Source organism: Streptomyces sp. NPDC049627 (assembly GCF_044465645.1).
Taxonomy (GTDB): Bacteria; Actinomycetota; Actinomycetes; order Streptomycetales; family Streptomycetaceae; genus Streptomyces.
This window is the reverse complement of sequence record NZ_JBITLW010000012.1, coordinates 1-56,178: the sequence shown is the minus strand read 5'-3', so window position 1 is coordinate 56,178 and position 56,178 is coordinate 1. Positions and strand designations below refer to the sequence as shown.

The following is a 56,178-nucleotide window of genomic DNA, read 5'->3' as shown; positions in this document are numbered from 1 at the left end:
GGAGACATTCCATGCCGGAGACAACCCCCAGGGGCCTCACCAGGCTCGCCTTCGGTGGGGACTACAACCCCGAGCAGTGGCCGGAGAGCGTCTGGCAGGAGGACGTCCGGCTGATGCGGGAGGCCGGAGTCACCATGGTGAGCGCCGGGATCTTCTCCTGGGCGCTGCTGGAGCCCTCACCCGGGGTGTACGACTTCGGCTGGATGGACCGCCTCCTCGATCTGCTGCACGAGAACGGCATCCGCGTCGACCTCGGCACGCCCACCGTCTGCCCGCCGGTGTGGTTCTACCGGGAGCATCCCGAGGCGCTGCCGGTGACGGCGGAGGGGGTGCGTCACGAGTTCGGCTCCCGCGCCGCGATCTGTCACAGCAACGCCGCCTACCGCACCGCCGCCGCGACGATCACCACCAAGCTCGCCGAACGCTACGGCGACCATCCGGCGCTCGCGATGTGGCACGTGCACAACGAGTACGGCGTCCCCGTCTCGGCCTGTTACTGCGACTCCTGCGCCGCACACTTCCGCCGCTGGCTGGCGGCGACGTACGAGACGGTCGACGCGGTCAACGAGGCCTGGGGCACAGCCTTCTGGGGCCAGCGCTACACCGACTTCGCGCAGATCAACCCGCCGCGCCGGACGCCCACGGCCGTCAATCCGGCCCAGGCGCTCGACTACAGGCGGTTCGCCGACGCCACCATGCGCGAGAACTTCTGCGGGGAGCGGGACATCCTGCACCGGCTCTCGCCGGGCGTCCCGGTCACCACCAACTTCATGACGGCCCTCAGCCAGTGCGACTCGGTCGACTACTGGGCCTGGGGCCGCGAGGTCGACATCGTCACCAACGACCACTACCTGATCACCGACGGCCGCCGCACCCACGTCAACCTCGCGATGGCCGCCGACCTGACACGCTCGGTGGCCGGGGGAGCGCCCTGGATCCTCCTGGAGCACTCCACCTCGGGCGTCAACTGGCAGCCCCGCAACCCCGCCAAGGCTCCCGGCCAGATGGCCCGCAACTCCCTCGGCCACGTGGCCCGCGGCTCGGAGGGCGCCATGTTCTTCCAGTGGCGGCAGTCCCGGCGCGGCGCCGAGAAGTTCCACTCGGCGATGCTTCCGCACGGCGGCACCGACACGCGCGTGTGGCGGGAGGTCGTCGAACTCGGCGCCGCCATGGACTCGTTGAGCACCGTCCGCGGCACCCGCACCCAGGCCGACGTGGCGATGCTGTGGGACTGGCACTCCTGGTGGGCGCAGAACCTCGACTGGCGACCCAGCGAGGACCACGACGCACGCGAGCGTGCCGACGCCTTCTACGAGGTCCTTTACGACCGCCATCTCACGGTCGACTTCGCCCACCCGGAAGCCGACTTGTCGGCCTATCCCCTTGTCATCGTACCGGCCCTGTACCTGATGACGGAGAGAGCGGGCCGCAACCTGCGCCGGTACGTCGAGAACGGCGGCACCCTCGTGGTGTCGTACTTCTCCGGCATCGTCGACGAGCACGACGCCGTGCACGAAGGCGCCTACCCCGGACCGCTCAGGGACGTCCTCGGGCTGACGGTCGAGGAGTTCTCGCCCCTGCTCCAGGACCAGCTGGTGCGCATCACCGGCCCGGACGGCTCCGAGTTGAGCGGCGACGTGTGGACCGAGTTCGTCGTGCCGCGCGGCGCCGAGCCGGTCTGGACGTACGCCGACGGCCTCACCGCCGGCCATCCGGCCGTCACCCGGCACCGCCTCGGAGAGGGCACCGCCTGGTACGTCTCCACCCGCCTGGGCGCCGAGGGCCTCGATGCGCTGCTCGGCTGGGCGATCGAGGACGCGCAGGTCGCGCCGCGTGCCGACCTGCCCCGGGACGTCGAGGTCGTGCGCCGCGCCGGCGAGTCGGGCAGCTACCTGTTCGCCCTCAACCACACCGCGTCGGACGCCAAGGTGCCGCTGGAGGCGCCCGGCACCGAGCTGCTGACCGGTGAACGCGCCGCGGGCCGCATCGAAGTTCCCGCGGGAGCCGTCCGGGTCGTCCGACTCGACGGCTGAGCCGACTCCCCTCCGCCCGCGCGTGCCGCGAGCCGCGGGCGGAGGGGTTCCTCACCCCTGTGGTGAGGCCCTCTCAAGCTGCTGAGGGACACCCCCAACCCCATACGTCGAAGGGACGACGGACGACGATGTTCCATCCCAGACGCACCCTCCGAGCTCTGCTGGTGCCGCTCGCCGCAGGGCTCGCCCTCACCGCCCTGCCCGCACAGACCGCCTCGGCCGCCGGCACGCTCACCAACGGCGGCTTCGAATCCGACGGCACCGGCACCGCCACACCGGCAGGTTGGTCCACGTACTCGGCGGCCGGCCAGAACTCCGCATCCTTCACCGAGGCCGGCGGCCACAGCGGGAGTCACCGCCTGACCCACTGGTCGTCATCGGCGTACAAGGTGGAGGCCTACCAGTACCTGTCCGGGCTGACCAACGGGAACTACAAGCTCACCGCCTGGGTCCGCTCGGGCGGTGGCCAGAACTCGGCGTACATAGCGCTGAAGAACTGCGGCGGTGCCGAGCAGCGCACCGATCTTCCGGTCTCCGCGAGCGGCTGGATCCGTATCGTCGTGCCGGTCAATGTGAGCAACAACCAGTGCACGATCAGCATCAACAGTGACGCGAACGCGGGCAACTGGATCAATGTTGACGACCTGACCTTCGCGTCCGGCACGGCCGGCACGTCGATCCACGGCGCCGACATCTCGTCCCTCGCCAAGAGCGAGGCCAAGGGCGGCGTCTACCGGACCGGCTCCGGCACCACCGGCGACGCGATCACCATCCTGAAGAACGCCGGCATGAACTACGCGCGCCTGAAGGTCTGGGTCAACCCGGCCGACGGCTACAACAACAAGACGCGTGTCCTGGCGATGGCCAAGCGCATCAAGGCGTCCGGCATGAAGCTGCTGGTCGACTTCCACTACTCGGACACCTGGGCCGACCCCGGCGCCCAGGGCAAGCCGGCCGCCTGGGCGGGACACTCGTACAGTCAACTCAAGACCGATGTGTACAACCACACGTACGACGTGTTGAACGCATTGAAGGCTCAAGGCACCACCGCCGACATGGTCCAGGTGGGCAATGAGATCAATGGCGGCATGCTGTGGTCCGAGGGTTCCACGGACAACTGGTCGCAGCTCGCCGGTCTGCTCAACTCGGGCTACGACGCCGTCAAGGCGGTCAACCCGTCCACCACGGTCGCGCTGCACCTCGCCAAGGGCGGTGACCTGTCCGGCACCCGCTGGTGGTTCGACAGCGCGGTCGCGAACGGCGTGAAGTTCGACGCGATCGGCCTGTCCTACTACGGCTACTGGCACGGCTCCCTCCACGACTTCCAGACGACGCTGGACGACGCGGCCTCCCGCTACGGCAAGCCGGTCTTCGTCGCCGAGACGGCCTACCCGTTCCGGCTGGACAGCGACGACTCGCTCACCAACCAGATCGACACCACCGGGGAGCTGGTCTCCGGATACCCGGCGAACACGGCCGGTCAGCGCCGGTGGATGAACGACGTGGCGAGCATCGTGGAGGCCGTCCCGAACGGCCGTGGCCTCGGCGTCTTCTACTGGGAGGCGACCTGGACCGCCGTCTCCGGCAACGGCTGGGACCCCACCGACGCCTCCTCCGGCAACGGCTGGGAGAACCAGGCCCTGTTCGGCTACGACGACACGGCCCTGTCGTCGATGGCGTGGTTCCGCCACCGCTGACTCCCGTGACGAAGGGGCCCGGCCGCACCCATGCGGCCGGGCCTCGACGCGTGCGAGCCGAACCACCTTGTGTCGTACGGCCGTTCGGTACCGGACAACGCTCCGAGAGTCCCGGACAGGGTGGCTGCGACTGCGGGACAGTGGGAGGACGCGTGACGACGCGGCCCGACGGAGGGAGGGGCAGGGTGCTGAGGACTCCCGCCGGCGCGAGGCGCCTGGACATCCTGGAATGGCTGAAGGATCCGGCCGCGCACTTCCCGAAGCAGCGGCAGGCCGACCCGGTCGAGGACGGCGTCAGCGCGGACGCCGTGGCCGCGAAGCTCGGGGTGCCGCGCAGGGTCGCCGAGACCCACCTCGGGCTCCTGGTGGCCATCGGCGTACTGCGCACGAAGCGGATCCGGCGGCGCACCTACTACCGGCGTGACGAGGTGCGGATCGCCGAGGTCGCGCGCATGTTCGAGAAGGGCTGGTAGCGGCGCTGCCCGGGCCGGGGGCCACTGGGGCGGAGCCGGGTTCCCGTCCCGTCCGAGTGGCCCCCGTACGTCTACTCGGGCACATCGGGCCGCGCCTGGTCCCCGGAACGGGGGCCCGACGACCCTCGTCCGCGGTGCCGTCGCTTCCGGGGCGTGCGTTCCGGCTCGTCGAAGTCCTCGAACCGCTCGCACAGCAGCCGGCCCACCAGTGCACCGCCGTAGACCACGAACCCCACACCGACCAGCCAGGACTCCACCACCAGGACGGTCCCGACCGGGCCGTAGCTGATCGCGTTGGTGACGAGCAGCGGGGTGAACATCAGGAACGAGAACCAGCGCAATCCGACCAGGCCCGCCATGGTGGCGAGCGCACCGGGCAGCAGGTCACGCCAGCGCACCTCGCCGCTGAGCAGGAAGTGCGGCCCCCACCAGAAGAACAGCATGCCGACCGCCGTGCTCAGCAGGATGCGGGGCGTGCCCTGCAGCACGGTACGGGTCTGCACCTGCGCGTACACATACGCCATGAGCATGATCAGCCAGACGGTCTGCCGCCACACCCGGTGCCAGGGCCCCGCGGGCAGCCGCCAGATCCGCTCGTAGCCGTTCTGGACGCTGGCGGCGAAGGACACACCGAACACGGCGAGCAGCGCCACACTCAGCGCGCTGGTCGTGCTCACCACCTTGCGGGGCGGGGTGAAGACCTGCGAGAGGGCGCGGGCCGACCGGCCGGACAGGTCCATGCCGTCCACCAGCCACAGGGCGAAACCGCCGCGCCCCAGGGGATCCACGGCCGCCACCACGATCAGCAGCGGAGCCAGCGTGACCAGAGAGAGCGCGGCGAAGCCCATGGCGCGGTGCAGCAACTCCAGCTCCTTGCCACGCCGGTAGAGCTCCGCGAGCCCCAGCCGGTGCCACGCCGTGTGTGGCCAGGAGTGCCGGACCCTCAACGCGACCGCCGCAGGTCACGGGCTCCTCTGCCGGAGCGGCGCTCCACGTACCACTGGGGCGGACGCGGCATACGACCACCCTCTCTCGCCTGTTGTGCGCGCCTGACCGAGTGGCCAGGGGATCTCCCACGTAAACCGTGGCATACCGCCCGCGGACCGGGGTGGATGACACGGCGCGGTCCGGGTACCCGGGCGCGCGTCGTCGCGACGTCCGCGCGTGGCCGTGACGTCCGCACCCGGCCCGTGTATGCCGGTACCGACTGTCGCGACCCCGAACGGGAGACTTCCATGGACCGTCCCACCGAGCTCGTCCCGCTCCGCTACGTGGCGATCGACGGCCGTGGCCCGGAGGACGTGGTCGCCGACGTCCGGGGCCGGGTGCTGACCGGCGTCGAGGACGGCCGCATCCTGCGTATCGACGGCCTCTCGGAGCCGTCGGAGACCCGCGTCGAGGTGCTCGCCGAGACAGGCGGCCGCCCGCTCGGCCTCGAACTCCACCCGGACGGAGACCTGCTCGTGTGCGACGCGGAGCGCGGGCTGCTGCGGGTCGGCCTCGACGACGGCGCCGTGCGCGTCCTGGCCGACTCGGCGGCGGGGGAGCGGCTGCGGTTCTGCAGCAACGTGGTCGCCCTGTCCGACGGGACCGTCTGCTTCACCGTCTCCAGCCGCCGCTACCCCCTGCACCAGTGGATCGGCGACATCGTCGAGCACACCGGAACGGGCCGCCTGCTGCGCCTGGCCCCCGGCAGCCAGACGCCCGAGGTGCTGCTGGAAGGGCTGCAGTTCGCCAACGGGCTCGCTGCGAGCGGCGACGAGTCCTTCCTGGTCGTCGCCGAGACGGCCGCGTACCGCCTGACCCGCTACTGGCTGACCGGACCCCGCGCCGGACACAGCGAGCCCTTCGCCGAGAACATGCCGGGCATGCCCGACAACCTCTGGCGCGGCACCCCGGACGGCCCGATCCACGTGGCCCTGGCCGGCCCCCGCGTCCCCCCGCTGGACCTGCTCCACCGGGCCGCCCCGGCCGTACGCCGCCGCGCCGCCCGCGTCGCCGTGCGCGCCCCCTTCCGCCCCACCGGCGCGATCGGCGTGCTCGCGGTCGACGACACCGGCCGGGTCGTCCACCACCTGGCCCGCCGCCGCTCGGGGTTCCGCATGGTCACCAGCGTGTGCGAAGCCGGCGGCCGACTGATCCTGGGCAGCATCTGGGAGCGGGGCATCGCGGTCTGCGAGGCACCCGGCCCCGAATGAGCCCGGCGTACCCTGTTGACCGGCCGCGATCACCACGCGAGGTGTCGTGACGAGGGCCAGGCAGGAGACGTACGACCATGACAGCCCCGGAGACCGACACCCTCCGCGCCCCCGTCCCTGTCCGGCGGCGGCACGCCTGGCGGACCCAGGCACCGATCGTCGCGGTGGTCGCACTCGGTGGAGCGGTCGGGGCCACGGCACGCTACGCCTGGTCCCTGTGGTGGCCCGCCCAGCCCGGCGGTTTCCCCTGGGCGACCTTCTGGACGAATGTCGTCGGCTGCGCCGTGATCGGCGTGTTCATGGTGGTCATCACCGACGTGGGGGCCGCCCACCGCCTCGTCCGCCCCTTCTTCGGCACCGGCGTGCTGGGCGGCTTCACCACCTTCTCGACCTACGCCGTCGACATCCAGAAGCTGGTGGACAGCGGCCATCCGCGTACCGGACTGGCCTACCTCGCGGCGACGCTCGTCGCGGCGCTGACGGCGGTGTGGCTCGCGGTGGTGACCACCCGCCGTGTCCTGAAGTGGAGGCAGCCATGACGAGGCTGACCGGACGCGCCCTGCGCGTGACCGTCTTCATCGGCGAGAACGACACCTGGCACCACAAGCCCCTCTACGCCGAGATCGTGCACCGCGCCCACGCCGCCGGACTCGCGGGCGCCAGCGTCTTCCGCGGCATCGAGGGCTTCGGCGCCTCCTCACTGATCCACACCTCCCGGCTGCTGTCCCTGAGCGAGGACCTGCCGGTCGCCGTCGTGATCGTCGACACCGAGGAACGCGTACGGGGCTTCCTGCCGCAGCTCGACGAACTCGTCACCGAGGGCCTGGTGATCCTCGACGACTGCGAGGTCATCAGATACGTCGGCCGTGACGACAGTCCACGCACATCGGACACGAAAGGTAAGAAGTCGTCGTGAGCTGGCTCCTGGTGATCGCGGGTGCCATGGTCGGTGCCCCCCTGCGCTACCTCACCGACCGCGCGGTGCAGTCCCGGCACGACTCGGTGTTCCCCTGGGGCACCTTCGCGGTCAACGTCACCGGCTGTCTGATACTCGGCCTGCTCACCGGCGCGGCGGCGGCCGGCGCCGCGAGTTCCCACCTCCAGCTGCTGCTGGGCACCGGCCTGTGCGGGGCGCTGACCACGTACTCGACCTTCTCGTACGAGACCCTGCGGCTGACCGAGACGGGGGCCGGGCTCTACGCCCTCGCCAACATCGTGGGCAGCGTGACCGCGGGCCTCGGCGCCGCGTTCGCCGGGGTCTCGATCGCCCAGGCGGTGTGGTCGTAGGAGCGCCGACCACGCGTCGGTCGCCACGGGTCCACACCGGCACCTGGTAGACAGTGCGCGCCACTGTCCCGCCAACCCCCGGAACTGGATCCCATGAGCGCCATCAGCGTCGGTCAGGCCCTCGTCCTCGGAGCCGTCGAGGGGGTGACCGAGTTCCTGCCCGTCTCCTCGACCGGCCATCTGAAGATCGCCGAGGGGCTCATGGACATCCCCGTCGACGACGACGCGGTCGTGGGCTTCTCGGCCGTCATCCAGGTCGGCGCGATCGCCGCCGTGCTCGTGTACTTCTTCAAGGACATCGTGCGGATCGTCTCCGCCTGGCTGCGCGGACTGCGCGACAAGGAGGAGCGCCACCACCACGACTACAAGTTCGCCTGGTGGGTGATCTACGCGACCATTCCGATCGTCGCCGTCGGGCTGGCCGCCAAGCCGCTCATCGAGGGGCCGCTCGCCTCCCTGTGGGTGGTCGCGGGGTCCCTGATCGTCGGCAGCGGGGTCATGTGGGCGGCGGACCGGATGGGACGGCACAAGCGCGGAGAGGACGACACCTCGCTCAAGGACGCGATGCTCGTCGGCAGCTCCCAGATCCTCGCCCTGCTCTTCCCGGGCTTCTCCCGCTCCGGCGCCACGATGTCCACGGCGCTGATGCTCGACCTGGACCGGGTCGCCGCCACCCGCCTGTCCTTCTTCCTCGGCATCCCGGCCCTGACCGGCGCCGGCATCTACGAGCTGAAGGACGCCCTCGGCACGACCGGCACGGGCGCGCTGCCGCTGGCCGTCGGGACCGCCGTGTCCTTCGTCGTCGCCTACGCCTCCATCGCCTGGCTGCTCAAGTTCGTCGCCAAGCACTCCTTCAACGCCTTCGTGATCTACCGGATCGTGGTGGGGGCGCTGCTGTTCGGCCTCCTGGCCACCGGTGTGCTCGGCGGCTGACGCAGATCGGGGGTGTGAAGCCGGCTTTCAGGCTTCACACCCGATGAATCTTTCCTTTCGGCTCCCTTGACACCACCGTCGGCTCACCCGGAGTATCTCTCCCGTGAACCTGTCAGACAGCCGGACAGCCAGTCAGCCTCCGCGGCGCGTCAGCGCCATGGAAGCGGTTCTGGCGCACCTCCGTAGCGCCATCGAGCGCGGCGAGTACGCCATCGGCGACAAGCTGCCCTCCGAGGCGGAGCTCTGCCGCAGCCTGGAGATCAGCCGCCCCGTGCTGCGCGAGGCCCTGAGGGCCCTGCAGACCATGGGCCTGACCGTCTCCAAGACCGGCAAGGGCACCTTCGTGGTCGCCAACACCGTCGAGGACCCCACCTTCGGCGACTACGCGGCCAGCGACCTGCTCGAAGTGCGCCGTCACGTCGAGATCCCGGTCGCCGGATACGCGGCGCTGCGCCGCACCCCGGAGAACCTCGACCACCTGGCTCACCTGCTCGACCGCATGGAGCGGGAGACGGACACCACCGCGTGGGTCGCGATGGACACCCTCTTCCACCTGGCCGTGGCCGAGGCCGCCCAGAACCCGGTGTTCCGCCGGGTCATCGAGGAGATCCGTGACGCACTGGCGCGTCAGTCGGCCTTCCTCAACGAGCTGGGCGGCCGCCGCGAGCAGTCCAACCGCGAGCACCGGGCCATCGTCGAGGCGCTTATCGACGGTTCCGAACTCGACGCGACGGATGCCATGGCGCATCACCTCGATCGCGTCGAGACCACCCTCACCGACATCGTGCGCCCCGCGCGCACGGACAGCCCCACGGAAGGCGGACCCGAGGCGTGAGCGAACAGCACCTCAAAGAAGAGACGCGCCCCTCGTCCGGTCACGTAGACGCCGGAGACGTCGGCTACAGCAAGTCGCTGAAGTCCCGGCACGTCAACATGATCGCCATCGGCGGTGCCATCGGCACCGGCCTGTTCCTCGGTGCCGGCGGCCGTCTCGCCGACGCCGGCCCGTCCCTGTTCATCGCCTACGCGGTCTGCGGCGTCTTCGCCTTCCTCGTCGTCCGCGCCCTGGGCGAACTCGTCCTGTACCGCCCGTCCTCCGGCGCCTTCGTGTCGTACGCCCGGGAGTTCCTGGGCGAGAAGGGCGCGTACACCGCCGGCTGGATGTACTTCCTCAACTGGGCCACCACCGGCATCGCCGACATCACCGCGGTGGCCACGTACACCCACTACTGGGGCATGTTCTCCGACATCCCGCAGTGGGTGATCGCACTCATAGCCCTGGCCGTGGTCCTCACCGTGAACCTGATCTCGGTGAAGATCTTCGGCGAACTGGAGTTCTGGTTCGCGATCATCAAGGTCGGCGCGCTCGTCGTCTTCATGTGCATCGGCATCTTCCTGCTGGTCACGCAGCACCCCGTGGACGGCCACACCCCCGGCCCGTCCCTGATCACCGACAACGGCGGCGTCTTCCCCAACGGCCTGCTGCCCATGCTGCTGATCATCCAGGGCGTCGTCTTCGCCTACGCCTCCGTCGAGCTGGTCGGCGTCGCCGCCGGTGAGACCGAGAACCCCGAGAAGATCATGCCCAAGGCGATCAACTCGATCATGTGGCGCGTGGGCCTGTTCTACGTCGGCTCGGTCGTCCTGCTGTCGATGCTGCTGCCCTGGAACAAGTACACGGCCGGCCAGAGCCCCTTCGTGACCGTCCTGTCCAACATCGGCATCCCGGCGGCCGGCGGCGTGATGAACCTCGTCGTGCTCACCGCGGCCATGTCCTCGCTCAACTCCGGCCTGTACTCCACCGGCCGCATCCTGCGCTCCATGGCGATGTCCGGCTCCGCCCCGAAGTTCACCGGCGTGATGAGCCGCAGCCAGGTCCCGTACGGCGGCATCCTGCTCACCAGCGGTATCTGTGTCCTCGGCGTCGGCCTCAACTTCGTCGTCCCCGCCGAGGCGTTCGAGATCGTGCTGAACTTCGCGGCCATCGGCATCCTCGCCACCTGGGGCATGATCATGCTCTGTCACCTGCTCTTCTGGCAGAAGACCCAGAAGGGCGAGCTCACCCGACCCGGCTACCGACTGCCGGGTTCCCCCTGGACCGAACTCGTGACGCTGGCCTTCCTCGCCTCCGTCCTGGTCCTCATGTACGCCGACGGAGGCGCCGGCCGCACCACCGTGCTGTGCTTGCCCCTGATCGTCGCCGCTCTGGTCGCGGGCTGGTACGGCATCCGAAGCCGTGCCAGGCGCGCCTCCATCAAGGCCGACGCGTGAAACCCGTGTCGGTCGACGAACCCTCATCGACCCACGACAACCAGGCAGTGATGTTCAGCAGTTCCACAGCGGACGCACCCCTTGTCCGCGAACCCCTGCACGCCCCCGTCGCCCACCTCATACGCGGCGGAATGATCGAAGGCATCCACTACGGCTCCGTCGCCGTCCTCGGCGCCGACGGCGAGGTCCAGTTCCAGCTCGGTGACATCGAGGCCGCCTTCTACCCGCGCTCCGCGCTCAAGCCCGTCCAGGCCGTCGCCATGGTCCGGGCCGGGCTCCCGCTCGACGGTGAGCTGCTCTCCCTCACCGCGGCGAGCCACTCCGGCGAGGAACGCCACCTCGCCGGAACCCGGCGGATCCTCGAACTCGCCGGGCTCACCGAGGAGCATCTGCGCAACGTGCCGGACATGCCCTTCGACCCGGTCGTCCGGGACACCTGGGTACGGGAGGGCCGCGCGCCCTCCCGGCTCGCCCAGAACTGCTCCGGCAAGCATGCGGCGATGCTGTACACCTGTCGGCTCAACGGGTGGTCCCTGGAGGACTACCTGGATCCTGCGCACCCTCTTCAGCAGGCCATCGCGGAGATCGTCGAGGACCTCACCGGGCAGCGGATCGCTCGCGCTACCGTCGACGGGTGCGGGGCGCCGTTGTTCTCCGTCTCGCTGAACGGGCTTGCCCGGGCGGCCGCTCGTATCACCACTGCGGCACCGGGTACGCCCGAGGCGCGGGTTGCTGACGCGATGCGGGAGCATGCGGAGATGGCTTCCGGTTCGGGGCGGGATGTGGCTGCGTTGATGCGGGCCGTGCCGGGGCTGTTGGCCAAGGACGGGTTCGAGGGTGTGCAGGTTGCTGCCCTTCCGGACGGGCGGGCCGTTGCTGTGAAAATTGCCGACGGGGCCAATCGGGCACGTGTGCCGGTTGCTGCAGCGGCGCTTGCTCGGGCCGGGGTCGACCCGGATTTGCTCACCGAGTTTCAGGGTGAGGCGCTTCTGGGAGGCGGCCAGGCGGTCGGGTGTGTCCGGCCCGTTCGTTCGCTGGAGCCGGTTGTTGTTCCGGCTTGCGCCTAGGTACGTGCCGGAATTTCTGGTTCGGCGACTGCGGGCCCGTTGTGGCTGGTCGCGCAGTTCCCCGCGCCCCTATGGGGCGCGTCCACCCTCACTTCTTTGAAAGAGGACCCGTTCCCTCATGACCGTCGTCACCCGTAGCGAACACGATCTGCTGGGCGACCGTGACGTCCCCGCCGAGGCGTACTGGGGTGTGCACACCCTGCGCGCCACGGAGAACTTCCCCATCACCGGCACGCCCATCTCCGCCTACCCGCACCTCATCGACGCCCTGGCCGCGGTGAAGGAGGCCGCCGCCCTCGCCAACGAGGAACTCGGGCTGCTGGACCCGAAGAAGGCCGCCGCGATCGTGGCCGCCTGCCGGGAGATCCGGTCCGGCAAGCTGCATGACCAGTTCGTCGTCGACGTCATCCAGGGCGGCGCCGGCACCTCGACCAACATGAACGCCAACGAGGTCGTGGCCAACCGGGCGTTGGAGCTGCTGGGCCATGCCAGGGGCGAGTACCGGTTCCTGCACCCCAATGAGGACGTCAACCTCGGTCAGTCGACCAATGACGTCTATCCGACCGCTGTGAAGATCGCGACGGTGTTCGCGGTGCGCGGTCTGCTCAAGGCGATGTCTGTGCTGCAGGACGCGTTCGCCCGCAAGGCCGTCGAGTTCCGCAGTGTGCTCAAGATGGGCCGTACGCAGTTGCAGGACGCGGTGCCGATGACGCTCGGTCAAGAGTTCTCGGCGTACGCCGTCATGATTGACGAGGACCGGTCCCGTCTTGCCGAGGCCGTCGAGTTGATCCATGAGATCAACCTGGGCGCCACGGCCATCGGCACCGGCCTCAATGCCCCGGCCGGATATGCGGAAGCGGCCCGCCGTCACCTGTCCGAGATCACCGGGCTGCCGCTGGTGACCGCGGCCAACCTGGTCGAAGCCACCCAGGACTGCGGCGCGTTCGTGCAGATGTCCGGGGTGCTCAAGCGGATCGCGGTGAAGCTCTCCAAGAGCTGCAACGACCTGCGGCTGCTGTCCTCCGGACCGCGTGCGGGCCTCGGCGAGATCAACCTGCCGCCGGTGCAGGCCGGTTCGTCGATCATGCCGGGCAAGGTGAACCCGGTGATTCCCGAGGTCGTCAACCAGGTCGCCTTCGAGGTGATCGGCAACGACGTGGCCATCACCATGGCCGCCGAGGCCGGACAGCTCCAGCTCAACGCCTTCGAGCCGATCATCCTGCACTCCCTGTCCGAGTCCATCACGCACCTGCGGGCCGCCTGCCTGACGCTCGCCGAGCGCTGCGTGGACGGCATCACCGCCAACACCGAGGCGCTGCGCAAGAGCGTGGAGAACTCCATCGGCCTGGTCACCGCCCTCAATCCGCACATCGGCTACACGGCGGCCACCGACATCGCCAAGGAGGCCCTCGCCACCGGCCGGGGTGTGGCCGAACTCGTCCTGGAGAAGGGCCTGTTGCCCGCGGAGCGGCTGGCAGATCTGCTGCGGCCGGAGGTCGTCGCGGGCAGCGGCCAGGCCCTGGCCTGACCAGGGGCAACCATCCGGATGCGCACCAGGACCGGCACGGAGGCACAATGGTGATCATGGCAGCGTCGACGTCGTCACTGACCTTCCAGCCGATCCTGGAGCGCATCGCCGAGGAGATGGAGCGGACCCCCGGGCGCGGTCGGCCCGCCGACTACATCCCGGCGCTCGCGGCCCGCGACCCCCGCCGCTTCGGCATGGCTGTCGCGGAACTCGACGGCACGGTGTACGGCGTGGGGGACTGGCGGGAGCCGTTCTCCACGCAGTCCATCACCAAGGTCTTCACCCTCGCGCTCGACCTCGCCCGCGAGGGCGACGAACTCTGGGAGCACGTGGGCCGCGAGCCGTCCGGCAACCCCTTCAACTCCCTGGTCCAGCTGGAGTACGAGAACGGCATCCCGCGCAACCCGTTCATCAACGCGGGCGCGCTCGTCGTCACCGACCGCCTGCACACCCGTACCGGCGACGCGGCGGGTGAACTCCTGGCCTTCCTGCGCGCCGAGAGCGGCAATCCGGCCCTGGACTTCGACAGGGACGTCGCCGCCTCCGAGTCCGCGCACGGCGACCGCAACGCCGCCCTGGCCCACTTCATGGCGTCGTACGGCAACATCGACAACCCCGTGCCGGTCCTGCTCGACCAGTACTTCCGCCAGTGCTCCCTGACGGCGTCCTGCGCCGACCTCGCCCTGGCCACCACCTTCCTGGCCCGCCACGGCGTCCGCGCCGACGGCACCCGCCTCCTCACCCGCAGCCAGGCCAAACAGGTCAACGCGGTGATGCTGACCTGCGGCACCTACGACGCGGCGGGCGACTTCGCGTACCGGGTGGGCCTGCCCGGCAAGAGCGGCGTGGGCGGCGGCATCATCGCGGTCGTACCGGGCCGGTGCACGCTGTGCGTGTGGAGCCCGGGGCTGGACGAGCGGGGCAACTCGGTGGCGGGAGTGGCGGCCCTGGACAGATTCACCACATTGACAGGCCTCTCGGTGTTCTGACGGGACTTCTTGACCTGATCACCGGCCGGACACAGTTCGGCTTCCACCCGGAGGGGTTGACGTCAACTTCCAGCCACCCGCCGTTGACACCCTGACCGAGTGTTGGCCATGGCTTTCCCCGTCGATCTCCGCCGCTGCCGGATCCTCGGTCTGGCCGGTACCGCCATCCTCGCCCTGGGCGGTGAGACGGCCGGTGCCCTGCCGGTCCGGGAACTCCTGGCACCGTCCTCGGTGCACGCGGCCCTGGGCCTGGTCGGCGTCTACTTCGGCGTCGTCCTGCTGATAGCGGCGTGGCTGCTGCTCGGCCGACTCGTGCGCAGCGCCGACCCGCCCACCCCGCGCGCCCTGCTGATGGTGCTGGCCGTGTGGGCCGCCCCGCTGCTGATCGCGCCGCCGCTGTTCAGCCGGGACGTGTACAGCTACCTCGCCCAAGGGGCCATGGTCGACGCCCACATCGACGTGTACGCGTACGGACCCGCACACCTCGGGGGCCCGCTCGCGGACGAGGTCGCCCCGCTGTGGCGGCACACGGCGGCACCGTACGGCCCCGTGTTCCTCGGCGTCGCCTCCGCACTGTCCGGCCTGACCCGCGGCGAACTCCCCGCCGGGCTCCTCGGCATGCGCCTGATAGCCCTGCTCGGGGTGGCGCTGATGGCGGCCGCGCTGCCGCGCCTCGCCCGGCACAGCGGAGCCGACCCGGCCGCCGCCCTGTGGCTGGGCGCCCTCAATCCGCTGGTACTGCTGCACCTGGTCGCGGGTGCCCACAACGACGCCATCATGCTCGGTCTGCTCGGCGCCGGGCTGGTCGCGGCCCTCGGCCGGTGGCCCGTCCTCGGCGCCGTACTCGTCACGCTCGCCGCCCTGGTCAAGGCGCCCGCCGCGCTGGGCCTCGCCGCGGTCGTGCTGCTGCAGATGCGGGCCGGCCACCACCCGGCCAAGGCCGTGCTGACCACGGTGGCCGCGTCCGCCGCCACCACGGTCGCCGCAACGGCTGTGGCCGGCACCGGATACGGCTGGATAGGTGCCCTGGACACCCCCGTCTCCCCGCAGAACTGGGCGCTCACCAGCCTGCTCGGCCGGGCCACCGCCTCGCTGCTGGAGGAGATCGGCAGCGATCTGGCGCCGCTGGCCGTCCCGGTGTGGCACGTCTTCGGTCTCGTCCTCACGGCGGTCCTCGTGATCCTCATATGGTGGCGCTGGCGCCCGCGCCCGGTGTATGCCCTCGGCCTGAGCCTCGCCGCCGTGGCCGCCTTCGGACCGGCGATCCGTCCCTGGTACGCCCTGTGGGGCCTGTTCCTCATCGCCGCCGCCGCGCCCAGTACCTCGGTACGGCACCGGGTGGTGGCCCTGACCGGCGTGCTCGCGCTCGCCGTGCTGCCGAGCGGCGGCCCCGCGGACGTCGGCCAGTTGGTGCTGGCCGTGTCGGGGGGCGCGCTCGCCGTGGTCGTCCTGTGGCAGGCACATCTGGCCGCGCAGGCCCCGGCGTTGGAGCGCACCGCATGAGACTTCCCCGTACCGACCGCGCCCGGCTCGCCCTGGTGCTGGTACTCGCCGCCGCGGTGACCGTCTTCACCGCGACCGTGCCGCTGCTGCGCGACTGGTTCGACCTGCGCGTCTACTACGGCACCGTCGACAGCTGGATCCACCACGGCGGCCGCATCTACGACTACCGGGTGCCCGGCACGACGTACGGCTTCACCTACCCGCCGTTCGCCGCCGTCGTCATGCTGCCCATGGCCCTGGTCGAGCTGCATGTCGCGATCGCCGTGGCGCTGCTGCTCAACCTGGCGGCACTGGCCTTCGTGCTGCGCGTCCTGGCCGGACGGGACTGGCGGCGCCACGGCTGGTACGGCTGCGCGCTCGCCGTCTGCGCGCTGGCCCTGTTCGAACCGCTCAGGGACACCGTCAGCTTCGGCCAGGTGAACATCCTGCTGCTGGCGCTGGTGCTCCTCGACTGCCGGCTGCTGGCCACGGGGCGGGAGCGCTGGGCGGGCGTGGGCATCGGCCTCGCGGCCGCCGTGAAGCTGACGCCCGCCGCGTTCATCGGCCTGCTGCTGGTGGCAGGGCGCCGCCGAACCGCCGCCATGGCGACGGCCGTTGCCGCGGCGGCGACGGCGCTGGCCGCCTGGGTGGCCCCCGACGCCTCCCGCTTCTACTGGACGCACGCCATGTGGGACACCACCCGGGTGGGCCGCCTCGACTATGTCTCCAACCAGTCGCTGCAAGGCATCCTGGCCCGGCTGGGCGTGACCGACCGCGCGGTCTGGGCCGTGGCCGTCCTGCTGGTCCTGGGCGTCTGGGTGGCGCGGACCCGGCGGGCGGTCGCGGCCGGGGACTGGACGGCGGCCTTCGCTCTCACCGGGCTGACCGCGTGTCTGGTCAGCCCGATCACCTGGGTCCACCATCTGGTGTGGCTGCTGCCGTCCTTCGCCGTCCTCGTCCGCGCCGGCCACGCACGGATCGCGGGCGCCCTCTACGCGGTGCTGTGCACCAGCGTGGTGTGGCTGTGGTTCGACGACGCGTCCGGCGTGGACGGCTTCCTCGGCAGCAACACGTACACCTGGATCACCCTCGGTCTGCTGCTCCACCTGCCGCTCGGTCAGTCCTCCTCCGACCGTTCGACGACCTTGCCGCGCAGCACCAGTGAGGTGACACCGGCTCCCACTCCGGCGGCGCCCGCGATCGCCCAGCACTCCGCCCAGCCCACGTCGGCGGGGCCGCCCCGCGGTGCCACGTCCGCCGTCACGGGCGACGCCTCGGGCTCCGGCTTCGGCTTGACCCGCAAGGCGTCGAGCGACCCCACCGGTTCGACCCGCCCCGCCGCGCCGAACCCCCAGTCGAGCAGCTCGCCGGCCTCCTCGTAGACGGCCGCGCCGCCCGCCCGGGGGTTCAGCACCGTGACGACGAGAGTGCGGTCGCCCCGGCGGGCGGCGGCGACGAGAGTGTTGCCCGCCCTGCTGGTGTAACCGTTCTTGATGCCGATCAGCCCCGGATACGGCTCCACACCGTCCGCGCCGGTCAGCAGCCGATTGGTGTTCCGGATCTCGTACGACCATCCGTTCCGGCCCGGGAACCAGGCCTCGGCCGTGCCGCAGTACCGCGCGAAGTCCGCGTTGCGCAGCCCTGCCCGGCCGAACACCGCCAGGTCGTACGCCGAGGAGACCTGGCCGGGTGTGTCGTAACCGTCCGGCGACACCACCTTCGTGTCGAGGGCGCCCAGCGCACGGGCCTTGTCCTGCATACGGCCGGCCGTGACGCGCCAGCCCCCGTTCAGCGCGGCCAGCACGTGCACGGCGTCGTTGCCGGAGCTGAGGAACACGCCGCGCCACAGATCGGCCACCCGGTACGTATGCCCCTCGGTGACCCCCACCAGACTGCTCCCGGGCCCGATCCCCGCGAGCTCCTCCTCCCGCACCCGGTGCCGGATGCCGACGGGCAGCGTCGGCAGCACGGTGAGGGCGAACAGCGTCTTCAGGGTGCTGGCGGGCGGTAGCTTCCGGTGTGCGTCGTGCGCGGCGAGCACCTCTCCGGTCCCTGCGTCGGCCACCAGCCAGGACAGCGCGGACACCGGCGGCAGGCGGGGCGCCCTCGGACGGGGCCGCACGTGTGTACCGGGCCGGTACAGCAGCGACGGGTGCGGGGTCGTCACCCGCGGCCGGTCCGGCGTGTCGGGGTCGTGCCCGGTACGGGCGACCGCGGCGGTGGGCGCGAGCGCCAGCAGCCCGGCCGCACACAGCGCACAGGTGGCCGCAAGGGTCCGAGAGGGAAATCCGATGGTCATACCGTCAACGTAGGAACGCCTGCTGCGGACACCACGCTGCCCGGGCCGAGACCGCCGAGCGAGCACCCGGATGCCGCACGCGGGGCCGCGACGGAGGCACGATCAGGGTGAGCCGCGCACGGACAGGAGTTGTCCCGCAGACCCGCAGACCCGCGGTCGCGCCGTCATGCCCCGTCCGCCGGCAGTGTCGGCTGGATCCGCCGCAGGAACGCGGCGTTGTCGGGTGTCTCGCGCATGCGCTCCAGGAGCGTTTCCAGGCTGGACTGGCCGTCCCGGCTCTGCAGGACCCGGCGCAGGCCGCGTACGGCCGTCAACTCGGCCGGAGGCAGGAGGAGTTCCTCGCGCCGGGTGCCGGACGGGTTGATGTCGACGGCGGGGAAGACGCGGCGGGAGGCGAGGTCCCGGCTCAGGCGCAGCTCCATGTTGCCCGTGCTCTTGAGCTCCTCGAAGAAGAAGTCGTCGGCCCGGGAGCCGGTTTCGACCAGCGCGGTGGCGAGGATGGTGAGCGAGCCGCCCTCCTCCGCCAGACGCGCGGCGCCGAAGAACCGCTTGGGCCCGTGCAGGGCGGCGGCGTCCACGCCGCCGCTGAGGGTACGGCCACCGGAGGCGGCCGCGTTGTTGTGCGCCCGGCACAGCCGGGTCAGGGAGTCGAAGAGGATCACGACGTCCTCGCCGGCCTCGACGTGCCGCTTGGCCCGCTCGATGACGAGCTCGGCCAGCGCGATGTGCTGCTTGGGCGCCCGGTCGAAGGTCGAGGCGTACACCTCGCCCCGCACCGAGCGCCGCATGTCGGTGACCTCCTCGGGGCGCTCGTCGAGCAGGACGACCATGAGGCGGCACTCCGGGTGGTTGCCGGCGACGGCCGCCGCGATCTGCTGGAGCAGTACGGTCTTGCCGGTCTTGGGCGGGGCCACGATCAGCCCGCGCTGGCCCTTGCCGACCGGCGCGATCAGATCGGCCACCCGTCCGGTCAGGCCGGACGCCGGGTGTTCCAGACGGATCCGCTCACGCGGGTGAAGCGGCGTCAGCTCGCCGAAGTGGCGGCGGTTCTTGTCGGGGGCGTGCCCGTTGACGCGGGCGACCTGGGTGAGGGCGCGCCGGTCGCCGAGGACGCCCTCGACGAGGTCGCCCTTGCGCAGGCCGTACCGGCGCATCAGCGCGGCGGGCAGCTGGGGGTCGGACGGCGACGGCAGGCAGCTCTCGGCGCGCAGATGGCCCTTGCCGCTCGCGTCGATGTCGAGGACGCCCGTGACGTCCCTGGTCGGGAGCTGCTGCTGGACAGGAGGGTTTTCGAGTGTGGGGGCGGTCATGGTGGTGGGTCCTTTCACGGACGGAAGACATGAGACGTGCGGAAGGAAGGGGTGAGCCGCGGACTGAGGGAAGGCGGACAGAACGCCTTCGGGCGGCGGGAAACAGCACCTCGGGTACGGCGGAACCGCTGGTCACGAGGTGGTGAAGCAGAGCCGGTACGTCGACCGGCGAACTGAAGGAGAACCGGCACCGGCGCCCACGACAGGGCGTACACAAGTGCTGACGGCACCGTACCACACGCCAACGCGCCCAGGACTTCTTCTATTCCGGAGGTCCACTTGGGGGAGGTGTCGATTCGGTCCCGTCCCGTTCGTCGGTGAGGTGTAGGAAGCTCATGAGGACCGGGAGGAACCATGAAGTACATGCTGCTCGTCTGCGGCGACGACACCGCCGACGCCTCGGGCATGGCCCCTGTCGAACCCTGGGTGGAGGGGCTCGGCGACCGCGGCGTACGACTGCACGGCCACCGGCTGGCACTCCCCGCCGACGCCGTCACCGTGCGGGTGCGCGGCGGCGAGGTGCTGCGCAGTGACGGCCCGTTCGCCGAGACCAAGGAGTACGTCGCCGGCTTCGACATCCTCGAGTGCGAGAGCCTGGAGGAGGCGATCGAGGCGGCCGCCCGGCATCCCGTGGCCGCCATCGGGGCGATGGAGGTCCGCCCGTTCTGGGAGGACGAGGACGCCGAGGGGCAGATCCGCCTGCTCGACACCCGGCTGACCGAGGCGGCGCGCGAGCGGGACATCGAGCGGATCGCCGCCTGCTACGCCCCGGACGCGGCGGTGTACGCCGACGGCCGCGAACACGTCGGAGCCGACGCCCTGCGCAAGTGGCTGGACGAGATGTTCAGCGGCGTCACCGGGCCCGTCACCCGCGAGGTGCTCGAATTCCGTGTCCATGTCGACGAGAGCATCGCCTTCGGGCACGCCCTCGTACGATTCCGCGCCACCCGCACGGACGGCGCGTCCCTGAACGACCTGATGCGCATCACCACGGGGTACCGCAATGCCGGTCTGCGCTGGGTGATCGCCCACCAGCACATCTCCCAGGAGCGGTCATGAAATACGTCCTGTTCATCTGCACCCCCGCCGGCGGCGAGGAACTCAGCCCCGAGGAGATCGCCGAGGACCCGCGCTTCACCTCCTACATCGAGGAGGTCCGCAGCCGTGACATCGTGAGGGGCGGGGCACGTCTGCGGCCGTACACCGACGCCACCACCGTCCGTGTCCAGGGCGACGAAGTCCTGCTCAGCGACGGGCCGTTCGTGGAGTCCAAGGAGTACGTCGCCGGAATCGACATCATCGAGGTCGCCGACCTGGACGAGGCCATCTCCCTCGCGTCCCGGCATCCGGCGGCCCTGGCCGGCGGTTCGGTGGAAGTGCGGCCGGTCTGGGAGTGAGCGCGACGAACGGTGTCGAGGAGGTCGTCGCCGCGGCCTTCCGTGAGGAATGGGGCCAGGTCGTCGCCACCCTGATCCGGGTGACCGGCGACTGGGACCTCGCCGAGGAGTGCGCGCAGGACGCCTTCGCCCAGGCCCTCGACCGGTGGCGGCGCGACGGAGTGCCGCGCCGCCCCGGCGCCTGGCTGACCACGACCGCCCGCAACCGTGCCCTGGACGTGCTGCGCCGGGAGGCGGTGGGGGCGGCGAAACTCCGGGAGGTGGCGGTGTCGGCCCGCGACGAACCGTCGTACGAGACCGAGGACGGCGACGACAGTGGCGTTCAGGACGACCGGCTGCGGCTGATCTTCACGTGCTGTCATCCCGCGCTGCCCATCGAGGCGAGGGTCGCACTGACGCTGCGGACGCTCGCGGGACTGACCACACCTCAGATCGCCCGCGCCTTCCTCGTCCCGGAGGCGACCATGGCCCAGCGTCTGGTGCGGGCCAAGCGGAAGATCCGCAACGCCGGCATCCCGTACCGGGTGCCGCCCGCGCACCTTCTGCCCGAGCGCACGACCGGCGTGCTCGGCGTCATCTACCTGCTGTTCAACGAGGGGTACGCGGCCAGTTCGGGTGCCGATCTCGTCCGCACGAACCTGTGTGCCGAGGCGATCCGCCTGGCCCGCGTCCTGGCCGGCCTCATGCCGGACGAGCCCGAGGTGCTCGGCCTGCTCGCGCTCCTGCTGCTGCACGACGCCCGCCGGCACGCGCGCGTGGACGCCGCGGGCGACTTGGTGACCTTGGAGGACCAGGACCGCGGGGCCTGGGACCGGGCAGAGGTGGACGAGGGCGCCGCCCTGCTGGAGACCGCGCTGCGGCGCGGCCGCCCCGGGCCCTACCAGATCCAGGCCGCCATCGCCGCCTGCCACACCACCGCACCCACCGCCGCGGAGACCGACTGGGCCGACATCGCCGCCCTCTACGGCGAGTTGGCCCGCCTGGTGCCCTCCGCCGTCGTCCGCCTCAACCGCGCCGTGGCCGTCGGCATGGCCCAGGGCGTGGAGCAGGGCCTGGCCCTGGTCGCGGAGCTGGAGGACGAGGGCGAGCTGGCCGGGTACCACCTGCTCCCGGCCACCCGAGCCGACCTGCTGCGCCGCGGCGGCCGCAGGGAGGAGGCCGCCGAGGCCTACCGGCGGGCCCTGGAGCTGGTGGAGAACGACGCGGAACGGAGGTTTCTCGAAAAGCGGCTCGCGGAGTGCCGAGCCGGACGCTGACCGGTCGGCGGTGCGCGGCCGTCACGCCGTGCGGGCCTCCGCCTCCTTCGCGATCCGGTCGAACTGCGCGCCCATGGCCTCGCCCAGAGCCTGCGCGCCCGACAGCGGTCGGACCATGACCATGAAGTCGTCGATCAGGCCGTCCTCGTTCACCCGCAGGAAGTCGCAGCCGGTGATCTGCCGGTCGCCCACACGCGCGGTGAAGACCAGCGCGTGATCGCGGCCTCCGGGATCGTTGATCTCGCGCACATAGCGGAAGTCCTCGAAGACCCGCACGACACCGCGCAGGATCGCCGCCGTGATCGCCTTGCCGGCGTACGGCTTGAACACGACCGGGCTGGTGAAGACGACGTCCTCCGCCAGCAGGGCCTCCATGGCGTCGGCGTCGCCTGCCTCGACCGCCTCGCGGAACGCGCGCATCGGGTCACCTCATAGTCAATTAGTTGAGTAGGTGCCGATGAGAATAATCACCTGCTGTTAACGTGTCCACATGTCCCTCAAGTACGCCGTCCTCGCCGCCCTCCTCGACGGCGAGGCCTCGGGCTATGAGCTGTCCAAGGTCTTCGACGTCTCGTTCGCCAACTTCTGGCCCGCGACCCCGCAGCAGCTCTACCGGGAGCTGGAGCGCCTCGCGCAGGACGGCCTCGTCGAGGCCCGGTTCGTGCGGCAGGAACGGCGGCCGAACAAGCGGATGTTCACGCTCACCGAGGCCGGACGGGAGGATCTGCGCGCCTTCGCCGCCGAGCCGCCCCGACGTCCCACCGCCGTCCGGGACGAACTCCTGATCAAGCTGCAGGCCATGGAGGACCCCGAGGCCGCCCGCGCCCTGATCGAGGAACGCATGGTGTGGGCGCGCGGCAAACTCGACCGCTACGAACGCGTCCGCGCCCGCGTCCTCGCCGGGCGGACCGAGGACGAGTTCCTGCGTGACCACGACCGCGTCGGCCCGTACCTGACGCTGCTGCGCGGAATGTCCTTCGAGGAGGAGAACCTGCGCTGGTGCGAGCGGGTGCTCGCCGTCCTGAAGCAGCGCGTCGCCCAGGGGTGACGCGGATGTTCAGCCCCGAAGGCCCCACCCTGCGCGAACTCGCCGTCCAGGCGCTGTCGTCCGTCGAGCGCGGATACGACCTGCTCGCCCCGAAGTTCGACCACACGCCGTTCCGTACGCCGGACTCGGTGCTCTGCGCCGTCGCGAAGGCGCTCGCGCGGACGGGCCCGTACGACGACGGCCTCGACCTGTGCTGCGGGACGGGCGCGGGCGTGGACGTGCTGGCCGAGGTGTGCCGGCGTAGTGTCACCGGCGTCGACTTCAGCGCCGGCATGCTCGACGTCGCCCGGCGGCGGGTGCGGACGGGGGAGCCGCGTGTCGCCTGGGTCCGCGCGGACGCCCGTGCCCTGCCGTTCGCCCCCGCCTTCGACCTCGTGGTGAGCTTCGGGGCGTTCGGCCACTTCCTGCCCCGTGAGGTGCCGGGGCTGTTCGCCCAGGTCCACTCCGTCCTGCGGCCCGGCGGATGCTTCGCCTTTCCTGTGGTGGCCCCGCCGCGTCCCGGGTCGCTCGCCTACTGGATGCTGCTCGGCTTCGACACGGTGATGCGGGTGCGCAACGCCGTGTGGCGGCCGCCGTTCGTCATGTACTACCGGGCCTTCCGGCTCGGCGAGGCGCACAGGGAACTGGCACGCGCGGGCTTCCGGGTGGAGCTGCAGGCCCTGCCGGAGTTCGGGCGGCGGCGGGACGGGAGTCCGCGCGTGCGGATGGTGGTGGCGCGCCGCACGGATTGAGTGAGGTGGATTTCCCAACCGCCGCCCGCTGGAGGGTCTGTTCTTCAAACTCGCGAGGCTCGGCACTGTTCGGCGCGGGGTGTCGAAGGCCGCCGTACGACGGATCCCTCCCGTTCGCCCGGCAGCCGCGGGTCGTACGCGCTCAGCCTGTCGCGGGCAGCGTGAACTCGTAGACCAGCGCGTCCTGTTGGGCGTCCACGACGAGGTCCGTGACCTCCAGCGGTCGGGCGTACTGGTCGTGCACGCGTCGCGTGACCCGCACCGAGGGTGCGCCCGGGTGCCGGGTGATGGCGTCCCGGTGGTGCAGGGTGAGGCCCGCCTTGCGCATCCAGTCGTAGGCGCGCCGCAGTTGGGCCGACCCGCTGCCGTCGGCGCGGTCGCGGTAGCGGCCCAGCTCCGCCACCTCGGCGAGCGCCACCGCGGAGAAGGACGTCACGGCCGTGCGCCGGCCGCGGCCGTCGGCGCCCGCGGACTCGTAGCGGTGCACCAGAGTCGGCCGGTGCGGGCCCAGTCCCAGGACCTCGGCGTGCTCCGGCGGGGGCGTCTCCCAGGCGACCGTGGCCCGGTCCACGGCGCCCGGACCCGAGGCCTGGGCGCCGAGCGGGAAGGTGAGGGACGCCGGGGTCTCCACCGGCAGGCCGGGCAGCGTGGCATGACTGCCCCGCCGGTCGGTCGCGACCAGGCCGCTGCGGCGCAGCACCTCGAGTGCCTGCCGTACGGTCTCCCTGCTGACCTCGAAGTGCTCCGCCAACTGCCGTTCGCCCGGCAGTCGTTCGCCGGGCGGAATGGTTCCGTCGCGCAGCTCGCCGAGCAGTTCGGTGGCGATCCTCCAGTAGAGCGGCTGTTCCCCGGTGAGCGGGCGGTCGTGCGGGGTGGTGCGGGCCATGCCGCGCCTCCTGTTGGTGACATGTCGTAGCCGTGCGGGCTCCTTGCGTCACCAGATCCAAGCATTGGTCTAAACCAACAGGGAAGGGTGGCCTGTCACTTCGGCTGAAACGCCCCGCATCGGCCGGCTCTCACAGGGCGCTGTACAGGGCGTCCACCAGCGCCGTCTTCCGCGGGTCATCCGCGATATGAGGGCCCATCCGGTTCATCACATAGCCCAGTGACACCCCTGCCTCCGGGTCGGCCAGGCCACAGGAACCCCCGTAGCCGTCGTGTCCGAAAGCCCGGGGATTGGGCCCGTACGAGCCGCTCGGCCCGCTCAGCCAGAGGCCGAGGCCGATCTCCGTGTCCCTCCCGAGCCCGGCGCCGAGCACCAGGTCCCGGCAGCGGCCCTGCCCCTCCCGCACCCGCTCGGCCGCCTCGGGGGAGAGGATCCGATGGCCGTCCTGCACTCCGTCGCCCGCGAAGATCCCGTACAGCGCGGCGACCGCCCGCGCCGTGCCGTGACCGTTCGCGGCGGGGATCTCGGCGGCCCGCCACTCGGGCGAGTTGGCCTCCGCTGCACCCAGGGCGGGATTGGTCAGCGCTGCCAGCGCCGCGGGTGCCAACTGGGCGAAAACGGCTGCCTGTTCACTGCTCGTCGCCACCGGCGGCTGTACCAGCTCGGCCACTCGCCCGGAGTCCTTCTCCGGCAGTCCGATCGCGAAGTCGATCCCCAGCGGCCCGGTCACCTCCCGCTCCAGGAAGGCTCCCGGCAGCAGCCCCGACACCCGCCGCACGACCTCCCCGACCAGGAAGCCGTACGTGAACGCGTGATACCCGGACCCCGAGCCCGGCGCCCACCACGGCTCCATCGCCGCGAGTCGCTGCGTCGTCAACTCCCAGTCGCAGAGCTGCTGGAGAGAGTGCGGCTCGCGCAGCCCGGACAGGCCCGCGCGGTGCGACAGCAAGTGCCGTACGAGGATCTGCTCCTTGCCCGCGGCGGCGAACTCCGGCCAGTACGCGGCCACCGGCGCGTCGAAGTCGAGCAGTCCCCGGTCGGCGAGGATGTGCGCGCACAGTGCCGTCGGGCCCTTCGACGTCGACCACACATTGACCAGCGTGTCGCGCTCCCAGGGACGGCTGCGCGCCGCGTCCGCCCACCCGCCCCACAGATCGACCACCGTCCGGCCGCCGACGCTGACGGCGACCGCGGCACCCAGCTCCCCGCGCTCCCGGAAGTTCGTCTCGAACGCCGTCCGTACCGCCGCGAACCGCGGATCGCAGTGCCCGTGCACCTGCGTCTCGTGCTCCGTCATCAGCCGTCCTTCGTCGTCCGCCGGAAACCCGGGCCGCGACACTGCGACCCGGGCGCCCTGAACGTACCGACTGGTCGGACCGGACGGAAGGTGCCGGACAGGCCGAACTCAGACGAAGAACCGCGTGCCATCCGGCTCCCGGTGCCCCGCGACCGTGTGCCAGTAGTCGCGGGTTTCGACGGCCAGCCCCGACGCGTCGAAGAGCACGAAGACGCAGCCGGCGAGCGTGGCCGGCGCGCCGTCCTCCTCGGCGAGGACCCGGAACTCGGCGACGGCGACACCGTCCTGGCCGATGACCGGCGGGGAGAAGCGGACGTCGGTCACCCGCTCGCCGGCGAACGACCAGCGCAGGTACTCCGCCAGCTCGGCGCGCCCGCGGTGCGGCGCGCGGAACGGCATCGAGCGGTGGACGCAGTCCTCGGCGTACAGCTCAAGCAACGCGTCCACGTCATGCTCGGCCCAGGCCCTTTCCCAGACCCGGACGAACCGCTCCGCGGCCTCACGCGTGTCCATACGTGCCCTCTCAGGCGTGCGAGCGCAGCCAGTCCAGCTTGGCCGCCTCGTGGAAGGGGCCGCCGCCCTCGTGGTCGTTGAAGTCGTACACCTCGATGGCCTTCTCGTCGTGGGCCCAGGCGTTGAAGGCCGCGAAGACGGTGGAGGGCGGGCAGGTCTGGTCCTCCAGGGCCGCCGAGAAGAGGGCGGGTGCCCGGCCGCGGGCCGCGAAGTGGACGCCGTCGAAGTAGGACAGGGTGCGCAGGACGTCCCCGGTGCGGCCCCGATGGGTCTTGAGGTACAGGCCGATCTCGCGGTACGGATGGCGGTCCGTGATCGTCGCCGCGCGCGGGTAGTCGCACAGGAACGGCACGTCCGGGGCGACCGCCGTCAGGTCCGTCACCAGGCCGCCGACGGCGATGGTGATGCCGCCGCCCTGGCTCCCGCCGAGCGCGACCGTGCGCGAGGCGTCGGTCAGGGGATGCGAGCGGGCCGCCTCCACGGCACGGACCGCGTCCGTGAAGACACGGCGGTAGTAATAGTTCTCGGGCGCATCGATGCCGCGGGTCATGAACCCCGGGTAGGCCGGCGCGGCCCCCACCGGGTCGGGCGTCCCGCCGCCGGCGCCCCATGCGCTGCCCTGGCCGCGCGTGTCCATCATGAAGTGCGCCCGGCCCGTGGACGCCCACAGCAGATTCTCGTGCGGCAGGCCGCGCCCCCCGCCGTAGCCGATGAATTCCACGACCAGGGGCAGCGGTTCCGTGGCTCCGGCGGGCAGCCGCAGCCAGCCCTTCACCGGATGACCGCCGAATCCGGCGAACGTCACGTCGTAGACCTGCACGGTCGACAGCCCCGTGTCGACCGGTTCGAAGCGGGCGTCCAGATCGTGCTCGCGGGCCTCCGCAAGAGTCTTGGACCAGAACGCGTCGAAGTCCTCGGGTTCGACGGACTCGCTGCGGTACTCGCGCAGTTCGTCGAGCGGAAGGTCGAACAGGGCCATCTGTGACCGCCTTTGCGAGGAGTGAGTGCGGATGATCACACCGTACGTCGCTGATCGGAGGACCCGCCAGGCCGCACGGGGTCGCGGACGTCCGGGCACGGCCTCTTGACGTCGGGGGATATTTGGGACAGAGTCTATATGTACGTCGTAAACGTACGGCGTCGGGACGCAGTCAGGAGTCTCGTGCCATGACGCCCAGCAAACCGTCGCCGGTGAAACGTCCCGGCAGCGGAACCGGGTCTCCTGGCCCGCCGTCGACGATCCTCGTCACCGGGGGAGCGGGCTTCCTCGGCAGTCACGTCTGCGTCGAACTGCTCGATCACGGCTACGAGGTGATCGTCGTCGACGACTACTCCAACAGCGCCCCACAGGTCCTGCCCCGCGTGGAGCGCATCGCCGGGCGCTTCGTGGGAGCCGTCTACGAGCTGGACATCCGCGACCGGCGTGCCCTGTACGCCGTGTTCGACCGGCACGCCGTGGACGCCGTCGTACACTGCGCCGGTTTCAAGGCCGTGGGCCCGTCGACCCGGATGCCCGTCGAGTACTACGACGCGAACGTCGGTGGCCTGACCGCCCTGCTGCGGACCATGCACGACCACGGGGTGCACCAGCTCGTCTACTCGTCCACCGGCTCGATCTACGGCGACGCTGGCCATGGGCCGCTCGACGAGGACACCCCGGCCCGGCCCACGAACCCCTATGCGTCCTCGAAGTGGCTGGGCGAACAGATCCTCGCCGACGTGTGTCTGCGCCGCCACGAGTACTCCGTGCTGTCCCTGCGGTACTTCAACCCGGTCGGCGCCCACCCCAGCGGGCTGCTGGGCGAGGACCCGGCCGGCTCCCCCGACAACCTGATGCCCTTCCTCGCGCAGGTGGCCATAGGCCGGCAGGCACGGCTCAGCGTGTTCGGCGGGGACTACCCCACGGGGGACGGCACCGCCGTCCGGGACTATCTCCATGTCATGGACGCGGTCGAAGCGCACCGCATCGCACTGGACCACCTCACCGATGTGCCGGGCATGAGCGTGTACAACCTGGGCATCGGCCGGGGCCGTTCCGTCCTGGAAGTGGTCGCCGCGTTCTCCGAGGCGAGCGGCCGGACGATTCCGTACGACATCGTGCCCCGCCGTCCCGGTGACGTGGCCGAACTGGTCGCCGACGCGAGCTCCGTGGCGCTCGACTGGGGCTGGCGGCCCACCCGGGACCTCGCCGACATGTGCCGGGACGCCTGGCGGTTCCAGCAGGTCAATCCGCACGGTTACGCGGGCGCCGCGCGGCGCCCGAACCCGAAGCACTGAGGCCGAACGCCGTCTCGACCAGGGCGATGTGGCTGAACGCCTTGGGCGCGTTGCCCAGTTGGCGACCCTGTTCCGGATCCCACTGCTCCGAGAGCAGGCCGACGTCGTTGCGGACGGCCAGCACACGCTCGAAGGCGTCCCGGGCCTGTTCCGTGTGGCCGGTCGCCGCGAGGGCGTCGGCGTACCAGAGGGAGCACGACACGAACGCGCCCTCCGGGCCGGCCACGCCGTCCACCTCGTTCACGCCGTCGCCGTCCGTGGCGTACCGCCGTACGAAGCCGTTGTGCGCGAGTTGCCGCATCGCACGGACGGTGCCGCGCACCCGCTCGTCCCAGGCCGGCAGGAAGCCGAGCCGGGGCATCAGCAGCGCCGAGGCGTCCAGGGTCGAGGAGCCGTAGAACTGCACGAAGGTCCGCCGCTGCGCGTCCCATCCCTCGCGGCACACCTGGCGGTGCACCTCGTCCCGCATGGCCCGCCACTCGCCCGAGGAGCCGTTGCGGCCGAGCAGCCGACCCATCCGCACGGCGCGGTCGGCGGCCACCCACGCCATGACCTTGGAATGGACGAACTGCCGGCCCGGTCCCCGCACCTGCCACAGCCCGTGGTCCGCCTCCCGCCAGTGGCGCTGCAGATGGGCCATCAACGCCTCCACCATGCTCCACACATGGGCCGGCATGGGGATCCCGGCCCGCAGCGACAGGCAGAGGGTGTCCAGGACCTCGCCGTAGACGTCCAGCTGGGTCTGGTTCATCGCGAAGTTGCCGAACCGGACCGGCTGCGAGCCCTCGTAGCCGGGCAGCCAGGGCGCTTCGGTCTCCGGCAGCAGCCGCTGACCGCCGACGCCGTAGACGGTCTGCAGATCGCCGGGGGCGCCGGCGACGGCCCGCACCAGCCAGTCCACCCAGGCCGCCGCTTCCTCCCGGTATCCGCTGCGCAGCAGACAGGACAGGGTCAGCGTGGAGTCGCGCAGCCAGCAGTACCGGTAGTCCCAGTTGCGCTCGCCGCCGATGCAGCCGGGCAGCGACGTGGTCGGCGCGGCGACGATGCCGCCCGTGGGGGCGTAGGTGAGTGCCTTCAGCGTGATCAGGGAGCGCACGACAGCGTCCCGCCACGGTCCCTCGTAGCGGCACTGGGCGCTCCAGCGCCGCCAGTAGTCACCGGTCTCCTTCAGGAGGGTCTCGGCCGGAAGGGCGAGCGGCGCGGGCGTCTCGGGCAGATGGGAGGGCGACCACACCAGCGTCAGAACGAGCCGTCGTCCGGCCGGGACGGTGAAGTCGTACACCGTGGAGTCCTCGCGGTCGCGTGCCCGCACCGGTCCGTCGGTGTCCAGCCAGACGGCGTCCGGGCCGGCGACCGCCACCGCGCACTGGTCGACGGCCCGGATCCAGGGCACGACCCTGCCCTGGTGGAAGCGCAGCCGCAGCTCGCTGCGCATGGCTACGACGCCGGAGAGTCCCTCGATGACCCGGACGACGCACGGCAGTTGGGCGCGGGGCGGCATGAAGTCGGTGACCCGCACGGTCCCCGTCACGGTCTCCCACCAGGTGTCCAGGACCAGGGTGTCCGGCCGGTAGGCCCGCCGTGTGCACGACCCGCGAGTGACGGGGGAGACCCGCCAGAACCCGTTGTCCTCCGTGCCCAGCAGTGCGGCCAGGCACGCCGGCGAGTCGAAGCGGGGGAGGCACAGCCAGTCGACGGAACCGTCCTTGCCGACCATGGCGGCGGTCTCGAGGTCGCTGATGAGGGCGTAGTCCTCAATGGGAGCACTCATGACGGAGTATGCTGCGTATATTTACGTTGTAAACATCATCCTCGGAAAGCGGCATCGCGTCAAGAGGGGGTGAGAAGGGGTATGTTTACGCCGTATATGCATGCTGTCGCCCCGGACCGGCCGCACGGTCGCGGGGCAGGGCGGGGCAGGGAGGCACCCCATGGCCGGCGGATCAGCAGACAAGCCCGCGCGACGCGCCAGTGATCGCGGGCGCTACGGCAGGCTCAGCCGCGAACGCGTGCTGGCCGCCGCCCTGGAACTGGTCGACCGGGAAGGACTCTCCGCTCTGAGCATGCGTCGGCTGGGGGCCGAGCTCGGCGTCGAGGCGATGGCCCTCTACCGGTACGCGGAGGGCAAGGACTCCCTGCTGGACGGCCTAGTCGAGGCCCTGTACCTGGAACTGGAACAGCGGCTCACGAGCGCCCCCGGCACGACCGCACAGCCGCCCGCCGACAGCGGGGCAACCGGATGGCGTGCCGAGCTGCAGCGGATCGCGCGTGCCCTGTACGACGTCTGCCTGGCCCACCCCCAGGTGGTGCCGCTGCTCTCCACCCGCATGATGGCCGTCCCGCTCGCCCGCAGGCCGCTCGCGGTCCTCAGGGACCACGAGCGCATCCTCGTCCTGCTCCGCGAGGCCGGGTTCGACGACGCCCGTGCCGCCTCCGTGTTCGGCGCCTACACCGCTTGGGTCCTCGGCTATGTGTCGGTGGAACTGAAGGCCATGGTGGACAACCCCGAGGAATCCGACCCCGCGTTCCGCCTGGGTCTGCACCGCATGCCGTCCCAGGAGCTGCCCGTGCTCCGTGAGACCGCCCCCGCCCTCGCCGAGCCCGGCGGACCGGAAGGGCTGTCCGCAGGACTCGGCGCACTGCTCGACCTCTGGGCGCCGGCGGACAGGACTGCCTGACACCGTCGCGGGTCGGCGGGTCGGCGGGTCGGCGGGTCGGCGGGTCGGCGGGTCGGCGGGTCGGCGGGGTGCAGGGACGCCGGGTCGGCAGGTCGGTGGCAGGACGGCCACAGGTCAGGCCCGACGGCCCGTCCACTCCGGCTCGGTCCGGGCCCACTCCTGTTCCCATTCGGCCAGGCGGCGACGCATCGCGGCATGGCGTACGACCGTGTGGCCGAGGAGGACCAGGGCGCCCGCGCCGCCCGTGGCGCAGACGCCGATCGTCACGGTCTGATGCCAGACCGCCATGCTGCCGGGAGGAGGGGAAACGCTCCGGCCCTGGGAGTCGAGCCACAGGTCGACCATGTCGCCGGACCGTGTCCCGGCCGCCACACGTGCCGTCGCCGTCCGCGGCCCGTCCGCCTGCTCCGTCCACCGGACCGTCGCCTTGGCGGGCAGCTGCCGTCCGCCCTGCGCCGCCGGCAGCGGTGCGGAACTCCTGCCGATGACCTCGGCCCGGACGTGACGGCGATCCGCGCGCTGCTCCCGCACCGTGGTCAGGGCGTCGTCATGGGCCCACCAGGCGGCGACCACCCCGGCCAGCGGCGCGCCGACGAACAGCAGGGCGATCACGGCCACCACCGTCCACGCCTCGACCACATCCGACCGGCGCCGCAGCGGACTGCGCCGCCAGCGCCAGCCACGCACCCGGCTTCGCATGCCGACCGGGTACCCCGTACACGTCAGGTGGTGCCTGACGATTCCCGGCGGCGTGGTCCATGACGCCGCCGGTCAGCCGAAGCGCTCGATCCGGATGCGGTCCACCGGCTGACCTGCCGCCACGAGCAGCCGCGAGGCATGCTCCGCGAACCCGTTGGAGCCGCACACATAGGCCTCCCACCCACCGGGAGGCCGCTCGGCCAGGAGGGGCGCCACATGTGCGGCGGCCATACGTCCCACCGGCACACCCTCCGGCGCGCTCCGCGTGAACACGGGCGTCGTCTCCGCGCCGTACTCCCGCGCGTAGATCAGCTCCTCGGGGCTGCGCGCCGACACCAGCATCCGCAGCGGCACGTCCAGGCCCCGCGCCCGGTGGTGCCGCAGCATCGACATCAGCGGTACGACACCGGATCCGGCGCCGACCAGCAGCGCGGGCCGGTTCCCGGGCCAGGCGAAGAAGCCACTGAGCGGGCCGCGGACCTCGACCGTGTCACCGGGCTCGGCGACCGTGTGGAACCAGCCGGACACCTCACCGCCCTCGACGTGGTCGAGGGTCAGCTCGATGTGCCCGGTGTCGTCCGGTGCGGACGCGATCGAGTAGTGGCGCTGGGCCACATAGCCGTCCTCGGCGGTCAGCCGCAGCATCAGGTGCTGGCCGGGCAGATGGCCCGCCCACGCGGGCACCGCGAGCCGGAAGGTGGCGGCGTGCGGGGTCTCGCGGCGGACCTCGGTGATCGTGGCGGTCTGCCACTTTGAGGCGGCCCCGTCGCTGACGGCGATCCGGCCGGGCACGGCGAAGCGGGTGGGGGGAGCGAAGGTCTCAGTCACCGGAGTACCGCTGCTCCTCCCACGGGTTGCCCCGCGCGTGATAGCCGTTCTGCTCCCAGAAGCCCGGCTCGTCGTGGTCGAGGATCCGCAGGCCCGCGATCCACTTGGCGCTCTTCCAGAAGTACAGGTGCGGTACCAGCAGCCGTGCCGGGCCGCCGTGCTCGGGAGCGAGCGGCTCCCCGTCGTACTCCCAGGCGATCCAGGCCCGCCCGCCGGTCAGGTCGGCGAGCGGCAGGTTCGTGGTGTACCCGGTGTGCGCATAGGCGACGGCATGTGTGGCGGACACATGGGGCCGGACCACATGGAGGAAGGCGTCCAGCGATACGCCGCCGAACCGCACGCCGAACTTCGACCAGCTCGTCACACAGTGGATGTCGCCCTCGTACACCGACGTCGGCAGCTGATGCGCTTCCTCCCAGCTCCACGTCCGCGGCTCCTCGACGAGACCGTCGATGCGGAAGGACCACTCGGCGGGCGTCAGCTCGGGCGTGACTTCGGCGGAGAGGACGGGCCAGTCGTCGCCCGCGTCGTACTGGCCGGGCGGCAGTGCGGCGTTCTGGACGCGTGGGCGTCCGGTGAAGCCTCGGGTGACGTTCATGCGGGGAGTGCCTCCAGGCCGTCGTGGGCGACGGCCCGCGGGTCGAGCGTGATCAGTACGTGCTCATTCAACCGTACGTGGCCGGAAGCCCTGGTGATCGTTGGGGTAGGGTGGCCATCCGGCCGGGACAGTCCCGGTGCTGCCGAGCCCAGGAGGTGAGACCCATTACCGCTGTGTCAGGTCGGGTGTTCTCATCTCGCATCGGCGCGGATCACGACCAGTAGGCGCGACCGCGAGAGCACCCTTCGGCTTCCGAAAGGCTCTCGGCTTCCATGCCCCCTCTGTCTTCTTCCTCGTCCTCGCCTTCGTCCCCCTCGCCGATCGCACACGACGCCGTCGTGACCGCACTGCGCGCCGCCGGCTGTGTCTTCGCCGAGGACGAGGCCCGGCTGATCCTGGCCGCCGCCCGCACGCCGGACGAGCTGGCCGCCATGGTGGACCGCCGCGTCACCGGCCTGCCTCTCGAACTCGTCCTCGGCTGGGCCGAGTTCCGCGGGCTGCGCATCGCCGTGGAACCCGGCGTCTTCGTACCCCGCCGCCGTACCGAGTTCCTGGTCGAACAGGCCCTCGCCCACGGCCCGGACGCGTCGGTCGTCGTGGACCTGTGCTGCGGTTCGGGCGCGGTCGGTGCGGCACTGGCCGCCGCACTCGGCCGGGTCGAGCTGCACGCCGCCGACATCGACCCGGCCGCGGTGCGCTGCGCCCGCCGCAATGTGGCCCCCTTCGACGGCCAGGTGCACACGGGCGACCTGTACGAGGCACTGCCCGCCGGCCTGCGAGGCCGCGTCGGCATCCTCGCGGCGAACGTGCCGTACGTCCCCACCGGCGAAGTCGGCTTCCTGCCCGCGGAGGCGCGTGAGCACGAGCCGCGCGTCGCGCTGGACGGCGGTCCGGACGGACTGGACGTCCTGCGCCGGGTCGCCGCCGAGGCGCCCCGATGGCTGGCACCCGGCGGCTGTCTCGTCGTCGAGACGAGCGAACGCCAGGCGCCGACGGCCTTGGAGGCCTTCACCAGCAGCGGGCTGTCGGCGCGCCTGGTGGTCTCCGAGGAGCTGTACGCGAATGTCGTCGTCGGCCTCAACATGCCTGGAAACCGGAGCTGATCACGTCTGATCAGGCCTGATCGGATCTCATCAGGCTGCCGCGCCACTCCTCGAAGAACCCTCCGACGGGTCCGGTGCCCGCCAGTCCCAGTGGCGAGGGCCGGGGAACTTGCCCCGCCAGTCACCCGGCCCCCGGTCCTGCTTCCCGTGCTCGTCCTTGTCCCAGTCCTCCCACGTGCCCGAGAGCACGCGGGAGGCCGTCCGGGTGTCGTCGTCGGATCGCGTGCCGACGAGGAAGGCGGCCTCGCCCTTCTTGAGGCCGCCGGTGCCGGAGCTCTTCTCTCCGTCGTGACGGACGGTGGTGTCCGAGCCGACGGTCCACGTCCACTCCGCGCCGTCCTCGCTCTTGACGGTGACCTGGTCGCCGTCGACCTTCTCGATGGTGCCGCGCTGCCAGATCCGTACGATCCACTCGTCGGTGTCGGGGTCCTTGACGGTCGCCTCGCCGTGCACGCCGCCTCCGCCCAGACCGAACCCCATACCGCCGCGCAGGCCGTGGGGCCCGTCCGCTGACGCCGATGCCGACGCGGAGGCCGCGGGCGTGGCCCCCTCGCCCGAACCCGAGGACGTCGCCGCGTAGGCGACCGTACCGCCGAGGGCCAGGGCGGCGACCGTGGCCGCCGCGGTCACCGCCCGGGCCCTTACGGACTGCCGCTGCCACAGCCCGCGCAGATCCGCACCCCGGGCGGGCTCGCGCTCCGGGCCGCCCGGTCCCGTCAGGACCTCGGATTCCGTGTCGCCCGGCTGCGGGCCGGGGTGGTGTCCGTGATCCGGATCGTGTGTCACCGCTCGCTCCCATCGGTCACGGCACCCGGCATCCCCTGCCATGCCTTGCTGTGATTGTGGATCGCGGACGGTAAGGACCAGGTAATCAGGAGCTGTGAAAAACGGGCCGCGCGTCCCCCGCGCAGACCGGGGCCCGCCGCACCACCCGGCGCGCGCCGTACCGACCCGCCCGTCGGCGCCGTACTCGTCAACTGGGCGTCAGCACACGGGCGATGAGCAGTGCCACGTCGTCGGAGTTGTCCGGCCGGTGCAGGGTGCGCAGGAGGAGGTCGCAGCACTCCTCCAGGGGACGGTAGGGGTCGTCGAGGAGCTCCAGGAGCGCGTCGAGACGCTCGTCCAGCGGATGCTGCCGCGTCTCGACGAGGCCGTCCGTGTAGAGGACCAGCTGGTCGCCCGGCTCCAGGTCGACGGTCGTCGTCGAGAAGGCGACGCCGCCCACGCCCAGCGGCGCGCCCGTGGGCAGTTCGAGGAGTTCCGGCGGGTGGCCGGGGCGGACGCGGGCGGGCGGCAGATGCCCGGCGTTGGCGATCCGGCACTGCCGCAGCTTCGGGTCGTGGACGGCGTAGACGCACGTGGCGATGGAGTGGTCCAGGCCCTCGGTGATCTTGTCGAGGTGCTCCAGGAGCCGGGTCGGTTCGAGGTCGAGGGAGGCCAGCGTGTGGGTCGCGGTGCGCAGCCGGCCCATCGTCGTGGCGGCGTCGATGCCGCTGCCCATCACGTCGCCCACGACGAGCGCGGTCTTGCCGTCCTCCAGCGGAATCACGTCGAACCAGTCCCCGCCAACCTCGGCGCTGGCGCCCGCGGGCTGGTAGCGGGAGGCGACCTCCAGGCCGCCGGTGACCGGGGGATGGCTGGGCAGCAGGCTGCGCTGGAGGGTGAGGGCGGTGTCGCGGGCGTTCTGGTACCAGCGGGCGTTGTCGATCTGCACGGCGGCACGGGCGGCCAGTTCACGGGCGAGCAGCAGGTCGTCCTCGCTGAACGGCAGCGGATTGCGGGTGCGCTTGAGGTCGAGGGCACCGAGCACCTCGCCGCGCGCGATCAGCGGCACCGCCAGATAGGAGTGCACGCCCGCCCGGCCCAGTTGCACGGCGGCCTCGGGGGAGCGGGCGATGCGGAGCAGGTCCTTCTCCTCGACGTGCGCCACCATGACCGGGTTCGCGGTGCGCACGCACTCGGTGACGAGGCGGTCCGGGCCGTACCGGGCGACCTGCCCGGGCTGGTCGGCGGCGCTCAGGGCCTCCGTGACGTGGTCGGCCCGGACGGCGAGGGCGCGGATCACGGCCGGCTCGGTGGGGCCGAGGCTGCTGCGTCTGCCCTCCACCACGGCTTCCAGCAGGTCCACGGCCGCCACGTCGGCGAGTTCCGGCACGGCGACGTCGGCCAGCTCGTACGCCGTGCGGTCCAGGTCCAGCGTGGTACCGATCCGCGCCGACGCGTCGGCGATCAGAGCCAGGCGCCGACGTGCCTCCTCGGCCTCCACGGCGGCCTGGTGCTGCTCGGTGATGTCCACGGCCATGCCGGCCACGCCCAGTACCGTGCCGGCCGTGTCCTCCAGCCGGTAGAGCGAGATCGACCAGAAGTGCTCCCGGTCCGGATCGGCCGGGGTTCGGCCCACGATGCGCTGGTTGATGAGCGGATCACCGGTCCGCAGCACCTCCCGCAGCGCCGCCTCGATGGCGTCGGCATCGATGTCCGGCAGCAGCTCGCGCGGCGTGTGGCCGATGTGGTCCTCGGCGGGGATGCCGTTGAGTTGCGCCAGCGCCTCGTTGACCGAGACGTACCGCAGTGCGGTGTCGAGGACGGCCAGACCGACCGGAGCCTGCGCGATCGTCCGCGTCGACAGCGCCACGTCCCGCTCCAGCCGCCGGACCGTCGACTGGTCGGCGCACAGGCCCAGCGCGTACACGTCGCCCTCGTCGTCGAGCAGCCGCATGTTGCGGAACTCCACCAGCCGCGTGGTGCCGTCCTTGCGCCGGATGGGGAAGGCGCCGGCCCAGCCCTCACCGGTCTCCATGACGTCGGAGAACAGCTTGACGACCAGGTCCACGTGCTGTTCGTGCACCATGATCCGGGCGGCGTACTGGCCCAGCGCCTCCTGCGCCGGATAGCCGAACAGCTCCTCGGCCTGGGGGCTCCACAGCACGATGCGCCCCTGGACGTCCAGCACCACCGAGGCCACGCCGAGCACGTCGAGCAGACCGCTCGGCCCCACGGGCCCGTGCACCGGCTCCTCGCCCTCGGGCACGGGACGTTCGGCTGCAGACATCCCACGCACCGCCTTCGCCCATTGTCGCGGCACGCCGTTCCCCCGTGCCGACTCCCCTAGTTCTACCGCGCTCAACCGTCTCCCGGCCCCCTCGGTCGCTCACCTCCACCATCCCTCAACACGGCGACGAACGTCCCCCGAAGCCGTCACGGGGGCACGTGACTGTGGCCGATCAGACAGCCCGCGTTCGCTCGCTTGGTCTGTACATGACCACATCGGGCCGCCAAACTGTGCGCCGACACGCACCCACCCCCCAAGGAGTCGCCCATGGCCCCGCGCGCCCGGCAACGTTGTCACGCCGCTCTCACCGGCCTTGTCGCCCTCGCCTGCGCCGCCGTGCTGTCCACCGCGCCGCCCGCGCAGGCCGCCGACACCTGGACGGAGGTGGGCTCCGACCGTGCCGACCCGCTGACCGAGAGCCAGGGCCTGACCTCCGTCGAGGTCCCGGCGAACAGCCCCAACCGCTACACCGGCATCGGCACCATCCCCCTCTCGGTCTCCAGCCGCGGCTGGAACCACGTGGGCGACCCGGACGCCTCCTACGACGGCTACTACATCGAGCCCTATCAGGCGGACTCGGGCACCGCGAAGATGTTCCGCGTGCAGGCGCCGAACGGGACCTGGTCGGAGTACGTCCACACCCTGGGCTCGGGGGAGGCGCTGAACAACTCCTTCGTCGCCATCGCGCCCGGCGGCCAGTGGATGGTCTCCGGCGAGTGGGGCACCATGACCCGGCTGCTGGTCCACCCCACACCGGGCGTCAACCCCGGCACGTCACCGTCGGGGAACCTCCCCTGGACCTCCAGCATCCGGCTCGACCGCGCCGTACGGGACGTCCAGGGCTGCGACTTCCTCGACGCGACGACTCTGCTGTGCTCCTCCGACGACCCCGCGGGCACCCTCTTCGGCATGACCAAGCCGCTGCTGCGGATCGACCTCTCGGCGGAGCCCGGCACCTCCGACGTGACCGGCCGTGTGACGGCACTGCGCCAGCTCCCCCTGCGCAGCTCCTGCTCCGGCGGGTTCGAGACGGAGGGCATCGACTACGACCGCCGTACCGGCACCCTGCGCGTGATCGTCATCTCGCCGGGGTTCTGCGTGCTGACCGACAGCAAGACGTACCGGTTCACGCGCGGCTGAGGCGCGGACGCTTCGGTTCCGCCGGTAGTGCTCGGCCGCCCGTGGTGCTTTTCTTGGGTTGGGGTCCGGTTCCGCGGGCAACCCGTGGCACCGCGGTGCGGCCACGAGAGGAGCGATCACGATGGACCGTGAACGACTGCACGAGGAACCCGTCTCCGTCGAGATCAGCGGATGCAGCAAGGAGGACGCCCGGATCGTGTTCGACACGCTGTGCGCGTGCTTCGAGTCCGACCGGAACCCCGAGGACGTGCCGCAGCAGCTGCACGAGACGCGCCCCATGGTGTGGCTCGGCACGTTCGAGGTCACGGACGCGCACGAGTGCCCGCCGCCCGCCCGGCTCTCGTCGTCCGTCGAGGCGGACGCACAGGGCGGATACTGGGCGATCGAACGGCTCCGTACGACGCTGGACTCCCTGTTCACAGTGCACGACCTGGCCTCGGCCTCGGGCGACCAGGAGCGGGAGCTGCACGTGGTGCTGGAGAGCCGGTGACGCCCACGCGCGCGTGGCTGCTCACAGGCCCAGGAGAGTGAACATGGCACGCCGGTACACGGCGTGGACCGCGGGCAGGTCCGCGAGACGGGCCCGCTCGTCCACGCCGTGCAGCCCCTCGTAGCGCACTCCGAAGCCCGCCGTCGCCGGGATGCCCTCGCCGGCCAGCAGGTTGCCGATGTTCGACGGACCCGCGGTCTTCGCCCGGACGGTCAGCCCTTCCGCGGCGGCGGCGTCCAGGAGCGCGGCGGCGGGCTGCTGGTCCTTTTCCAGGCGGTACGGCGGCCAGGACGCCACCGGCGTGATCCCGGTCGGCCGGGGCGCGGGCAGCCGGGCGTCCAGCTCGGTCACCGCCTCGCGGACCAGGCGTTCGGCGGCGTCGGCAGCGAAGGCCGGCGTGGTGCGGATGTCGACGCCCAGCTCGCACAGGCCGGGAACGACCGAGAAACCCTGGCCGCCGTGGCAGGAGGTCACCGTCAGTTTGGGCGGGAGCGGGAAGTCCGGGCCGGCGGGCGGGAGCGCGGCGGCGTCCAGCAGACGCACGAGCTCGGCCGCGCGGGACACGGCACCCGGCGTCGTCCGGCGGGACCCGGAGTGGCCGGAGTCGGCGTGCACCGCGATCGTGGCCCGCCACAGGCCGCGTCCGCCGACCACGACCTCGTCGAACCCCGGGTAGCCGATCATCACCCCGGCCGGGCGGACCGCCTCCGGGTCGTCCAGGTAGGTGCGGGCACCGCCGAAGCCGCCCGTGTGCTCGTCGACGTCGAGCAGCACCGCGAGGCCGCCGCGCAGGGCGGCGGAGCGTCCGTGCACCTCGGCCGCGAGGTGGCAGAACATCGCCGCTGCCAGCTTGGAGTCGGCGGCCCCGCGGCCCAGCAGCCAGCCGTCCGCGACCTCGCCGCAGTCCGGCGGGAACGACCAGGCGCCCTCGTCGCCGTAGGGGGCGGTGTCCAGGCAGGCGTCCAGCGTCCACCAGGGACCCGGCCGCCCGCCCGCGACCTCCACCAGGAGCCCGACGACCCCGCCCCGCTCGTCGTGCAGCCGCCGATGCGGCAGCCCGCGCTCCGCGAGCCAGCCCTCCAGGGCGGCGAGGACGGGGCCGTAGTCGTCGATGCCGGCGCGGCTCGGGCGGCGGATCAGCTGCTGGGCGAGGGCGACGACGCCGGCGTAGGGGCTCATGGGGGCACTGTGCCCGACGGTGGTGCGGGTCACGCCCTCCCGGTTGTGCAACTAGTTGCATAAAGGCTGTGCGGTCCTCTACAACTGCTTCAGGCACGACACCGCGCACGGAGGGCCCCGATGAGCCGTTACCCGCACCTGCTGAGCCCGCTGGACCTGGGCTTCACCACGCTGCCCAACCGCGTCCTCATGGGCTCCATGCACGTGGGCCTGGAGGAGGCCGAGCGCGGCTTCGAGCGCATGGCCGCCTTCTACGCCGAGCGCGCCCGCGGGGGAGTGGGGCTCATCGTCACCGGTGGCATCGCGCCCAACGACGAGGGCCGGCCGTACGAGGGCGGGGCCAAGCTCACCACCGACGCGGAGGCCGAGCAGCACCGGGCCATCACCGAGGCCGTGCACCACGAGGGCGGCCGGATCGCGATGCAGATCCTGCACTTCGGCCGGTACGCCTACCACCAGGACCTCGTCGCCCCGAGCCCGCTCCAGGCGCCGATCAGCCCCTTCCCGCCCCGCGAGCTCACCGACGCCGACGTCGAGCGGACCATCGACGACTACGCGCGCGCCGCCCGCCTCGCGCAGCAGGCCGGCTACGACGGTGTGGAGATCATGGGCTCCGAGGGCTACCTCATCAACGAGTTCATCGCCACGCAGACCAACCGGCGCACCGACCGCTGGGGCGGCTCGTACGAGAACCGCATGCGCTTCCCCGTCGAGATCGTCCGGCGTGTGCGCGAGGCCGTCGGCGAGCGGTTCATCATCATCTACCGGCTGTCCATGCTGGACCTCGTCCCCGGCGGCTCCACGCTCGATGAGGTGATCACGCTCGCCCAGGCCGTCGAGGCCGCCGGGGCGACGATCATCAACACCGGCATCGGCTGGCACGAGGCACGCATCCCGACCATCGCCACCTCGGTGCCGCGCGGCGCCTACACCTGGGTCACCAAGCGGCTGATGGGCGAGGTGTCCGTCCCGCTGGTGACGACCAACCGCATCAACACCCCGGAGCTGGCCGAGGATTTGCTCGCCGACGGCTGTGCGGACATGGTGTCGATGGCCCGCCCGATGCTGGCCGACCCCGACTTCGTCGCCAAGGCGGCCGCCGGGAAGTCCGAGGCCATCAACACCTGCATCGGCTGCAACCAGGCCTGCCTCGACCACACCTTCAGCGGCAAGATCACCTCCTGCCTGGTCAACCCGCGCGCCTGTCACGAGACCGAGCTGGTCCTCTCCCCGACCCGCCTGCGCAAGCGGGTCGCGGTGGTCGGCGCGGGGCCCGCCGGGCTGGCCTGTGCCGTGAGCGCGGCCGAACGCGGCCACGACGTCACGCTGTTCGACGCCGCGAGCGAGGTCGGCGGCCAGCTCAACGTCGCCCGCAAGGTGCCGGGCAAGCAGGAGTTCGACGAGACGCTGCGCTACTTCCGCCACCAGCTCGACTGGCACGGCGTGGACGTACGGCTGAACACCCCGGTCACGGCCGACGACGTGGCCGCCTACGACGAGGTCGTGGTCGCCACCGGCGTCACCCCGCGCACCCCGGACATCCCCGGCGTCGACCACCCGAGCGTCGTCGGCTACCTCGACGTCCTGCGCGACGGCGCCCCCGTCGGCGACCGCGTCGCCATCCTCGGCGCGGGCGGCATCGGCTTCGACGTCGCCGAGTTCCTCACCGACGGCGGCGACAAGGCGAGCGAGGACCCTCAGACGTACTTCCGCCACTGGGGCGTCGACATGGACTACACGGCACCCGGCGGCCTCGCCGCCCCCGAGCGGCCCGCCCCGCCGCGCACCGTCCACCTGCTCCAGCGCAAGACCAGCAAGGTCGGCGCCGGCCTCGGCAAGACCACCGGCTGGATCCACCGCACGGAGCTCAAGCACCGGGGCGTCACCATGGTCCCGGGCGTGCGCTACGACCGCATCGACGACGCCGGACTGCACGTCACCGTCGGCGAGGAGAGCACGGTCCTCGAGGTCGACACCATCGTGCTGTGCACCGGGCAGGAGCCGCGCCGCGGCCTGTACGAGGAGCTGCTCGCCGCGGGCCGCAGCGTGCACCTCATCGGCGGTGCCGACGTGGCCGCCGAACTGGACGCCAAGCGGGCCATCAAGCAGGGCACGGAGCTGGCGGCGAGCCTGTAGGGCCGCCCGAGCGCGTCCCTAGGATGAGCCCATGTCACTCCCGCACGCGATCCTCACCGCCCTGGTCGAAAAGCCGTCCTCGGGGCTGGAGCTGACCCGTCGCTTCGACAAGTCGATCGGCTACTTCTGGTCGGCGACGCATCAGCAGATCTATCGCGAGCTGGGAAAACTGGAGGCCGATGGGCTCATCCGCACCCTGCCGAGCGAACAGCCGGCCCGTGGGCAGAAGAAGAGCTACGAGGTCCTGCCCGCGGGCCGCGCCGAACTGGCCCGCTGGACCGCCGCGTCCCAGGACCCGAGGCCGCACCGCGACACCCTGCTGCTGCGCATGCGCGCCGCGGCCGTCGTGGGGACCGAGGGCATCGAGGCCGATCTGCGGCGCCATCTCGACCTGCACCGACGGCAGTTGGCCGAGTACGAGGAGATCGAGAAGCGGGACTTCCCGCCCGGCAAGGACACCTCGCAGGACCGGCTGCGGCACCTGGTGCTGCGCGCGGGGATCGACCTGGAGACCTTCTGGACCCAGTGGCTCACCCGCGCCCTGGAGGAGTTCGCGGAGCTGCCGGGCCACGACACGGCGTGAACCGAGGGGCCCGGCAGGCCCGGCAGGACTGGGCGGCGCGGTGATTCAGAGCCGGTACGGCTTCGACTTGCGGCGCAGGTACCAGGCCGCGGCCAGGCCACCCGCACCCACCAGGGCCCCGCCCCCGACCAGCGTCAGCGTGCCGTAGTCCCGCGAGCCCCCGCCCATGCCGCCCATGACACCGCGCGACGGCGAGGCGGTGGCGGACGAGATCGTGCGCGTCGGGGTGGGGCCCGAGACGACGACCGACTGGGTGCCCGCCGTCGTGCCGTTGGCACACACGACGATGACGGTGTACGTGCCCGCGCTCACGCCCGACCAGGCCGCCGACTGCAGCGCGGCCGTCCCCGACAGGGAGACCTGGCGCCCCTGGGCGAAGTTCGACTGCCGGCTGTTCAGCAGGGAGGCGGTGCCGAAGCTGCCGTTGACCGGCTGGCTGCACGCACTGGTCGTGACGGAGACCGTGGACCCGGTCGTGCTCACGGAGATCCCCGAAACCGCGGAGGCCGGCACGGCGGCCGCGGCGAGAGGAAGGACGGAGGCGGCTGCCACGGTCAGGCCCGAGCGGAGGAGTAGCGATGAGTTGCGCATGTGAACTGCCCTCCGGCGGCACGGTCGGCGGTACATCCCTGGCGCCGCCGAGGATCGGGAACGTCCCGTGCTGCCTCAGGGGCAGCCAACGCGCCCCGGCCGCGGACCGCATGCGGGCAGCCTCCGGACAGGTGACGGACTGCTGCATTCGGGGGACGCCGGAGGGAATGTCAGCCCTGCGCCCCGGTCGTCACCGTCCGCTCCGCCGAGAAGCCGCCCCAGGTGCCGTCCGGTAGCCTGCCCCGGATGCGAACCCGGTGAGCGACGCCCTTCTCCGGGCCGAGGTAGAAGCTGTACGTGGCCCGCTCGCGCGGCGCGCTCCCGCCGTACACCAGCGAGGTGGCGGTACGGCCGTCGAGCCGCACCTGGTACTCGGCGACCACGCCGTCCGTCCGTGGCGGCACCCAGCTCAGATCGAGGTGGTACGCCCCGTCCTCGCGATGCGTCGAGGCCCGGAAGGCGGTCGGTGCGGTGCCGCGCCCGTCGTCGGTACCGGGCGTGGTGACACGGACCGCCGCAGCGGCAGGGGAGAGGTTGTCGGCCGCGTCCCGGGCCCGGACCGTGAAGGAATAGCGCGTCCCGGGCCGGAGGCCGGTGACCACGGTCGCGGTCTGGTTCCCGCCCACACTGTGGATCTTTGTGCCGCCCTGATGGATGTCGTACGACACCACGTCCCGGTCGTCCGTCGCCCTCGACCACGACAGCTGAACCGCCCGGCTGCCGACCGCCCGGCCATGGACCTTCCCCGGACGGGTCGGGGCCGAGCGGTCGGCGGCCACGGCCCCGGGAGTCGTTGCCCGGACCTCCTCGCTCGGTGGGCCGAGCCGCCCGTCGGTGTCACGGGCCCGCACGGTGAAGGCATACACGGTGGACGGCTTGAGCATGGTGACATCCACCATGTGGGCGGAGCCCGGCACTTCCTTGACCTTCGTGGGGCCCCGATACACCTCGTAGCGGCGGACGCCTCGCTCCGCCGAGACCGCGTTCCACATCACGTGCACGCTCGTCGCGCTTCCCGCGGCGGCCGTTACACCCGTGGGCGCGGCGGGAAGCCGGCCGCCGGCCTCCCCCGCCTCGCTCCAGGCGCACGAGGAGAGCAAGAGCGCCGAACACAGGGCGGACAAGGGCACGAGAACGCGTCGCACGACTCTGCCTCCCGGGGCGGCCTTGCTGCAATGGTCCGGACCAATATGGCGCCGCTGACGCGGTCACATCAAGAGGCTGGTCGTTGGTTGCACGTCCGGGGTGTTGCGTATGCTGAAGCTCCTCGCGGCAACTCGCCACAGCGATAGGTGAGTTCATGCCGTCGGCACGGGTCGCTGTCGTCGCTGATCCCGCGCCGGATCCGGGTGGCCGGGGGCCGGAGTCCCGTCGCGGACCCGGGCCCCCGGCCCCTGTCGGAAGCGCGAAGACGGTCGCGTGTCGCCCGGGTGCAGGCCGAACGGACCCCTCTGGTGGCAGCATGATCCGAGCGGCATCAGATTGGCTGAGTGCCCTATGAACAACGTTTCTGACAATGCTTCGGGCTGAGTGCTCGTCACATTCCCGAGGAGAGGGGTCCGCATAGTGCGTGTCCGGTCGCTGACGCTGGCGGCGGCAAGTGCCGCCCTGCTCGCTCCGACAACGCTGCCCACACCCCCGCCCGCCACGCAGGAAGGGCCCATGGCGCGGCGCGAGCCCGACGTCGGCGCCGACGAGCTGCTGGCAAAGGTGCGCGACTGCACATCCGTCTCCCAAGGGCGCTATCGCACCGACAAGGGCGCGCCCGCGACGATCCCGGTCTGCGGGGCGCCCGGTGCGGTGTTCTGGAAGGCGGACATGGACATCGACTGCGACGGTCAGCCCACCGACCGCTGCAACAGCCGTACAGATCCGTTCTTCTCCGCCACGACGGCCTTCCAGCAGTCCGACGGCCGTCACCTGAGCGCCGAACACCTCCCGTACATCGTCGTGCCCGCCCCGAGCGGCATCTGGAACTACCGCGAACGCGGCATCCGCGGCGGCTCGGTGGCAGCGGTGCTGTACCGGGGCCGGGTCCAGTACGCGGTCGTCGGCGACGTCGGCCCGCGCGACATCATCGGCGAGGCGTCCTACGCCACCGCCGACGCCCTCGGCATCCAGGCCGACCCGCGCCGCGGCGGCACGGCCTCCGGGGTCACCTACATCGTCTTCAGCGGCGAGCCGGTGACCCCCATCGAGGACCGCGCGGCCGCCGTGGCGACCGGAAAACGGCTGGCGAGGGAGTTCGTGCACGGCGGGCAGGTCGTGGACGGTTCGCACGTTGCGCGCGGGGAGGAGTCCGTGCGCGGCGAACAGGTCCTGCGCGGTGACGAACCCGTGCGCAGTGAGTACGGCATGCGTGGCAAGGAAGCTGGGCGCGAGGAGCAGTCCAGGTACGGCTAGTAGTGCGTGCACGTATGCGTGCCCGCCGGTCGAAACGGCGTCAGACGGCCGACCAGCCGTCGTCGACCGGCAGAACCACGCCGTTGATGTTCCTCGCCGCGTCCGAGGCGCGACGATGCCGGTCCGAATGCCGCCCGGCGCGACGGCGTTCGCGCGTATCCCCTGCTTGCGGTACATCACCGCGAGGGACTTGGTCAGCCCTGGCGGACGCCACCGATGCGCAGTGGGAGCGGGTCATCCGGGTCAACCTCACCGCCCCGTTCCTGCTCACCCGTGCGGCGTTGCCGCACATGCTGGAGGCGGGCAGAGGCGCCATCGTGAACACGGCGTCCGAGGCCGGGCTCCGCGGCAGCGCCGCGGGCGCCGCGTACACGGCGTCGAAGGCAGCCACAGTCCGCCGCGCTCCTGCCTCTGAGACCCTCCCTTACACCTTCCGGTACGCGTACGCCTCCGTGGCCGCCGCCTCCACCGCCGCGAGGTCGGCGCCGGTGGACGCCGTGACGACCGCCGCCACCGCGCCCTCGACGAACGGCGCGTCCACCAGGCGGGTGTTGCCGGGGAGTTCGTCGCCCTCCGCGAGCAGGGCCTTGACGGTGAGGACAGCGCTGCCCAGGTCGGTCAGGACCGCGACTCCGGCGCCGTGGTCCACAGAGGCGGCCGCCGCGGCGATCAGCTCGGCGCTGGTGCCGAGGCCACCGCCCTCGGTGCCGCCCGCCGGGGCCACCGGCACGGCCGTTCCACCGCCCGCGAGCCCCTGCGCCAGCTCGGCCACCGAGGCGGCCACCTGCGCGCTGTGCGAGACCAGCACGATGCCGACGACGCGCTCGCGGCTCTCCTCGCCACTGGCTTTCCCGCCGCTCACCGCTGCATCACTCACTGCTTCGCCGCTCACCGCCTCGTCACTCACCGTTGGCCTCCGCGAGGCCCGCGATCAGCAGCGCCGAGGAGGTGGCGCCGGGATCCTGGTGCCCGATGCTGCGCTCGCCGAGATAGCTCGCCCGCCCCTTGCGAGCCTGCAACGGCGTCGTCGCCAGGGCCCCCTCCTCGGCGGCGGCCCGGGCCGCGGCGAAGCCGTCGCCGAGCGCGTCCACGGCCGGCACCAGCGCGTCGATCATGGTCTTGTCGCCCGGCGCCGCACCACCGAGCGCCATGACCGCGTCCACCCCCGCCCGCAGTGCCTGGGCGAACTGGTCCTCGCTCACCTCACCGGCGTCCCCGAGGGCCTTGCCGGTCCGGCGCAGCAGCGTCCCGTACAGCGGCCCCGACGCCCCGCCGACCGTCGAGATCAGCTGCCGCCCGGCGAGGGTCAGGATCGCTCCGGGCGCCTGCGGGGCCTCCTTCTCCAGCGCCGCCGTGACGGCCGTGAACCCCCGTTGCAGATTGCTGCCGTGGTCGGCGTCCCCGATGGGCGAGTCGAGGGCCGTGAGCCGCTCCGCCTCACGGTCGACGGCGGCTGCGGTCGCCGTCATCCAACGGCGGAAGAAATCGGCGTCGAGCACTGGATCTCCTTGCGTGACAGGTGCCTGGCGATCGTCGGTCTCCGGATCACATTCCCCAGCGCAGCCCCGGTGTCTTCACCGGTGCGTTCCACAGCCGCAGCAGTTCCTCGTCGACCTGGCAGAGGGTGACCGAGGCGCCGGCCATGTCGAGGGAGGTGACGTAGTTGCCGACGAGGGTGTGCGCGACGGGGACGCCGCGCTCGGTGAGCACCCGCTGCACCTCGGCGTTGAAGCCGTACAGCTCCAACAGCGGCGTCCCGCCCATGCCGTTGACCAGGACGAGGACGGGATTGCGCGGGGTCATGTCGTCCAGGATCGCGCCCACCGCGAAGTCGGCGATCTCGCCGGACGTCATCATCGCCCGCCGCTCCCGGCCGGGCTCGCCGTGGATGCCGATGCCCAACTCCAGCTCGCCGGGCGGCAGATCGAAAGTGGGGCTGCCCTTGGCGGGCGTGGTGCAGGCGCTCAGGGCGACCCCGAACGAGCGGGAGTTCTCGTTGACCTGACGAGCGACCGACTCCACCCGCTCCAGCGGCTGCCCCTCCTCCGCCGCGGCACCGGCGATCTTCTCCACGAACAGGGTCGCGCCCGTGCCGCGCCGCCCGGCCGTGTAGAGACTGTCGGTGACGGCCACGTCGTCGTTGACGAGCACCTTCGCAACCTGGATGCCCTCGTCCTCGGCGAGTTCGGCGGCCATGTCGAAGTTGAGGACGTCCCCCGTGTAGTTCTTCACGATGAACAGCACACCCGCCCCACTGTCCACGGCGGCCGCGGCCCGCGCCATCTGGTCGGGCACCGGCGAGGTGAACACCTCACCCGGACAGGCCCCCGACAGCATCCCCGGACCCACGAATCCGCCGTGCAGCGGCTCGTGCCCCGACCCGCCACCGGAAATGAGGGCGACCTTCCCTTCCACGGGGGCGTCCCGCCGTACGATCACCCGGCTCTCCACATCGACGACCAGCTCGGGATGGGCGGCCGCCATCCCGCGCAGCGCGTCCGCGACCACGGTCTCGGCGACGTTGATCAGCATCTTCATCGATACCTCCTGGTGGTACTAGCAGCTAGGTCGCTGACCTGCGTTTGTCCAGGTCGGAGCAGGTAGAGCCAGTTGTCGATCTCGGTGGTTCGAAGCTGTCAGGTGTAGGGGGTCGTGGTGCGTGTCGTCGCGGAGCCCTGATGTCGGCAGTATCGCCCTTGGAGCAGCGAAGGTCACGTGCGCGGGTGTCCCAGGGCGCGCCCCCATGGAGACCTGCTCCGCCATCCGCTTGCGCGCTCCGGTCGGTGGTGGAACAGTGTGCCGCGCTCTGTGACCTCGTAGTCACACTCACGGTGAGGAACGAAGCCAATGTTCTCGGCGTCCCCCAGCGGCCGCCGTCGGCTGCCCTGAGCGCCCGCTCTGCAGCAGTCTCAGCCTGCCACGCTGTTCCCTACGGCGGCCCCACGAAGCGGTGCCTGACGCATCGCCACTCTTCCGCGCCCCGAACTTGCCGAGTTCGCGAGGGGCATCTCCAGAGACTTCGTGAGGTCAACACCCACCATGGACGTCCAGATCCAGAGCTTTGCCGTCACCAACCTCCGCCGCCGTCCCTTGGTCGTCGAGACCGGCGGCTTCGTCGCGGGCTTCACCCCTGATACCGACCACCCCTACCTCAACTACGCGACCCCGCTGCCCGGCGCCGAGCCGACCGAGCAAGACGTCGCTGCGCTGATCGGGGCCTTCCGGGAGCGGGGTCTGCTGCCCCGGCTGGAGTTCGCACCGCAGGCCGCCCCCGCCGTGGCACCGGCCCTGCGGGCGGCAGGCTTCGGTACCGAGGCGGTGCACGAATACCTCGTCTGCACACCCCACACGCTGATACTTCCCCAGGCCGCCGACTCTCCCCGTGTTCAGATTCCGACCACCGACGAAGACTTCGCCGCGCTCGACGCCGCGCTTGCCGAGGCATTCGGCGGCGTGTTCGCCCCCTCCGCAGAGGGTGCGGCCCGACTGCGCCGCACCCAGCGGAGCGGCGGAGCAGTGCGCTTCGTCCGCGACCCGGAGGGCGGCATCGTCGGCGGGGCGTCCTGCTCCCCGGCGGCCGAGGGCACCGCGGAGCTGTCCGGCGTCGGCACCCGCCCCGCCTACCGAGGCCGCGGCATCGCCGCCGCAGTAACCGCCGCGCTGACCGAGGCGATGTTCGCCCAGGGAGCCGGTTCGGTCTGGCTGGAGTACTCCGGAGAAGGATCCCGCCGCGTCTACGAGCGCGCCGGCTACCGACCGCAAGGCACTCGCCTCTACCTCTCCTTGCCCCCGGCGCAGCAACCCTGACGGCCCCGACTCGCTCGGGGGTGGCCGCCTGCCACCCCCGAGTGTCCGGTTTCTGTCGATGACTTCGACATCGGAGTTCGGCTACGGCTGGGGGGAGCGGCGGGCCGCCACCCACGCCAGGGCCACTTCGTTGGGGCCGATGTCCTCCACGCGCAGAGGGATGACGTCCGGCCGGGTGTAGAAGGTGGCGGTCGACAGCGGGAGCACGCAGATGCCCGCTCCGGCGGCCACCAGTTCAAGCTTCTCCTCCACCTGATGGATCACCGGGACCTCGGGGCGTCGCCTGCCCCGCAGTTTCGACGCCTCTGATGCCCATCAGGTGCCGTCACCTGTCAGGGCGCGGGCCTGCTGAGAGCAGTTCACCCGCAGCGCGCTCGATGTCGGCCTCCGACACGAGCACCAACTGCGCTGCCTGCCCCAGCGGTACGAAACTGTCCGCGCTGGCGACCCGTCGGACGGTGCCGGCGAATCGGGCATCGACCAGGGCGGTGACGACCCCCTCCGACACGCCTCCCGTACGGCGCGTCTCGTCGACCACGAGGACGCGTCCCGTCGCCCGGGCTTCCCGCAGCAGGTCGTCGACCGGGAGCGGGGCCAGCCAGCGCAGGTCGACGACCCGGCACGCGATGCCCCGCTGCTCCAGCCGGCGTGCGGCGCGAAGGGAGAGGGGCAGACCGTTGCCGAAGGTGACGAGGGTCAGGTCGGTGCCCGTGCCGTAGGTGCGTGCGCGGCCGATCGGTACGTGCTCGGCGGGAGGCGGATACGCGGCGAGCCAGTCGTTGTCCCCGTCCGTGTGGAGGTCTCGCGTGTGGTAGAGCGCGATCGGCTCGAGGAAGACGCCGACCGTGCCGTCCACCTTCGCGGCCGCCACACACGTGCGCAGCATCGCGGCGGCGTCGTCGGGGCGGGAGGGGGAGGCGATGACCACACCGGGGATGTCCCGCAGGACGCCCAGCGCGTTGTCGTTGTGGAAGTGGCCGCCGAAGCCGCGCTGGTAGCCGTAGCCGGCGATGCGGATCACCAGGGGGTTGCGGTACTGGCCCTGGGAGAAGAACTGCAGCGTGGCCGCCTCGCCGCGCAGCTGGTCCTCGGCGTTGTGCAGGTACGCGAGGTACTGGATCTCCGCCACCGGCAGCAGCCCGGACAGCCCCGCCCCCAGCGCGAGGCCGAGGACGGCCTGTTCGTCGAGCAGGGTGTCGAAGACCCGGGCGGTGCCGAAGCGCCGCTGCAGTCCCCGGGTCACTCCGTAGACCCCGCCCTTGCGGCCGACGTCCTCGCCGAAGACGACCATCTCCGGGTGGCTGCCGAGCAGGTCGGCGAGGGTGTGCGTGATGGCCTGGGCGACCGTGACGGGTTCGCCCACGGGTGCTGCAGGGGGTTCGCTCGTACGGCGTGACGCCGTCGCGACGAGGTCGGGACGGCGGGGTGCGATGGGGGCGGCGATCTGCGTGGCGGTGGTCAGGGGCTCACTCTCCAGGGCCTCCTTGGCCACGGCGAAGACCCGTCCGCCCACCTCGTCGTACCGGTCGAGGACCTGCTGCGGGGTGAGGACGCCGGCCGCCGTGAGCAGCCCGGCGGTGGCCAGCAGGGGGTCGCGTTCCAGATCCGCGGCGACTTCGGACGGCATCCGGTAGGCGGCTTCGGCGTCCGAGCCCGCATGGCCGAGGAAGCGCACCATCGACAGGTGCAGGAACGCCGGTCGCCGGTTCTTGCGTACGTGGGCCACCGCCTCGCGCGCGGTGTCGAAGGCGGCGGACGGATCGCAGCCGTCGGCGGCGAAGTAGGCGAGGCCGGGCCGGTTGCCGTAGGCGTGCCGCACCCAGTCGTGCGGCGTCGGCACGCTGATGCCGAGGCCGTTGTCCTCGCAGACGAACAGCACCGGCATCGGCAGGCCCCGGTAGGCCGCGTGGCAGGTGCTGTTGACGGCGCCCGCCGCCGTGGAGTGGTTGACCGAGGCATCGCCGAAGGAACAGCAGACGACGGCGTCGCCGGGCCAGGCGCACTCGGCCCCGAGCCGTTTGGCGCGGGCGATGCTCCACGCCACTCCGACGGCTCGGGGGAGGTGGGAGGCGATGGTCGACGTCTGCGGGATGACGGCCAGCTCGCGGCGGCCGTACACCTTGTGCCGGCCACCGGCGATCGGCTCCTCGGCCCCGGCGGCCACGCCCAGCAGCATGTCCCTGACCGCATCGATGCCGCCGCCGGCCTGCCGGGCGCGGGCGCAGTAGAAGGCGCCGGAACGGTAGTGCAGCAGTGCAGGGTCGGTGGGGCGCAACGCGAGGGCCAGCGCGGCGTTTCCCTCGTGTCCGCTCGATCCGATGGTGTAGTAGCCACGGCCCTGCTGCTGCATCCAGCGCGCGGCGGCGTCGGCGTGCCGGCTCTCCAGCTGGGCGTCGAACAGGTCCAGGGCGGTACGGGTGTCCATACCCTCGCCGGCCTGCTCGATCACCGAGTCCGCGGACCGGAGACCGGCGACTGCCTCGCGGAAGTGCCGGTCCAGGTCCTCGACGGCGCTCACAGGCGGAAGGACAGGTCGGGCTCGAGCGTGGCCACGTCCATCTGCGCTTTCTGCAGCCGCCCGGAGTGGTCCCAGTTCATCGACTGCCAGCGGGTGAACTGGTCGAGCACCCACTGCCCCGACTGACGAGAGCCGTTGCCCGACTTGCCGTTGCCGCCGAACGGAAGGTGCGCCTCGGCTCCGGAGGTGGTGTTGTTGACGCTGACCATGCCCGCGGAGATGCCGCGCCGGAAGGTCCACACCTCGTGCGGGTCGGTGGTGTAGATCGCGGCGGACAGCCCGTAGCCGTGGAGGTTGGCCAGTTCGAGGGCCTCGTCGAAGTCCCGGTAGGTGGTCACTGAGACGATGGGGCCGAAGGTCTCGGTGAGGAACAGGTCGTCGTCGCGGCGTACTCCGTCGACGATCACCGGGTGGTAGAACATGCCCGCCTCGGGGTCCCCGACGAAGCCCTTGCGCGGGTTGCCGGACGTGATCCGCCCGATGCCGTCGGAGCCGTACGTCCGGTGGTGGTCCTTGATCCAGCCGAGGAAGGACTCGTAGCGCTGCGCGAACCGCTCGTCGAGCATCGGGCCGTACAGGACGTCCTCGAACGCGTCGCCGATCCGGGCCGCGCGGCTCGCGGCGTCGAAGCGGGCGAGGAAGTCCTCGTGCACCGACTCGTGGACGACGAGTGTCCCGAGGGACGTGCAGCGCTGCCCCGCCGTGCCGAATCCGGAGAACAACGCCCCCTCGACGGCCAGGTCGAGGTCGGCGCTCGGGGTGACCACCTGGGGGTTCTTGCCGCCCAGCTCCAGGCACGGGGTCTGCAGGTGGCGTCCGCACAGGGCGCCGATCTTCTGACCGACGACCGTGGAGCCCGTGAAGCCGACCTTGTCGACCAGCCCCGCGTCGAGGGAGGCCTCCAGACCGGCGTACGTCTGCTCCCCGTCGGCGAGGACGAGATTGAGTACGCCGTCGGGCAGGCCGCCTCCGCGCACGAACAGCTCGTAGAGGGCCTTGGCGCTCGCGGCGGCGTACTCGGCGGGCTTCCACACCACGGTGTTGCCGGTCACCAGCGCCGGCACGAGGTACCAGGCCGGCACGGCCACCGGGAAGTTTCCGGCGGTGATCACCGCGACCGCGCCCATGGGGTTGCGGAAGGTGAACAGCTGCTTGTCTGGCATCTCCGAGGGCACCGTCTGCCCGTACAGCCGGCGGCCCTCGCCCAGGAAGAAGTCGCAGGTGTCGATGATCTCCTGGACCTCGCCGAGCGCTTCCGCGTACGGCTTGCCGATCTCCTCGGTGACGATGCGGGCGAGCCGGTCCTTGTTGGCCTCGACGAGCCGGCCGATCTTTCCGATCGCGGATCCGCGCACCGGCGCCGGGACGTCGGCCCAGGACCGCTGAGCCGCTTTCGCGGCCTGGGCGGCGTCGACGAACGTCGAGGCGTCCCCGAGCGAGACCTCGGTGACCAGCTCGGCGGTACGACCGGGATTGGGGCGCTGAAGGGTCCCGCCGGGAGCGCCGGCGACCTGCTGGCCGGCAACGATCGATGCGACGGAACGGGCCATGACTTTGCTCCTTGTCGGCTGGGACGGGTCAGTCGCTGGGAGGGTCAGTCGACTGGTATGGATCAAGTCGGCTGGTACGGATCAGTGCAGACCGGCGAGGACCCGGTCGAGGGCCCGCAGAGCGACTCCGAGCTCGTCCTGGGTGATGGACAGGGCAGGGCGGAAGCGCACCGAACGCTCACCGCACGGCAATGCGATCACCTGCTCCTCGGTGCGCAACCGGAGTACCACTTCGTCGCGGACGCCGCTGTCGGGAAGATCGACGGCGCTCATCAGTCCACGCCCCCGCGAATTGGACACCACCGATGCGCGCCGCCCTTCCAGATCACGTAGTCCGGCCAGGAACCACGCTCCCACGGCAGCGGCATGGTCCACCAGATCGTCCCGCTCGATGATCTCCAGGATGCGGCGCGCCCGGACCATGTCGACCAGTCCGCCGCCCCAGGTCGAGTTGATCCGCCCGGAGACCCGGAAGACGTTGTCGGGTACCTGATCGACCCGGCGGCCGGCCATGATGCCCCCGAGCTGAACCTTCTTGGCGAAGGCGACGATGTCCGGTTCCAGGCCGAGTTGCTGGTAGGCCCAGGCGGTGCCGGTGATCCCCACCCCGGTCTGCACCTCGTCGAGCACGAACAGGGCGTCGTATTCGTGACAGAGTGCCTGCATCGCCTGCAGGAACTCCGGGCGCATGTGGTTGTCGCCCCCCTCGCCCTGGATCGGTTCGGCGATGAAGCAGGCGACGTCGTGCGGGTTGTCCTCGAACGCCCGCCGCGCCTGCTCGAGGGCCCGCCGTTCGGACTCCTCGACCTCGGCGAGGTGGCGCTCCAGGGGAAACCGCACAGCGGGTACGTCGATGCGCGGCCAGTCGAACTTCGGGAAACGGGCCGTCTTGCCCGGCTCGGTGTTGGTCAGCGAGAGGGTGTAACCGCTGCGGCCGTGGAACGCCCGCCGAAGGTGCAGGACCTTGGTGCCGAGCTCGGGTGAGCGGCCCGCGGCCTCGTTGCGGCGGCTCTTCCAGTCGAATGCCGTCTTGAGCGCGTTTTCGACGGCGAGCGCACCGCCCTCGACGAAGAACAGCCGCGGCAGGTCCGGATCACCGAGGACCCGGGCGAAGGTCTCGACGAACTCGGCGTAGTGCGTGGTGTAGATGTCGGGGTTGGCGGGCTTGTTCGCGGCCACCTGCGCCAGCACGGTCATGAACTCCGGATCGTCCACGATGCCCCGCGCGTTCAGCCCCAGCGGAGCGGACGCGAAGAACGAGTAGAGGTCGAGGAACCTGTCACCGGTGCGCGCGTCGACGATCCACGAGCCCTGACTGGCGAGCGGGTCGAGCACGAGTTTGAAACCGTCGGTCAGCACATGGCGGGCGAGTCTCTCGTGCACCTCGTCCGGGTGGACCGTCGACGCAGCAGCAACCGTCATGGAGGCACCTACTCTCGATAGCCGTTCACCGAAGGTCTTTCGCCAAACACGAGAATCAGCGGGAAATATTTTAGATATGCCCCTAGAAGAGCAGCAAGACTTCGTTCGCAGGTGAATACTTGGCTCTGCCTGCGGAGCTCGAACGCGGTGTCCAGTCTGGCCTGGTTCAACCGCTGTGAAGGGGTTTTCCAGAGCCGAACCGTGCGGTTCACCCGGTCGCTGCCCGCGACGAGTCGACCGTCCTCGTGTGGAGGCCTTGGACTCGCCGGGCCCGGGTCACCTCCTGGGCGAGGCGCTGACGTGGGGGGGGGGCCGGGGGGGCGGGGGGGGGCCCCCCCCCCCGCCGCGGCCCAACCACGCCCCCCCCCCCCCCCCCCCCGCGGGGGGCGGGGGGGGGGGCCCCCCCCCCAACCCGGGGGTGGGTGTTGA

At 71.5% G+C, this 56,178-nt stretch carries 51 protein-coding genes and 3 pseudogenes; 30 read left to right on the top strand and 24 right to left on the bottom strand.

Features of this window, described 5'->3' with window-relative positions:
- Positions 1–11 precede the first annotated feature (11 nt).
- The 3 genes from ACIBU0_RS30265 to ACIBU0_RS30255 all read left to right on the top strand — a co-directional run bounded on the left by ACIBU0_RS30265 (position 12) and on the right by ACIBU0_RS30255 (position 4,203).
- Positions 12–2,033 (top strand): beta-galactosidase, encoded by a 2,022-nt coding sequence (locus ACIBU0_RS30265; protein ID WP_398824723.1) that lies wholly within the window; start codon positions 12–14, stop codon positions 2,031–2,033.
- A gap of 128 nt (positions 2,034–2,161) precedes the next feature.
- The gene (locus ACIBU0_RS30260) at positions 2,162–3,730 is read left to right on the top strand and encodes an arabinogalactan endo-beta-1,4-galactanase (protein WP_398824721.1); all 1,569 of its coding nucleotides are present in this window, start codon (positions 2,162–2,164) and stop codon (positions 3,728–3,730) included.
- Between the two features lie 185 nt (positions 3,731–3,915).
- Positions 3,916–4,203 (top strand): ArsR family transcriptional regulator, encoded by a 288-nt coding sequence (locus tag ACIBU0_RS30255; protein WP_398824719.1) that lies wholly within the window; start codon positions 3,916–3,918, stop codon positions 4,201–4,203.
- A 71-nt stretch (positions 4,204–4,274) separates the two neighbouring features.
- Here ACIBU0_RS30255 and ACIBU0_RS30250 read toward each other — a convergent pair whose 3' ends face one another.
- A complete protein-coding gene (locus ACIBU0_RS30250) occupies positions 4,275–5,150 on the bottom strand; it encodes a ribonuclease BN (protein ID WP_398824717.1) in 876 nt (291 codons plus the stop codon).
- Positions 5,151–5,438: 288 nt separating this feature from the next.
- Here ACIBU0_RS30250 and ACIBU0_RS30245 point away from each other — a divergent pair, with 288 nt between their 5' ends.
- The 12 genes from ACIBU0_RS30245 to ACIBU0_RS30190 all read left to right on the top strand — a co-directional run bounded on the left by ACIBU0_RS30245 (position 5,439) and on the right by ACIBU0_RS30190 (position 17,340).
- Positions 5,439–6,401, top strand: coding sequence for an SMP-30/gluconolactonase/LRE family protein (locus tag ACIBU0_RS30245; protein WP_398824715.1), 963 nt, complete (start codon positions 5,439–5,441; stop codon positions 6,399–6,401).
- Between the two features lie 77 nt (positions 6,402–6,478).
- On the top strand, positions 6,479–6,940 hold the full coding sequence (gene crcB, locus ACIBU0_RS30240; protein WP_398824713.1) for a fluoride efflux transporter CrcB: 462 nt from the start codon (positions 6,479–6,481) through the stop codon (positions 6,938–6,940).
- A complete protein-coding gene (locus ACIBU0_RS30235) occupies positions 6,937–7,317 on the top strand; it encodes a DUF190 domain-containing protein (protein ID WP_398824711.1) in 381 nt (126 codons plus the stop codon). Before crcB (ACIBU0_RS30240) ends, ACIBU0_RS30235 begins: the two co-directional genes overlap by 4 nt.
- Entirely contained in the window at positions 7,314–7,688 is a 375-nt protein-coding gene (gene crcB, locus ACIBU0_RS30230; RefSeq protein WP_398824709.1) for a fluoride efflux transporter CrcB, read from the top strand. The genes ACIBU0_RS30235 and crcB (ACIBU0_RS30230) overlap by 4 nt, the downstream gene beginning before the upstream one ends.
- Positions 7,689–7,781: 93 nt before the next feature.
- Positions 7,782–8,621 carry an undecaprenyl-diphosphate phosphatase gene (locus ACIBU0_RS30225; RefSeq protein ID WP_398824707.1) on the top strand — a complete coding sequence of 280 codons (840 nt, stop codon included), beginning with the start codon at positions 7,782–7,784 and terminating at the stop codon, positions 8,619–8,621.
- A gap of 157 nt (positions 8,622–8,778) precedes the next feature.
- Complete coding sequence (locus tag ACIBU0_RS30220) at positions 8,779–9,456, top strand: FadR/GntR family transcriptional regulator (protein WP_398824705.1); 678 nt, start codon at positions 8,779–8,781, stop codon at positions 9,454–9,456.
- Positions 9,453–10,892, top strand: coding sequence for an amino acid permease (locus ACIBU0_RS30215; protein ID WP_398824703.1), 1,440 nt, complete (start codon positions 9,453–9,455; stop codon positions 10,890–10,892). Before ACIBU0_RS30220 ends, ACIBU0_RS30215 begins: the two co-directional genes overlap by 4 nt.
- A gap of 50 nt (positions 10,893–10,942) precedes the next feature.
- Positions 10,943–11,959, top strand: a complete 1,017-nt coding sequence (locus tag ACIBU0_RS30210; protein ID WP_398825241.1) for an asparaginase — start codon at positions 10,943–10,945, stop codon at positions 11,957–11,959.
- A gap of 118 nt (positions 11,960–12,077) precedes the next feature.
- Entirely contained in the window at positions 12,078–13,487 is a 1,410-nt protein-coding gene (gene aspA, locus ACIBU0_RS30205) for an aspartate ammonia-lyase (RefSeq protein WP_398824701.1), read from the top strand.
- A 47-nt stretch (positions 13,488–13,534) separates the two neighbouring features.
- Positions 13,535–14,476, top strand: coding sequence for a glutaminase (locus ACIBU0_RS30200; RefSeq protein WP_398824699.1), 942 nt, complete (start codon positions 13,535–13,537; stop codon positions 14,474–14,476).
- A 108-nt stretch (positions 14,477–14,584) separates the two neighbouring features.
- Entirely contained in the window at positions 14,585–15,979 is a 1,395-nt protein-coding gene (gene mptB / locus ACIBU0_RS30195; protein ID WP_398824697.1) for a polyprenol phosphomannose-dependent alpha 1,6 mannosyltransferase MptB, read from the top strand.
- A complete protein-coding gene (locus ACIBU0_RS30190) occupies positions 15,976–17,340 on the top strand; it encodes a glycosyltransferase 87 family protein (protein ID WP_398824695.1) in 1,365 nt (454 codons plus the stop codon). Before mptB ends, ACIBU0_RS30190 begins: the two co-directional genes overlap by 4 nt.
- 83 nt (positions 17,341–17,423) lie before the next feature.
- Here the strand turns inward: ACIBU0_RS30190 and ACIBU0_RS30185 are convergent.
- Positions 17,424–18,257: pseudogene (locus ACIBU0_RS30185) on the bottom strand (D-alanyl-D-alanine carboxypeptidase family protein); the annotation flags it as partial.
- A gap of 164 nt (positions 18,258–18,421) precedes the next feature.
- Entirely contained in the window at positions 18,422–19,567 is a 1,146-nt protein-coding gene (gene rho / locus ACIBU0_RS30180) for a transcription termination factor Rho (RefSeq protein WP_398824693.1), read from the bottom strand.
- 354 nt (positions 19,568–19,921) lie between these two features.
- Between rho and ACIBU0_RS30175 the strand changes: the two genes are divergently transcribed.
- From ACIBU0_RS30175 to ACIBU0_RS30165, 3 genes are read left to right on the top strand one after another with little or no spacing between them, the layout of a single operon-like run.
- Positions 19,922–20,626 (top strand): SgcJ/EcaC family oxidoreductase, encoded by a 705-nt coding sequence (locus ACIBU0_RS30175; protein ID WP_398824691.1) that lies wholly within the window; start codon positions 19,922–19,924, stop codon positions 20,624–20,626.
- On the top strand, positions 20,623–20,964 hold the full coding sequence (locus ACIBU0_RS30170) for a YciI family protein (RefSeq protein ID WP_398824689.1): 342 nt from the start codon (positions 20,623–20,625) through the stop codon (positions 20,962–20,964). Before ACIBU0_RS30175 ends, ACIBU0_RS30170 begins: the two co-directional genes overlap by 4 nt.
- Positions 20,961–22,220: an RNA polymerase sigma factor gene (locus tag ACIBU0_RS30165; RefSeq protein WP_398824687.1), complete on the top strand. Its 1,260-nt coding sequence runs from the start codon at positions 20,961–20,963 to the stop codon at positions 22,218–22,220. The genes ACIBU0_RS30170 and ACIBU0_RS30165 overlap by 4 nt, the downstream gene beginning before the upstream one ends.
- 21 nt (positions 22,221–22,241) lie before the next feature.
- On the opposite strand, the gene ACIBU0_RS30160 is transcribed toward ACIBU0_RS30165, so the two are convergent.
- Positions 22,242–22,640 (bottom strand): nuclear transport factor 2 family protein, encoded by a 399-nt coding sequence (locus ACIBU0_RS30160; RefSeq protein WP_398824685.1) that lies wholly within the window; start codon positions 22,638–22,640, stop codon positions 22,242–22,244.
- A 70-nt stretch (positions 22,641–22,710) separates the two neighbouring features.
- Here ACIBU0_RS30160 and ACIBU0_RS30155 point away from each other — a divergent pair, with 70 nt between their 5' ends.
- Entirely contained in the window at positions 22,711–23,268 is a 558-nt protein-coding gene (locus ACIBU0_RS30155; protein WP_398824683.1) for a PadR family transcriptional regulator, read from the top strand.
- A 5-nt stretch (positions 23,269–23,273) separates the two neighbouring features.
- Entirely contained in the window at positions 23,274–23,999 is a 726-nt protein-coding gene (locus tag ACIBU0_RS30150; protein ID WP_398824681.1) for a methyltransferase domain-containing protein, read from the top strand.
- Between the two features lie 142 nt (positions 24,000–24,141).
- Here ACIBU0_RS30150 and ACIBU0_RS30145 read toward each other — a convergent pair whose 3' ends face one another.
- From ACIBU0_RS30145 to ACIBU0_RS30130, 4 genes are all read right to left on the bottom strand, one after another.
- A complete protein-coding gene (locus ACIBU0_RS30145; RefSeq protein WP_398824679.1) occupies positions 24,142–24,885 on the bottom strand; it encodes a GntR family transcriptional regulator in 744 nt (247 codons plus the stop codon).
- A 130-nt stretch (positions 24,886–25,015) separates the two neighbouring features.
- Entirely contained in the window at positions 25,016–26,182 is a 1,167-nt protein-coding gene (locus ACIBU0_RS30140) for a serine hydrolase domain-containing protein (RefSeq protein ID WP_398824677.1), read from the bottom strand.
- Positions 26,183–26,290: 108 nt separating this feature from the next.
- Positions 26,291–26,695 carry a nuclear transport factor 2 family protein gene (locus tag ACIBU0_RS30135; protein WP_398824675.1) on the bottom strand — a complete coding sequence of 135 codons (405 nt, stop codon included), beginning with the start codon at positions 26,693–26,695 and terminating at the stop codon, positions 26,291–26,293.
- Between the two features lie 10 nt (positions 26,696–26,705).
- Entirely contained in the window at positions 26,706–27,674 is a 969-nt protein-coding gene (locus ACIBU0_RS30130; RefSeq protein ID WP_398824673.1) for an acetylxylan esterase, read from the bottom strand.
- A gap of 260 nt (positions 27,675–27,934) precedes the next feature.
- Between ACIBU0_RS30130 and galE the strand changes: the two genes are divergently transcribed.
- Positions 27,935–28,972 carry a UDP-glucose 4-epimerase GalE gene (galE, locus tag ACIBU0_RS30125; RefSeq protein WP_398825239.1) on the top strand — a complete coding sequence of 346 codons (1,038 nt, stop codon included), beginning with the start codon at positions 27,935–27,937 and terminating at the stop codon, positions 28,970–28,972.
- Here the strand turns inward: galE and ACIBU0_RS30120 are convergent.
- Positions 28,920–30,743, bottom strand: coding sequence for a glycoside hydrolase family 15 protein (locus ACIBU0_RS30120; protein WP_398824671.1), 1,824 nt, complete (start codon positions 30,741–30,743; stop codon positions 28,920–28,922). The genes galE and ACIBU0_RS30120 overlap by 53 nt on opposite strands.
- 160 nt (positions 30,744–30,903) lie before the next feature.
- On the opposite strand from ACIBU0_RS30120, the gene ACIBU0_RS30115 reads away from it, so the two are divergent.
- Entirely contained in the window at positions 30,904–31,650 is a 747-nt protein-coding gene (locus ACIBU0_RS30115; RefSeq protein ID WP_398824669.1) for a TetR/AcrR family transcriptional regulator, read from the top strand.
- Between the two features lie 114 nt (positions 31,651–31,764).
- On the opposite strand, the gene ACIBU0_RS30110 is transcribed toward ACIBU0_RS30115, so the two are convergent.
- The 3 genes from ACIBU0_RS30110 to ACIBU0_RS30100 form a co-directional block, all read right to left on the bottom strand.
- Positions 31,765–32,349 (bottom strand): hypothetical protein, encoded by a 585-nt coding sequence (locus ACIBU0_RS30110; RefSeq protein WP_398824667.1) that lies wholly within the window; start codon positions 32,347–32,349, stop codon positions 31,765–31,767.
- A 72-nt stretch (positions 32,350–32,421) separates the two neighbouring features.
- Positions 32,422–33,177, bottom strand: coding sequence for a ferredoxin reductase (locus ACIBU0_RS30105; protein ID WP_398824665.1), 756 nt, complete (start codon positions 33,175–33,177; stop codon positions 32,422–32,424).
- Positions 33,170–33,775, bottom strand: coding sequence for a sulfite oxidase-like oxidoreductase (locus ACIBU0_RS30100; RefSeq protein ID WP_398824663.1), 606 nt, complete (start codon positions 33,773–33,775; stop codon positions 33,170–33,172). Before ACIBU0_RS30100 ends, ACIBU0_RS30105 begins: the two co-directional genes overlap by 8 nt.
- Before the next feature lie 272 nt (positions 33,776–34,047).
- Between ACIBU0_RS30100 and ACIBU0_RS30095 the strand changes: the two genes are divergently transcribed.
- Entirely contained in the window at positions 34,048–34,878 is an 831-nt protein-coding gene (locus ACIBU0_RS30095) for a putative protein N(5)-glutamine methyltransferase (protein ID WP_398824661.1), read from the top strand.
- Between the two features lie 30 nt (positions 34,879–34,908).
- Here the strand turns inward: ACIBU0_RS30095 and ACIBU0_RS30090 are convergent, their stop codons facing one another.
- A complete protein-coding gene (locus ACIBU0_RS30090) occupies positions 34,909–35,664 on the bottom strand; it encodes a hypothetical protein (RefSeq protein WP_398824659.1) in 756 nt (251 codons plus the stop codon).
- Between the two features lie 187 nt (positions 35,665–35,851).
- The gene (locus tag ACIBU0_RS30085; RefSeq protein ID WP_398824657.1) at positions 35,852–37,930 is read right to left on the bottom strand and encodes a SpoIIE family protein phosphatase; all 2,079 of its coding nucleotides are present in this window, start codon (positions 37,928–37,930) and stop codon (positions 35,852–35,854) included.
- Between the two features lie 267 nt (positions 37,931–38,197).
- Here ACIBU0_RS30085 and ACIBU0_RS30080 point away from each other — a divergent pair, with 267 nt between their 5' ends.
- Positions 38,198–39,070, top strand: a complete 873-nt coding sequence (locus tag ACIBU0_RS30080; RefSeq protein ID WP_398824655.1) for a hypothetical protein — start codon at positions 38,198–38,200, stop codon at positions 39,068–39,070.
- 121 nt (positions 39,071–39,191) lie between these two features.
- Positions 39,192–39,560, top strand: coding sequence for a hypothetical protein (locus ACIBU0_RS30075; protein WP_398824653.1), 369 nt, complete (start codon positions 39,192–39,194; stop codon positions 39,558–39,560).
- Positions 39,561–39,581: 21 nt separating this feature from the next.
- On the opposite strand, the gene ACIBU0_RS30070 is transcribed toward ACIBU0_RS30075, so the two are convergent.
- Entirely contained in the window at positions 39,582–40,739 is a 1,158-nt protein-coding gene (locus tag ACIBU0_RS30070; protein WP_398824651.1) for a M20 family metallopeptidase, read from the bottom strand.
- Positions 40,740–40,859: 120 nt separating this feature from the next.
- On the opposite strand from ACIBU0_RS30070, the gene ACIBU0_RS30065 reads away from it, so the two are divergent.
- Both ACIBU0_RS30065 and ACIBU0_RS30060 read left to right on the top strand, forming a co-directional pair.
- The gene (locus ACIBU0_RS30065; protein WP_398824649.1) at positions 40,860–42,875 is read left to right on the top strand and encodes an FAD-dependent oxidoreductase; all 2,016 of its coding nucleotides are present in this window, start codon (positions 40,860–40,862) and stop codon (positions 42,873–42,875) included.
- A gap of 31 nt (positions 42,876–42,906) precedes the next feature.
- Positions 42,907–43,458 (top strand): PadR family transcriptional regulator, encoded by a 552-nt coding sequence (locus ACIBU0_RS30060; RefSeq protein ID WP_398824647.1) that lies wholly within the window; start codon positions 42,907–42,909, stop codon positions 43,456–43,458.
- A gap of 45 nt (positions 43,459–43,503) precedes the next feature.
- On the opposite strand, the gene ACIBU0_RS30055 is transcribed toward ACIBU0_RS30060, so the two are convergent.
- Both ACIBU0_RS30055 and ACIBU0_RS30050 read right to left on the bottom strand, forming a co-directional pair.
- Complete coding sequence (locus ACIBU0_RS30055; RefSeq protein WP_398824645.1) at positions 43,504–44,049, bottom strand: hypothetical protein; 546 nt, start codon at positions 44,047–44,049, stop codon at positions 43,504–43,506.
- A gap of 170 nt (positions 44,050–44,219) precedes the next feature.
- Positions 44,220–45,194, bottom strand: a complete 975-nt coding sequence (locus tag ACIBU0_RS30050) for a fibronectin type III domain-containing protein (protein WP_398824643.1) — start codon at positions 45,192–45,194, stop codon at positions 44,220–44,222.
- A 421-nt stretch (positions 45,195–45,615) separates the two neighbouring features.
- On the opposite strand from ACIBU0_RS30050, the pseudogene ACIBU0_RS30045 reads away from it, so the two are divergent.
- Together ACIBU0_RS30045 and ACIBU0_RS30040 are read left to right on the top strand one after the other, a co-directional pair.
- Positions 45,616–46,305: pseudogene (locus tag ACIBU0_RS30045) on the top strand (glycoside hydrolase family 75 protein); the annotation flags it as partial.
- A 341-nt stretch (positions 46,306–46,646) separates the two neighbouring features.
- A pseudogene (locus ACIBU0_RS30040) lies at positions 46,647–46,842 on the top strand (SDR family NAD(P)-dependent oxidoreductase); the annotation flags it as partial.
- 34 nt (positions 46,843–46,876) lie between these two features.
- Here ACIBU0_RS30040 and ACIBU0_RS30035 read toward each other — a convergent pair.
- From ACIBU0_RS30035 to dhaK, 3 genes are read right to left on the bottom strand one after another with little or no spacing between them, the layout of a single operon-like run.
- Complete coding sequence (locus ACIBU0_RS30035) at positions 46,877–47,314, bottom strand: PTS-dependent dihydroxyacetone kinase phosphotransferase subunit DhaM (RefSeq protein ID WP_398825237.1); 438 nt, start codon at positions 47,312–47,314, stop codon at positions 46,877–46,879.
- Positions 47,315–47,351: 37 nt separating this feature from the next.
- Entirely contained in the window at positions 47,352–47,951 is a 600-nt protein-coding gene (gene dhaL / locus ACIBU0_RS30030; protein WP_398824641.1) for a dihydroxyacetone kinase subunit DhaL, read from the bottom strand.
- 46 nt (positions 47,952–47,997) lie between these two features.
- Positions 47,998–48,990, bottom strand: coding sequence for a dihydroxyacetone kinase subunit DhaK (dhaK, locus tag ACIBU0_RS30025; RefSeq protein WP_398824639.1), 993 nt, complete (start codon positions 48,988–48,990; stop codon positions 47,998–48,000).
- 501 nt (positions 48,991–49,491) lie between these two features.
- Here dhaK and ACIBU0_RS30020 point away from each other — a divergent pair.
- Entirely contained in the window at positions 49,492–50,259 is a 768-nt protein-coding gene (locus ACIBU0_RS30020; protein WP_398824637.1) for a GNAT family N-acetyltransferase, read from the top strand.
- An 81-nt stretch (positions 50,260–50,340) separates the two neighbouring features.
- Here the strand turns inward: ACIBU0_RS30020 and ACIBU0_RS30015 are convergent, their stop codons facing one another.
- The 4 genes from ACIBU0_RS30015 to lat all read right to left on the bottom strand — a co-directional run bounded on the left by ACIBU0_RS30015 (position 50,341) and on the right by lat (position 55,749).
- Entirely contained in the window at positions 50,341–50,511 is a 171-nt protein-coding gene (locus tag ACIBU0_RS30015; RefSeq protein WP_398824635.1) for a hypothetical protein, read from the bottom strand.
- 73 nt (positions 50,512–50,584) lie between these two features.
- Positions 50,585–52,777, bottom strand: a complete 2,193-nt coding sequence (locus ACIBU0_RS30010) for a thiamine pyrophosphate-dependent enzyme (RefSeq protein ID WP_398824633.1) — start codon at positions 52,775–52,777, stop codon at positions 50,585–50,587.
- Positions 52,774–54,327 (bottom strand): aldehyde dehydrogenase family protein, encoded by a 1,554-nt coding sequence (locus tag ACIBU0_RS30005; protein ID WP_398824631.1) that lies wholly within the window; start codon positions 54,325–54,327, stop codon positions 52,774–52,776. Before ACIBU0_RS30005 ends, ACIBU0_RS30010 begins: the two co-directional genes overlap by 4 nt.
- A gap of 81 nt (positions 54,328–54,408) precedes the next feature.
- Positions 54,409–55,749: an L-lysine 6-transaminase gene (gene lat, locus ACIBU0_RS30000; protein WP_398824629.1), complete on the bottom strand. Its 1,341-nt coding sequence runs from the start codon at positions 55,747–55,749 to the stop codon at positions 54,409–54,411.
- Positions 55,750–56,178 lie beyond the last annotated feature (429 nt).

Excerpts from the sequence above, each read along its gene's own strand:
- ACIBU0_RS30265 (WP_398824723.1), top strand. The coding sequence starts at position 12 with ATGCCGGAGACAACCCCCAGGGGCCTCACCAGGCTCGCCTTCGGTGGG.
- ACIBU0_RS30260 (WP_398824721.1), top strand. The coding sequence starts at position 2,162 with ATGTTCCATCCCAGACGCACCCTCCGAGCTCTGCTGGTGCCGCTCGCC.
- ACIBU0_RS30245 (WP_398824715.1), top strand. The coding sequence starts at position 5,439 with ATGGACCGTCCCACCGAGCTCGTCCCGCTCCGCTACGTGGCGATCGAC.
- crcB (WP_398824713.1), top strand. The coding sequence starts at position 6,479 with ATGACAGCCCCGGAGACCGACACCCTCCGCGCCCCCGTCCCTGTCCGG.
- ACIBU0_RS30235 (WP_398824711.1), top strand. The coding sequence starts at position 6,937 with ATGACGAGGCTGACCGGACGCGCCCTGCGCGTGACCGTCTTCATCGGC.
- ACIBU0_RS30225 (WP_398824707.1), top strand. The coding sequence starts at position 7,782 with ATGAGCGCCATCAGCGTCGGTCAGGCCCTCGTCCTCGGAGCCGTCGAG.
- ACIBU0_RS30220 (WP_398824705.1), top strand. The coding sequence starts at position 8,779 with ATGGAAGCGGTTCTGGCGCACCTCCGTAGCGCCATCGAGCGCGGCGAG.
- ACIBU0_RS30210 (WP_398825241.1), top strand. The coding sequence starts at position 10,943 with ATGTTCAGCAGTTCCACAGCGGACGCACCCCTTGTCCGCGAACCCCTG.
- aspA (WP_398824701.1), top strand. The coding sequence starts at position 12,078 with ATGACCGTCGTCACCCGTAGCGAACACGATCTGCTGGGCGACCGTGAC.
- ACIBU0_RS30200 (WP_398824699.1), top strand. The coding sequence starts at position 13,535 with ATGGTGATCATGGCAGCGTCGACGTCGTCACTGACCTTCCAGCCGATC.
- mptB (WP_398824697.1), top strand. The coding sequence starts at position 14,585 with ATGGCTTTCCCCGTCGATCTCCGCCGCTGCCGGATCCTCGGTCTGGCC.
- ACIBU0_RS30190 (WP_398824695.1), top strand. The coding sequence starts at position 15,976 with ATGAGACTTCCCCGTACCGACCGCGCCCGGCTCGCCCTGGTGCTGGTA.
- rho (WP_398824693.1), bottom strand. The coding sequence starts at position 19,567 with ATGACCGCCCCCACACTCGAAAACCCTCCTGTCCAGCAGCAGCTCCCG.
- ACIBU0_RS30175 (WP_398824691.1), top strand. The coding sequence starts at position 19,922 with ATGAAGTACATGCTGCTCGTCTGCGGCGACGACACCGCCGACGCCTCG.
- ACIBU0_RS30170 (WP_398824689.1), top strand. The coding sequence starts at position 20,623 with ATGAAATACGTCCTGTTCATCTGCACCCCCGCCGGCGGCGAGGAACTC.
- ACIBU0_RS30160 (WP_398824685.1), bottom strand. The coding sequence starts at position 22,640 with ATGCGCGCGTTCCGCGAGGCGGTCGAGGCAGGCGACGCCGACGCCATG.
- ACIBU0_RS30155 (WP_398824683.1), top strand. The coding sequence starts at position 22,711 with ATGTCCCTCAAGTACGCCGTCCTCGCCGCCCTCCTCGACGGCGAGGCC.
- ACIBU0_RS30150 (WP_398824681.1), top strand. The coding sequence starts at position 23,274 with ATGTTCAGCCCCGAAGGCCCCACCCTGCGCGAACTCGCCGTCCAGGCG.
- ACIBU0_RS30145 (WP_398824679.1), bottom strand. The coding sequence starts at position 24,885 with ATGGCCCGCACCACCCCGCACGACCGCCCGCTCACCGGGGAACAGCCG.
- ACIBU0_RS30140 (WP_398824677.1), bottom strand. The coding sequence starts at position 26,182 with ATGACGGAGCACGAGACGCAGGTGCACGGGCACTGCGATCCGCGGTTC.
- ACIBU0_RS30135 (WP_398824675.1), bottom strand. The coding sequence starts at position 26,695 with ATGGACACGCGTGAGGCCGCGGAGCGGTTCGTCCGGGTCTGGGAAAGG.
- ACIBU0_RS30130 (WP_398824673.1), bottom strand. The coding sequence starts at position 27,674 with ATGGCCCTGTTCGACCTTCCGCTCGACGAACTGCGCGAGTACCGCAGC.
- ACIBU0_RS30120 (WP_398824671.1), bottom strand. The coding sequence starts at position 30,743 with ATGAGTGCTCCCATTGAGGACTACGCCCTCATCAGCGACCTCGAGACC.
- ACIBU0_RS30115 (WP_398824669.1), top strand. The coding sequence starts at position 30,904 with ATGGCCGGCGGATCAGCAGACAAGCCCGCGCGACGCGCCAGTGATCGC.
- ACIBU0_RS30110 (WP_398824667.1), bottom strand. The coding sequence starts at position 32,349 with ATGCGAAGCCGGGTGCGTGGCTGGCGCTGGCGGCGCAGTCCGCTGCGG.
- ACIBU0_RS30100 (WP_398824663.1), bottom strand. The coding sequence starts at position 33,775 with ATGAACGTCACCCGAGGCTTCACCGGACGCCCACGCGTCCAGAACGCC.
- ACIBU0_RS30095 (WP_398824661.1), top strand. The coding sequence starts at position 34,048 with ATGCCCCCTCTGTCTTCTTCCTCGTCCTCGCCTTCGTCCCCCTCGCCG.
- ACIBU0_RS30085 (WP_398824657.1), bottom strand. The coding sequence starts at position 37,930 with ATGTCTGCAGCCGAACGTCCCGTGCCCGAGGGCGAGGAGCCGGTGCAC.
- ACIBU0_RS30080 (WP_398824655.1), top strand. The coding sequence starts at position 38,198 with ATGGCCCCGCGCGCCCGGCAACGTTGTCACGCCGCTCTCACCGGCCTT.
- ACIBU0_RS30075 (WP_398824653.1), top strand. The coding sequence starts at position 39,192 with ATGGACCGTGAACGACTGCACGAGGAACCCGTCTCCGTCGAGATCAGC.
- ACIBU0_RS30070 (WP_398824651.1), bottom strand. The coding sequence starts at position 40,739 with ATGAGCCCCTACGCCGGCGTCGTCGCCCTCGCCCAGCAGCTGATCCGC.
- ACIBU0_RS30065 (WP_398824649.1), top strand. The coding sequence starts at position 40,860 with ATGAGCCGTTACCCGCACCTGCTGAGCCCGCTGGACCTGGGCTTCACC.
- ACIBU0_RS30060 (WP_398824647.1), top strand. The coding sequence starts at position 42,907 with ATGTCACTCCCGCACGCGATCCTCACCGCCCTGGTCGAAAAGCCGTCC.
- ACIBU0_RS30055 (WP_398824645.1), bottom strand. The coding sequence starts at position 44,049 with ATGCGCAACTCATCGCTACTCCTCCGCTCGGGCCTGACCGTGGCAGCC.
- dhaK (WP_398824639.1), bottom strand. The coding sequence starts at position 48,990 with ATGAAGATGCTGATCAACGTCGCCGAGACCGTGGTCGCGGACGCGCTG.
- ACIBU0_RS30020 (WP_398824637.1), top strand. The coding sequence starts at position 49,492 with ATGGACGTCCAGATCCAGAGCTTTGCCGTCACCAACCTCCGCCGCCGT.
- ACIBU0_RS30005 (WP_398824631.1), bottom strand. The coding sequence starts at position 54,327 with ATGGCCCGTTCCGTCGCATCGATCGTTGCCGGCCAGCAGGTCGCCGGC.
- lat (WP_398824629.1), bottom strand. The coding sequence starts at position 55,749 with ATGACGGTTGCTGCTGCGTCGACGGTCCACCCGGACGAGGTGCACGAG.